The sequence below is a fragment of the Raoultella sp. genome, from assembly GCF_039594335.1.
Lineage (GTDB): Bacteria > Pseudomonadota > Gammaproteobacteria > Enterobacterales > Enterobacteriaceae > Klebsiella.
In genome coordinates this window covers 1-53,473 of the sequence record NZ_JBCNNS010000015.1, presented here as the reverse complement: position 1 = coordinate 53,473, position 53,473 = coordinate 1, and the positions used below count along the sequence as shown (strand labels likewise).

The 53,473-nt window shown below is 51.5% G+C and carries 49 protein-coding genes and 1 tRNA gene; 24 read left to right on the top strand and 26 right to left on the bottom strand.

Annotated features, from left to right (window positions below; translation table 11 throughout):
- Positions 1-304 precede the first annotated feature (304 nt).
- Entirely contained in the window at positions 305-814 is a 510-nt protein-coding gene (gene sulA / locus ACZAHD_RS04250; RefSeq protein WP_462455671.1) for an SOS-induced cell division inhibitor SulA, read from the bottom strand.
- Between the two features lie 461 nt (positions 815-1,275).
- On the opposite strand from sulA, the gene ACZAHD_RS04245 reads away from it, so the two are divergent.
- Entirely contained in the window at positions 1,276-1,899 is a 624-nt protein-coding gene (locus tag ACZAHD_RS04245) for a TfoX/Sxy family DNA transformation protein (protein ID WP_462455670.1), read from the top strand.
- Here the strand turns inward: ACZAHD_RS04245 and yccS are convergent.
- The gene (gene yccS, locus ACZAHD_RS04240; protein ID WP_462455669.1) at positions 1,887-4,022 is read right to left on the bottom strand and encodes a YccS family putative transporter; all 2,136 of its coding nucleotides are present in this window, start codon (positions 4,020-4,022) and stop codon (positions 1,887-1,889) included. The genes ACZAHD_RS04245 and yccS overlap by 13 nt on opposite strands.
- Before the next feature lie 17 nt (positions 4,023-4,039).
- Positions 4,040-4,486, bottom strand: a complete 447-nt coding sequence (locus ACZAHD_RS04235; protein WP_462455668.1) for a YccF domain-containing protein — start codon at positions 4,484-4,486, stop codon at positions 4,040-4,042.
- A 121-nt stretch (positions 4,487-4,607) separates the two neighbouring features.
- On the opposite strand from ACZAHD_RS04235, the gene helD reads away from it, so the two are divergent.
- Positions 4,608-6,662 carry a DNA helicase IV gene (gene helD / locus ACZAHD_RS04230; protein ID WP_462455667.1) on the top strand — a complete coding sequence of 685 codons (2,055 nt, stop codon included), beginning with the start codon at positions 4,608-4,610 and terminating at the stop codon, positions 6,660-6,662.
- 28 nt (positions 6,663-6,690) lie between these two features.
- On the opposite strand, the gene mgsA is transcribed toward helD, so the two are convergent.
- A complete protein-coding gene (mgsA, locus tag ACZAHD_RS04225; RefSeq protein WP_462455666.1) occupies positions 6,691-7,149 on the bottom strand; it encodes a methylglyoxal synthase in 459 nt (152 codons plus the stop codon).
- Positions 7,150-7,302: 153 nt separating this feature from the next.
- Here mgsA and ACZAHD_RS04220 point away from each other — a divergent pair, with 153 nt between their 5' ends.
- Positions 7,303-7,716: a CoA-binding protein gene (locus ACZAHD_RS04220; RefSeq protein ID WP_462455665.1), complete on the top strand. Its 414-nt coding sequence runs from the start codon at positions 7,303-7,305 to the stop codon at positions 7,714-7,716.
- A gap of 33 nt (positions 7,717-7,749) precedes the next feature.
- Here the strand turns inward: ACZAHD_RS04220 and hspQ are convergent, their stop codons facing one another.
- Positions 7,750-8,067, bottom strand: a complete 318-nt coding sequence (hspQ, locus tag ACZAHD_RS04215; protein ID WP_462455664.1) for a heat shock protein HspQ — start codon at positions 8,065-8,067, stop codon at positions 7,750-7,752.
- A 59-nt stretch (positions 8,068-8,126) separates the two neighbouring features.
- Complete coding sequence (gene rlmI / locus ACZAHD_RS04210; RefSeq protein WP_462455663.1) at positions 8,127-9,329, bottom strand: 23S rRNA (cytosine(1962)-C(5))-methyltransferase RlmI; 1,203 nt, start codon at positions 9,327-9,329, stop codon at positions 8,127-8,129.
- A gap of 189 nt (positions 9,330-9,518) precedes the next feature.
- On the opposite strand from rlmI, the gene ACZAHD_RS04205 reads away from it, so the two are divergent.
- Genes ACZAHD_RS04205 through yccX form a run of 3 tightly spaced genes read left to right on the top strand, consistent with a single transcriptional unit; the run spans position 9,519 to position 11,216 of the window.
- Complete coding sequence (locus ACZAHD_RS04205; RefSeq protein WP_462455662.1) at positions 9,519-10,073, top strand: kinase inhibitor; 555 nt, start codon at positions 9,519-9,521, stop codon at positions 10,071-10,073.
- A gap of 20 nt (positions 10,074-10,093) precedes the next feature.
- Complete coding sequence (locus ACZAHD_RS04200; RefSeq protein ID WP_462455661.1) at positions 10,094-10,882, top strand: helix-turn-helix domain-containing protein; 789 nt, start codon at positions 10,094-10,096, stop codon at positions 10,880-10,882.
- A gap of 52 nt (positions 10,883-10,934) precedes the next feature.
- Positions 10,935-11,216, top strand: coding sequence for an acylphosphatase (gene yccX, locus ACZAHD_RS04195; RefSeq protein WP_462455660.1), 282 nt, complete (start codon positions 10,935-10,937; stop codon positions 11,214-11,216).
- On the opposite strand, the gene tusE is transcribed toward yccX, so the two are convergent.
- Together tusE and yccA are read right to left on the bottom strand one after the other, a co-directional pair.
- A complete protein-coding gene (tusE, locus tag ACZAHD_RS04190) occupies positions 11,213-11,542 on the bottom strand; it encodes a sulfurtransferase TusE (RefSeq protein ID WP_462455659.1) in 330 nt (109 codons plus the stop codon). The two genes, yccX and tusE, sit on opposite strands and share 4 nt — an antisense overlap.
- 88 nt (positions 11,543-11,630) lie before the next feature.
- Positions 11,631-12,290 (bottom strand): FtsH protease modulator YccA, encoded by a 660-nt coding sequence (gene yccA, locus ACZAHD_RS04185; protein WP_462455658.1) that lies wholly within the window; start codon positions 12,288-12,290, stop codon positions 11,631-11,633.
- Between the two features lie 267 nt (positions 12,291-12,557).
- On the opposite strand from yccA, the gene ACZAHD_RS04180 reads away from it, so the two are divergent.
- Complete coding sequence (locus tag ACZAHD_RS04180) at positions 12,558-14,186, top strand: ABC transporter substrate-binding protein (protein WP_462455657.1); 1,629 nt, start codon at positions 12,558-12,560, stop codon at positions 14,184-14,186.
- Between the two features lie 143 nt (positions 14,187-14,329).
- Positions 14,330-14,417: transfer RNA gene (locus ACZAHD_RS04175), tRNA-Ser, on the top strand.
- Between the two features lie 98 nt (positions 14,418-14,515).
- Here ACZAHD_RS04175 and ACZAHD_RS04170 read toward each other — a convergent pair.
- The 10 genes from ACZAHD_RS04170 to ACZAHD_RS04125 all read right to left on the bottom strand — a co-directional run bounded on the left by ACZAHD_RS04170 (position 14,516) and on the right by ACZAHD_RS04125 (position 25,372).
- Entirely contained in the window at positions 14,516-16,249 is a 1,734-nt protein-coding gene (locus tag ACZAHD_RS04170) for a nitrilase-related carbon-nitrogen hydrolase (protein ID WP_462455656.1), read from the bottom strand.
- A gap of 50 nt (positions 16,250-16,299) precedes the next feature.
- Entirely contained in the window at positions 16,300-16,941 is a 642-nt protein-coding gene (locus ACZAHD_RS04165; RefSeq protein ID WP_032430981.1) for an ANTAR domain-containing response regulator, read from the bottom strand.
- A complete protein-coding gene (locus ACZAHD_RS04160) occupies positions 16,925-18,097 on the bottom strand; it encodes a transporter substrate-binding domain-containing protein (RefSeq protein WP_462455655.1) in 1,173 nt (390 codons plus the stop codon). Before ACZAHD_RS04160 ends, ACZAHD_RS04165 begins: the two co-directional genes overlap by 17 nt.
- A 95-nt stretch (positions 18,098-18,192) precedes the next feature.
- Entirely contained in the window at positions 18,193-19,179 is a 987-nt protein-coding gene (locus ACZAHD_RS04155; RefSeq protein WP_023328877.1) for an acetamidase/formamidase family protein, read from the bottom strand.
- Positions 19,180-19,211: 32 nt separating this feature from the next.
- On the bottom strand, positions 19,212-19,931 hold the full coding sequence (locus tag ACZAHD_RS04150) for an ABC transporter ATP-binding protein (RefSeq protein WP_023328876.1): 720 nt from the start codon (positions 19,929-19,931) through the stop codon (positions 19,212-19,214).
- The gene (locus ACZAHD_RS04145; RefSeq protein ID WP_023328875.1) at positions 19,928-20,662 is read right to left on the bottom strand and encodes an ABC transporter ATP-binding protein; all 735 of its coding nucleotides are present in this window, start codon (positions 20,660-20,662) and stop codon (positions 19,928-19,930) included. Before ACZAHD_RS04145 ends, ACZAHD_RS04150 begins: the two co-directional genes overlap by 4 nt.
- Entirely contained in the window at positions 20,659-21,720 is a 1,062-nt protein-coding gene (locus ACZAHD_RS04140; RefSeq protein WP_032738457.1) for an ABC transporter permease subunit, read from the bottom strand. The genes ACZAHD_RS04145 and ACZAHD_RS04140 overlap by 4 nt, the downstream gene beginning before the upstream one ends.
- Positions 21,721-21,729: 9 nt before the next feature.
- Positions 21,730-22,599, bottom strand: a complete 870-nt coding sequence (locus ACZAHD_RS04135) for an ABC transporter permease subunit (RefSeq protein WP_023328873.1) — start codon at positions 22,597-22,599, stop codon at positions 21,730-21,732.
- Positions 22,600-22,695: 96 nt separating this feature from the next.
- Complete coding sequence (locus tag ACZAHD_RS04130; protein ID WP_462455672.1) at positions 22,696-23,916, bottom strand: urea ABC transporter substrate-binding protein; 1,221 nt, start codon at positions 23,914-23,916, stop codon at positions 22,696-22,698.
- Positions 23,917-24,520: 604 nt separating this feature from the next.
- Positions 24,521-25,372 (bottom strand): fumarylacetoacetate hydrolase family protein, encoded by an 852-nt coding sequence (locus ACZAHD_RS04125; protein ID WP_462455654.1) that lies wholly within the window; start codon positions 25,370-25,372, stop codon positions 24,521-24,523.
- A 671-nt stretch (positions 25,373-26,043) separates the two neighbouring features.
- Between ACZAHD_RS04125 and ACZAHD_RS04120 the strand changes: the two genes are divergently transcribed.
- The 3 genes from ACZAHD_RS04120 (at position 26,044) to ACZAHD_RS04110 (ending at position 30,922) form a co-directional block, all read left to right on the top strand.
- A complete protein-coding gene (locus ACZAHD_RS04120; RefSeq protein ID WP_462455653.1) occupies positions 26,044-26,658 on the top strand; it encodes a TetR/AcrR family transcriptional regulator in 615 nt (204 codons plus the stop codon).
- A 74-nt stretch (positions 26,659-26,732) separates the two neighbouring features.
- Complete coding sequence (locus tag ACZAHD_RS04115) at positions 26,733-27,842, top strand: efflux RND transporter periplasmic adaptor subunit (RefSeq protein WP_462455652.1); 1,110 nt, start codon at positions 26,733-26,735, stop codon at positions 27,840-27,842.
- Positions 27,839-30,922: an efflux RND transporter permease subunit gene (locus ACZAHD_RS04110; RefSeq protein WP_462455651.1), complete on the top strand. Its 3,084-nt coding sequence runs from the start codon at positions 27,839-27,841 to the stop codon at positions 30,920-30,922. The genes ACZAHD_RS04115 and ACZAHD_RS04110 overlap by 4 nt, the downstream gene beginning before the upstream one ends.
- A gap of 436 nt (positions 30,923-31,358) precedes the next feature.
- Here the strand turns inward: ACZAHD_RS04110 and ACZAHD_RS04105 are convergent, their stop codons facing one another.
- From ACZAHD_RS04105 to ACZAHD_RS04090, 4 genes are read right to left on the bottom strand one after another with little or no spacing between them, the layout of a single operon-like run.
- Positions 31,359-32,279 carry an aminotransferase class IV gene (locus tag ACZAHD_RS04105; RefSeq protein WP_462455650.1) on the bottom strand — a complete coding sequence of 307 codons (921 nt, stop codon included), beginning with the start codon at positions 32,277-32,279 and terminating at the stop codon, positions 31,359-31,361.
- Positions 32,280-32,294: 15 nt separating this feature from the next.
- Positions 32,295-33,074: an amino acid ABC transporter ATP-binding protein gene (locus ACZAHD_RS04100; protein WP_462455649.1), complete on the bottom strand. Its 780-nt coding sequence runs from the start codon at positions 33,072-33,074 to the stop codon at positions 32,295-32,297.
- 16 nt (positions 33,075-33,090) lie between these two features.
- Entirely contained in the window at positions 33,091-33,756 is a 666-nt protein-coding gene (locus ACZAHD_RS04095; protein ID WP_462455648.1) for an amino acid ABC transporter permease, read from the bottom strand.
- A 13-nt stretch (positions 33,757-33,769) separates the two neighbouring features.
- The gene (locus ACZAHD_RS04090; RefSeq protein ID WP_462455647.1) at positions 33,770-34,441 is read right to left on the bottom strand and encodes an amino acid ABC transporter permease; all 672 of its coding nucleotides are present in this window, start codon (positions 34,439-34,441) and stop codon (positions 33,770-33,772) included.
- A 142-nt stretch (positions 34,442-34,583) separates the two neighbouring features.
- On the opposite strand from ACZAHD_RS04090, the gene ACZAHD_RS04085 reads away from it, so the two are divergent.
- The gene (locus ACZAHD_RS04085; RefSeq protein WP_462455646.1) at positions 34,584-35,993 is read left to right on the top strand and encodes an MmgE/PrpD family protein; all 1,410 of its coding nucleotides are present in this window, start codon (positions 34,584-34,586) and stop codon (positions 35,991-35,993) included.
- Between the two features lie 4 nt (positions 35,994-35,997).
- On the opposite strand, the gene ACZAHD_RS04080 is transcribed toward ACZAHD_RS04085, so the two are convergent.
- Together ACZAHD_RS04080 and ACZAHD_RS04075 are read right to left on the bottom strand one after the other, a co-directional pair.
- Complete coding sequence (locus ACZAHD_RS04080) at positions 35,998-36,822, bottom strand: transporter substrate-binding domain-containing protein (RefSeq protein ID WP_462455645.1); 825 nt, start codon at positions 36,820-36,822, stop codon at positions 35,998-36,000.
- Positions 36,823-37,394: 572 nt separating this feature from the next.
- On the bottom strand, positions 37,395-38,321 hold the full coding sequence (locus ACZAHD_RS04075; protein WP_462455644.1) for a LysR family transcriptional regulator: 927 nt from the start codon (positions 38,319-38,321) through the stop codon (positions 37,395-37,397).
- A gap of 158 nt (positions 38,322-38,479) precedes the next feature.
- On the opposite strand from ACZAHD_RS04075, the gene ACZAHD_RS04070 reads away from it, so the two are divergent.
- The 12 genes from ACZAHD_RS04070 (at position 38,480) to ACZAHD_RS04015 (ending at position 51,924) form a co-directional block, all read left to right on the top strand.
- Positions 38,480-39,568 (top strand): 4-oxalomesaconate tautomerase, encoded by a 1,089-nt coding sequence (locus ACZAHD_RS04070; RefSeq protein WP_100685028.1) that lies wholly within the window; start codon positions 38,480-38,482, stop codon positions 39,566-39,568.
- 87 nt (positions 39,569-39,655) lie between these two features.
- Entirely contained in the window at positions 39,656-40,900 is a 1,245-nt protein-coding gene (locus ACZAHD_RS04065; protein WP_462455643.1) for an MFS transporter, read from the top strand.
- A 78-nt stretch (positions 40,901-40,978) separates the two neighbouring features.
- Positions 40,979-41,842 (top strand): fumarylacetoacetate hydrolase family protein, encoded by an 864-nt coding sequence (locus tag ACZAHD_RS04060; RefSeq protein ID WP_462455642.1) that lies wholly within the window; start codon positions 40,979-40,981, stop codon positions 41,840-41,842.
- Between the two features lie 59 nt (positions 41,843-41,901).
- A complete protein-coding gene (gene citC / locus ACZAHD_RS04055) occupies positions 41,902-42,975 on the top strand; it encodes a [citrate (pro-3S)-lyase] ligase (protein WP_462455641.1) in 1,074 nt (357 codons plus the stop codon).
- A 24-nt stretch (positions 42,976-42,999) separates the two neighbouring features.
- Complete coding sequence (citD, locus tag ACZAHD_RS04050; protein ID WP_462455640.1) at positions 43,000-43,290, top strand: citrate lyase acyl carrier protein; 291 nt, start codon at positions 43,000-43,002, stop codon at positions 43,288-43,290.
- On the top strand, positions 43,290-44,165 hold the full coding sequence (gene citE, locus ACZAHD_RS04045; RefSeq protein WP_100685032.1) for a citrate (pro-3S)-lyase subunit beta: 876 nt from the start codon (positions 43,290-43,292) through the stop codon (positions 44,163-44,165). Before citD ends, citE begins: the two co-directional genes overlap by 1 nt.
- 33 nt (positions 44,166-44,198) lie before the next feature.
- The gene (gene citF / locus ACZAHD_RS04040; RefSeq protein WP_100685023.1) at positions 44,199-45,719 is read left to right on the top strand and encodes a citrate lyase subunit alpha; all 1,521 of its coding nucleotides are present in this window, start codon (positions 44,199-44,201) and stop codon (positions 45,717-45,719) included.
- A complete protein-coding gene (gene citX / locus ACZAHD_RS04035; protein WP_100685022.1) occupies positions 45,716-46,264 on the top strand; it encodes a citrate lyase holo-[acyl-carrier protein] synthase in 549 nt (182 codons plus the stop codon). The genes citF and citX overlap by 4 nt, the downstream gene beginning before the upstream one ends.
- The gene (citG, locus tag ACZAHD_RS04030) at positions 46,239-47,111 is read left to right on the top strand and encodes a triphosphoribosyl-dephospho-CoA synthase CitG (protein ID WP_100685021.1); all 873 of its coding nucleotides are present in this window, start codon (positions 46,239-46,241) and stop codon (positions 47,109-47,111) included. The genes citX and citG overlap by 26 nt, the downstream gene beginning before the upstream one ends.
- 31 nt (positions 47,112-47,142) lie before the next feature.
- On the top strand, positions 47,143-47,709 hold the full coding sequence (locus tag ACZAHD_RS04025) for an RBBP9/YdeN family alpha/beta hydrolase (RefSeq protein ID WP_462455639.1): 567 nt from the start codon (positions 47,143-47,145) through the stop codon (positions 47,707-47,709).
- A gap of 63 nt (positions 47,710-47,772) precedes the next feature.
- Positions 47,773-50,373: a bifunctional aconitate hydratase 2/2-methylisocitrate dehydratase gene (acnB, locus tag ACZAHD_RS04020; RefSeq protein WP_462455638.1), complete on the top strand. Its 2,601-nt coding sequence runs from the start codon at positions 47,773-47,775 to the stop codon at positions 50,371-50,373.
- A 117-nt stretch (positions 50,374-50,490) separates the two neighbouring features.
- Positions 50,491-51,924 (top strand): anion permease, encoded by a 1,434-nt coding sequence (locus tag ACZAHD_RS04015; protein WP_462455637.1) that lies wholly within the window; start codon positions 50,491-50,493, stop codon positions 51,922-51,924.
- A 316-nt stretch (positions 51,925-52,240) separates the two neighbouring features.
- Here the strand turns inward: ACZAHD_RS04015 and ACZAHD_RS04010 are convergent, their stop codons facing one another.
- Complete coding sequence (locus ACZAHD_RS04010) at positions 52,241-52,744, bottom strand: nitrogen fixation protein NifQ (protein WP_462455636.1); 504 nt, start codon at positions 52,742-52,744, stop codon at positions 52,241-52,243.
- On the bottom strand, positions 52,744-53,473 hold a 730-nt coding region (locus ACZAHD_RS04005), incomplete at its 5' end, for a NifB/NifX family molybdenum-iron cluster-binding protein (RefSeq protein ID WP_462455635.1). The genes ACZAHD_RS04010 and ACZAHD_RS04005, both read right to left, overlap by 1 nt.

Below are 53,473 nucleotides of genomic sequence, written 5' to 3'. Positions count from 1 at the left end.
CCTCACGGTTAAATCCTTCACCCGGGGCGTGACTTGTTGTTAACTATGCTGATACATGCAGCGTAAGCCGATCACCCCTGGCGATGTAAAGTCTACAACTTAGTTCGAAACTTACAAGTGTGAACTCCGTCAGGCATATGAAAAAAAAGGGTTGTGTACACAACATTTAACAAATATGGTTAATTTTTAATCATTGGGTAAAGCCGCGAAACCGCATCAGACAGGCATTCCGCTACAAATCACCCTGTTTTGAAAAGGGTGTTGTTGTAAGCAAAAAAAATTCCAGGATTAATCCTAATTTGGCTCAATGGTACAAATTAGAGTGAATTTTTAGCCCGCTGAGTTGTCTCCCAGCCTGGTTCGTATTTCCAACCGGCCGCATGATAAACCCCATTGCATGGCCCTCTTGTGCGGCGATGACCAGGCGTTCATGCTCTTCCGCCGTCAGCTCATCTGCCAGCCAGCCAATCACCACACTGTAATTCCCTGTGCGCAGGGCACGGATCATCGACTCGACGGTATTGTAAGGAGATAGTTGATTAATCTGCATAACCTTCGATAGCGGTAATCCGGAAGACTGAACCCATTCGCGACTCAATTTCTGCTTCGGTGTCAGCCAGAGCTGCCAGCGAGACTGCTGGCCGAGTTGCTGCAGTAAAGGTAGCAGGAGCAATTGCGCCATCATCGGTTGATCTTCACGATAGACAATTTCACTGATCAGCCCGCTGGCCGGTTGTTCGACGACGTCGTGTGAGTGACGACGTACTGAAGCAGAAGTCAGTGATGAACGATTTGCGTAAGCTGAAGTAAACATAGTCTATCTCGCCTGTGAGTTACTGTATGAATGTACAGTATATCCAGCAGGAGAAAAGATCAACCTCATTTATCACTTTGTTGCTTGAAAATTGTACATGATTTTTTGTCGATTCCGCGCCAGACCGTTTTGGTGGGGAGTGCAGGCGATCGATTCATATTGACAAGCGCCACAGTAAAAGCCGATCGCCTGGCCCATGAATATAGTCACCTCGCAGAGGTTTGCCGCGCGGATAGTCCAAACTATTCACCTGCATTTCAGTGGGCAGGACTGGCGTATTTATTACTTATATATTTGGTCTTTCCGCCCGACTGTTTTCTGAAAGCACCTCGCAAAATGATGATTAAATGTTGAACAGCGTAAAAATCATCTTGCTGCAATATACGAAGTCACTTATTTTCTGTATTAACGGATCCGTTCACAAATAATCTTCTATTTACATGATTAACAAAGGAATAATCATGAAGAAAATTTCATCTTTACGGCTCCACCAACTCCAGGAATGTTTATCTCCACTCGGCAAAATAAGCTGTCGCCCGCTCTTTGGGGGTTATAGCCTTGCCATAGACGATACCGTTTTTGCTATGGTCGCCGAGGGCGAAATCTATCTTAAAATTTGTGAACAGGGCGCGGAATATCGTGTGGTGCACGCCACACCTCTTTTGACGATGCGGAAAAATGGTCGCCCGGTCTTGTTGAAATACTATCAGGTTGACGAGACTCTCTGGGGGGATAGCAAAACTCTTTTCAATCTATCGGCGTCCTCATTACAAAGTGCTCGCAATGAAAAGCGACGGCAACGTGCGTCCGGAAGATTAAAAGATCTCCCGAATATCAGTTTTCATATGGAGTTGCTGCTAATTAACGTGGGGGTGAGCGATGAAAAAATGCTCCGTCAGTTTGGTGCGGAGAAAGTCTGGCTGAAATTGCGCGAGTCAAATAAAGCACTCACGTTGAACGTTCTCTATGCGCTGGAAGGGGCGATTGCCGGAGTGCATTCTGCAGCGCTCCCGACGCAGCGGCGTCAGGAGCTTAAGTTATGGGCCAGTACTCAGCACAAAAAAATCGACGCTTACTCGGGTTGAACCGCAACCTGCTTTTGCAACCTGCAGATTTCCGGCAACAGCGCCAGCAGCAGACCAATTTGCTGAAGCACCAGCGGCTCTTTGCTGTCAGCCCGGGGCTCAAGGTGTTGGATCCGGGTCTGCAAACTATTAAGTGCCTGCTGCACCCGCTGTTCGTCGGCAGGCGTGTGGTGCAGCGCATCATCAACGTAACAGACAGCATCATCAAGCAGGGCCAGAATTTCCGCAGTCGTGAGTTTCTCCCGGTGCGCACCGAGCGCGGAAATATAGCTGGTAAAGGTATGGTTCAGGCAAAGTAAACGGAATGCCGTTTCGCGCATAGCTGAGTTTGCCCGCGGTTCCGTTGACAGGTTCGATACCACAGAAGCCAGTTCACCATCCCGGTTATGGGCATCACGACGGGCAACGCGATAGGCCAGACGATTATCGCGTCCCTGGTGATATTGTTCGAGAATGGCGTCGAGGTATCGACAGTTGGCGTTGATCGCTTGATCCAGCACCCGAGGCAGATTGCGGAACTTCCAGTCTGGCCAGATAAAGCTCACGGCTGCCCAGGCGATAGCACAGCCAATCAGCGTATCGAAAATACGCGGTAGTGCGACCTCGAAACCTTCACCTAGCAGGTTAAAGCACAGCAGAACCAGCAAAGTGATGAACATCGTCGCGTGGGCATACTGTACGTTGCGAAAAGCAAAGAACAGCACGCCAGTCAGGACAATGAGCAGCAGTTGGCCTTCAACCGATGGTACGAGCAGTAATATTGGCAGGCCTATGGCCACCCCGCTCAGGGTACCGATAATTCTTAGCGCGAGCCGATGACGGGTCGCGTTATAGTTCGGTTGGCAGACAAACAGGCTGGTCAGAAGTATCCAGTAACCGTGGTTTAACCCGGTAAACTGGATAAACGCATAGCCGGTACAGAGGACCAATGACATTCTTACCGCATGACGAAACAGCGCCGATTCTGGCGACATATTGCGACGCAGCCGCAGCCAAATATCGCTGAAACTGTTAAGTCCGTCGTCCGCGAGCAAATTTTCGGTCGCGCTGTTCGCCGGGGCACTGGTTTGTGCCGACTCAATTGTCGCCAGCTGAGCGTCAATAGCGCGGAGATTGTTAAGCAGAAAGCCCAGCGCTTTCATCTGTTCTGCCGGAACTCCGCTGGCGCGCACTCGGTCAAGGGCGGCATCAAGGTGCATAAATGCCTGCTCGAAATGGGCATCGTGCTGGTAAGGCTCGCGTAAAAGAATCGCGCGGGAGAGTTTCTGGCATGCCTGCGCCTGCATCGACAGCATCCGCTGGAAGCGGAACATCACATCGCTGTAGCGAAAATGATCGCGCAGCGTTTGGTACTGAATGTGCGATGAACTGGCGCGTTCGTGAATATCCTGAGCAACAAAGTAGTATTGCAACGTGCGGCGGGTGCCGCGCTGGCCGCGGTCGCCGCGCAGGCGCGTCAGCAGGGAGGCCTTGGTCTGATTGAGCGTCGTCACCAGTTGACCATTGGCAATGGCTAAATCATATAGCGGTGCCTGGCTCTCATCCTCAATATCCGGGTCAAACAGACGGGATTTGAGATCCAGGTAATGCGCCAACTGCTCATAGCTGCGCGCAAGATTATCCTGCAGAGGGCGGATCGGGAAAATCAGATGTCCGCAGAGCGTTAGCAGGTTATACCAGACCGCACCGGTCAGCAGAAAGAACGGCTGCAGATACCAACGATCGTAGAGCGTTACGCCCAACATGGTATAAATAGCGATCAACAAGGCGCCAAATGCGATAGTAGCGTAGCGCTGTCCCAGACCGCCGAGCAAAATAAATCCGCTGGTGGATACGGTTAACCCAAGCGCAAACAGCCATGGACAGGGAAACAGTAGCTCCACCGAGACGGAAGCAATAAAGAAACACACCAGCGTGATGGCCAGGTTGCGCAACCGACCGGCCAGACGATCGTCGAGGTCGGTCAATGCTGCGGCCACCACGCCCAGCGTCAGGGGAATGGTCAGTTTGACTTCGCCAAGCCACCATGGAACGGCGGTTGTACCGCAGAGTGCGATAAAAATCCTGGTGTTGTACAGCCAGGCGCTGTTCCATGTATAACGGCGTAGCAAGGGGCTAAGCATGGTCCTGTTCCGTCCGGTTACTGAAAACGACGACGCGCATTCGCTTCACGCGCGGCACGAGCCGTTTCGACAGAAACCACTCTACGTCCCACTGGCCATAATGCAATAGCGGCAATTTTAAAATTGGCAATACCGACCGGGATGCCGATGATAGTCAGGCATTGAGCGATACCGCTGAAAATATGCATCAGGCACAGCCACCAGCCGAAAAAGATAAACCACAAAATATTCAGAATCGTGCCACCGGCATTCAACAGGCTATTTTTACCTTGCGGTTCAAGTTCATCGACATGAATGGCTTCATTACCATAAGGCAGAAAGGAGAGTCGGGTGATTTCCCAGCATGAGCGGGTTAATGGCAGGGTGAAAATCAGGATGATGCTGACCAGCGTTGCCAGCAGCCATCCCAGCGTGGTGGCGAAACCGCCAAGGATAAAGTTCAAAATATTCAGAATGGTACGCATAAACCCTCAGTTCAGTCCTGGAGATAATAAGACCTGACCATTGTAACGTTTTTTACGCTGGAGCACCTCGTCGCTGGCGGTTAAACTTAAAAACATCCACCTGATTGAAATTCGGCATGATATGGAACTTAAAGCGACAACATTGGGCAAACGTATGGCACAGCATCCCTACGACCGGGTGCAACTGCTTAACGCGGGAGTAAAAGTCTCGGGTGATAACCATGAGTATCTTATCCCTTTCAATCAGTTACTGTCAGTTCAGTGTAAGCGCGGCCTGGTGTGGGGGGAACTGGAGTTCGTTTTACCGGACAGCAAAGTCGTGCGTTTACACGGCACCGAGTGGAATGAAACGCAGCGTTTTTATCATCATCTGAATACCCTCTGGCAGCAGTGGAGTGTGGAAATGAGCGATATTGCCGCCGGTGTTCTCCAGCAGCAACTGGAGGAGGTCGCCCGCTCCAGCGCCGAAGGTAAATGGCTGACCCGGCAGCAGGTTGCTGATATTCAGGTGAAGATTCGTCGAGCGTTGACCGGGCTGCCGATGCCGACCAGCCGTCTCGACGCTTTCGAGAACTGTCGTAAGCTGTGGCGGCAATGCCAAAGCTGGCTGGCCGATACGGAAGAGGCCCGGCTGGCGCATAATCAGGCTTTTACGGAATCGATGCTGGAACAGTATCGCGGATTTTTTGCCAGCGTCGAAACCTCTGCGCTGAATCCCGCGCAGGCGCGGGCGGTGGTCAACGGTGAGCGCGCTTTGCTGGTGCTTGCCGGGGCCGGAAGCGGCAAAACCTCCGTTCTGGTAGCGCGAGCCGGATGGTTATTAACGCGGGGAGAAGCCACCGCCGATCAGATTCTGCTGCTGGCATTTGGCCGCCAGGCGGCGCAGGAAATGGATGAGCGTATTCGCGAGCGGCTGGGCACTGAAGAGATCGCGGCGCGCACCTTTCATTCTCTGGCATTACATATTATTCAGCAAGGCAGCAAAAAAGTGCCGACCATCAGCAAGTTGGAGAGCGACAGCGCGGCCCGCCAGATGTTGCTGCTGAAAAACTGGCGCCAGCAGTGTCAGGAGAAAAAAGCGCAGGCCAAGGGGTGGCGGCAGTGGCTGGAAGAAGAGATGGGCTGGCAGGTGCCGGACGGCGAATTCTGGCAGGATAAAAAAATTCAGCGGCGAATGGCCAGTCGCCTCGATCGCTGGGTGAGTCTGATGCGAATGCACGGGGGAGTGCAGGCGGAGATGATCGCCGGCGCGCCGGAAACGGTGCGCGACCTGTTTGGCAAGCGCGTTAAGCTGATGGCACCGCTGTTAAAGGCCTGGAAAACAGCGCTGAAAGACGAAGGTGCGGTCGATTTTTCCGGGCTGATACATCAGGCGATTAATATTCTGGATAAAGGGCGCTTCGTCAGTCCGTGGAAACATATTCTGGTCGACGAGTTTCAGGATATTTCGCCGCAGCGCGCCGCCTTGCTTGCTGCGCTGCGGCGACAAAACACACAGACTTCGTTATTCGCCGTTGGCGATGACTGGCAGGCTATCTATCGCTTTAGCGGGGCACAACTCTCTTTAACCACCGCATTTAATCACTATTTTGGCGAAGGCGATTGCTGCGCACTGGATACCACTTACCGTTTTAACGGGCGTATTGGTGAAGTGGCGAACAGCTTTATACAACAAAATCCACATCAACTGAGCAAGCCATTGAACAGCCTGACGGCCGGAGACAAGAAAGCCGTGACGCTACTGGCAGAAGATAAGCTCGACGATCTCCTCGATAAGCTCAGCGGCTATGCGAAACCGGAACAGCGGATTTTATTGCTGGCGCGCTACCATCATTTGAAACCCGAGGCGCTGGAAAAAGCGGCGACGCGCTGGCCGCATCTGCAGCTCGATTTTATGACTATCCATGCCAGTAAAGGCCAGCAGGCGGATTATGTTATTGTGTTGGGGCTTCAGGATGGCGATGATGCGTTTCCGGCTCCGGCGCGTGAATCTATTATGGAGCAGGCGCTGCTGCCGCAGCCGGAAGATTTTCCGGATGCGGAAGAGCGGCGTTTGCTCTATGTCGCTATTACGCGCGCACGGCTTCGCGTCTGGTTATTGTTCAACAAAGCGCGGCCTTCGCCGTTTGTCGGCATGTTAGAGGATCTGGATGTGCCGATGGCGAGAAAACCGTAAGTGCCGGCGGGCGAGCCGCCGGCAGTAACTACTTCAGCCGGTCGGCGAGGTAACGTTGATAATCCGGGATCAGAATATCGAGAGGTTCACCGAAGGTCGGCGACAGAATAATAAAGTCGGCCGTTGAGGCATTGGTGGCTACAGGGATGTTCCACACCGTCGCCAGGCGCAGCAGCGCCTTGACGTCCGGGTCATGCGGTACGGCGTTGAGCGGATCCCAGAAGAAAATCAGTACATCGATTTTACCTTCCGCGATGAGCGCGCCGACCTGCTGATCGCCGCCCATCGGTCCGCTCAGCATCGCGTTAACCTCCAGCCCGGTTGCGCGGGAGATAAGGTTACCGGTGGTGCCGGTTGCATAGAGTTCGTGCTGTGCCAGTAGCGACTGGTGGCGCGCAACCCATTTCATCAGCATATCTTTACAGTGATCGTGAGCAACCAGCGCGATATGTTTGCGTGCGGGTAACGTACGTGTCGTCAGTTCCATATTTTTATTCCACATTTTGACCTGTAGACAGATTACTGGAAGTGACTGCTGCTGCAAGCATCCGGGCGAAAATTTTTGACGCATCCGTAAGTCAGGATGAATGGCTCGTTCGTTCTGATTAACATACACTTGGGCTAAAGAGCGGAGGATAAAATGAAAGAGAACGATATCGCAGGCATTCTCACCTCAACCCAGACGATTGCGCTGGTGGGGGCGAGTGACAAACCGGATCGCCCGAGTTATCGGGTGATGAAATACCTTCTTGAACAGGGGTATCACGTTATCCCTGTTTCGCCGAAAGTCGCGGGTACCACGCTGATGGGGCAGAAAGGCTACGCGACCCTTGGTGATGTAGCAGAAAAAGTGGATATGGTCGATGTCTTCCGCAACTCTGATGCGGCGCTGGCCGTTGCTCAGGAAGCCATCGCCATTGGTGCGAAAACGCTGTGGTTACAGCTGGGAGTGATTAATGAACAGGCGGCGGTCCTGGCGCGCGAGGCCGGAATGAACGTGGTGATGGATCGCTGTCCGGCGATTGAAATACCGCGCTTAGGGCTGGCGAAGTAAATAAAAACCCCGAGATAGCGGGGTTTTTTAATATCAGTTACGTAGCCGCGGGGCCTGCAACTGTCGGCGAATCGTTCTGGCCAGCTCGTCCATCGACGGCTGCTCCGGATGTTCATCGCTGGCTTCACTGCTTAGCTGCGCTTCCGCAAGATAGGTGTGGAGCGGCTGGCCGGCATCATCTTCCATGACCACATGATACCAGGGCGACGTGCGCAGTTCGTCATTGGCCGCAATTTCATCCTCTTCCGGCTCGGCGAGCGAGTATACGGGATCGACATCAACAACCACGCCGAGGTAGCCCAATAGCGTATGGCGAACCTGCTGGCCGATACCGAATTTGCTGGCAATCATAGGCATCTCCTGGGAAACGTTATTACCTGCTATATGCGGGCAATGTTCCGCTTTTCAAGTTACATGATGCGACAGGCAAACCCTTTCAGATACAGCCCTTCCGGGTAGGTTGCAATCACCGGGTGATCGGCAGCCTGACGGAACTGTTCTATAAATTGTACATCACGTCCGGCATCAATTGCGGCATCGGCAATGATTTTCTGAAATAAATCGGTCGCCATCAAACCCGAGCAGGAGAAGGTCAGCAGGATCCCGCCAGGATTCAAGAGCTGAATCGCTAACATGTTGATATCTTTATAGCCACGGCAGGCTCCCATCAGCTGGTTTTTGTTCTCAACGAACTTCGGCGGATCCATGACGATAATGTCAAATTTTTCCCCCTGATCGCGATATTTACGCAGCAGTTTAAAGACGTCGTCACGTACAAATTCCGCTCTGGAAAGGTCCAGCTTATTCAGCTCAACGTTTTGTCTCGCAACATCCAACGCTTCCTGGGAGGTATCCACGCTGATAACCTGGCGGCAGCCGCCCATCAGGGCAGAAACTGCGAAACCACCGGTGTAGGAGAAACAGTTCAGAACGCGTTTGTCGGCAACGTAGCGGCGGGTCGCCAGACGGCTATCGCGCTGGTCGAGGTAGTAACCGGTTTTATGGCCACCCTGAATGTCTACCAGCAACTGCATACCGTGCTCGGTAATCGGCAGCAGAGCCGGCGGCAGTTCGCCGATGACCGGACCCTGCGCCAGCTCCAGCCCCTCTTTTTTACGCACCGCGACGTCGCTACGATCGTAAATAGCGCAGTTCGGGAACAGCGTTTGCAGCGCGCTGACGATGGCGGCACGCTGGTATTCAGCGCCGGCGCTAAGCAGCTGCAGGACGAAAAAGTTACCAAAACGATCGATGGTCACGCCCGGCAGACCATCGGATTCGCCGGCGATCAGCCGATAGCTGTCAAGACCATCGCGGGCCGCCAGCCATTCGCGCCAGCTCTGTGCCTGTTGCAGGCGGCGTTCGAAAAAAGCGTTATCGATCGTTTCGTTACGATCGAAGCTCCAGACGCGAGCGCGGATCTGCGAAGCGGGTGAATACGCGCCGCGGGCCAGCCATTTTCCCTGTGAATCAACGATATCGATGGTCTCACCGGAACGAGCTTTACCTTCCATCCGGGCAACGGCGCCGGAGAAAATCCACGGATGGCGACGCAGCAGGGATTTCTCGCGTCCTTTGGTCAACACTAAGCGGGGGAAAATGGAATCTGTCATGGAGCTACCTTTAAGCAACGGGAATGTCGCACCGAAAAATGGCGCGTAGGTTAGCACATGTGACCGACGCAAGCATCATTCCACCTGCGCCGACAGGTGAGCGTTTCGGCACAAAACGCAGGCGCTTTGGCACAATAAAAACCTTCCCGCGATCTTACAGTGATTCCTCACTCAACGGAGGAAAATACGATGAAAACAGGAACCCGGTTAGCGACCATTTTAATGGCGGTTATCAGTACCAGCGCGGCAGCGGCACCATTTCGCGTCACCAGCAGCGACATGCGCGAAGGCGAGAGCCTGGCGGCATCCCAACAGTTTAATGGCTTTGGGTGCCGTGGGGGGAATGTCTCGCCACAGCTGGCCTGGGGGCATGCGCCAGCGGGAACCCGCAGTTTTGCGGTGACCGCCTACGACCCGGATGCACCCAGCGGTAGCGGGTGGTGGCACTGGACGGTTGTGAATATACCGTCGACGGTTTCCAGCCTGTCGACTGGTGCCGGAGATAAAAATAACGCTAAACTGCCTGTAGGCGCCGTGCAGGGGCGAAATGATTTCGGCTATGCGGGTTTTGGCGGAGCCTGTCCTCCGCCCGGTGATAAACCCCACCATTACCACTTTACGGTATGGGCGCTGAATACACCGACTTTGCCGATTGATGCACAGGCCAGCGGCGCGTTGGTGGGCTTTATGCTGCGCAGCCATGCTATTGCCAGCGCGCAGCTGACGGCCATGTCAGGACGCTAAACGACAGACAGAGAGCTCAAATGCGCAATATTCACTTTCAGCATAACGCGTTATCGGCGGCGGAAATCACCTCCCGGCGATTATATAAACTGCATCGCGTCAGGCTTTTTTCGCCAGCGCTGTGCCGGGTTAATCGAGGAAGTAAAATCATTGTGCAGGGGGCCAGTCAGATGCAGGTCACCCCGCAGCAACTGATTATTTTACCCGCCGACGTTGAGCTCGAGGTCATTAATCAGCCGGACAATGGACTATTTTGTTCCGACCTGCTGTCATTGACTGCAGACCTGCTCGCGGATTTTAAAGCGCGCTATTTGAGCGAGCCGCCGCCCGGCCGGCTGACATCATTATGTGCGCCGCTGACCCCTGAACTGTCGTTTATGTGGCAGAACGTGTTGCATACAGTGCGTGGGGGACTATCGACGGAGCTGCAGCACCACCAAGCGATGGGGCTGTTGCTGGCGTTGCAGCAGGCGGGATATGCCGGACCGCTGTTAAACGAAAGACAGCAGGATCTGACCGGTCAGGTTCGGCAAATTATCATGCTGTCACCGGCGGAAGCGTGGAGCGTTTCTCGGGTGGCAAAGATGTTGTTTCTGGGAGAATCGACGCTGCGCCGCCGTTTGCAGCAGGAATCGCAAAGCTTTCGCCTGATCGTTGAAGAGGTTCGCATGGTGTACGCTTTAGGCCAATTGCAGTCAACGTCGCTACCCATAGGTGAGATAGCGCTGAACAGCGGCTATCAGTCCGGGTCACGCTTTACCGCGCGTTTTCGTCAGTATTATGGCCTGTTGCCGAAGCATGTACGCTGACGAGAATTTGCTATTCTCTGCATCAGGGCAGGCCAAAAAAAGGAGTGTAACGATGGCGGTAATTTGCACAATGGCATGGGTGTATGGCTCGGTTCAGGGCGTGGGGTTTCGCTACTCGACGCAGCGGGAGGCGCTCAGCCTGGGACTGACGGGCTATGCGCGTAATCTTGATGATGGCAGCGTGGAGGTGCTGGTCTGCGGAGAAGAAGAGCAGGTTGCGGCACTTATTACCTGGCTAAAAGCCGGCGGGCCGCGCAGTGCGCGGGTTGACAGGGTTAATACCGAGCCCCATCAACCCACCAGAGAGTGGCAAAAATTTGCCATTCTTTATTAGATACACTTCACCGGTTTAGGCAGGCCGGCAATTTTTGTCGCCTGTTTGGCCGGCCCTTTCGGGAACAGGCGGTAGAGATAGCGGCTGTTGCCTTTTTCTTCGCCAAACTTATTCGCCATCGCTTTCACTAACATGCGAATGGCGGGTGAGGTGTTGAACTCCAGATAAAATTCGCGCACAAAGCGCACCACTTCCCAGTGTTCGACGGCAAGGATAATGCCTTCCTGCCTGGCAATCACTTCCGCCATGGCTTCGTTCCACTGTGTTGTTTCTTTCAGATAGCCTTCGCTATCGGTCTCAATTTCGTTGCCTTCAAAGATAAACATAATTCTTCACATACCGTTCAGACTGGCCGCAGTGTAGCAAAAAATAAGGCCCCGCATAAGCGGGGCCTGAGCACTGCGTTGGCAGAAGTTAATCCCGGCTTGCGAAGCCAAGGATACTCAGCAGGCTGACGAAGATGTTGTAAAGCGACACGTACAGGCTGACAGTAGCACGGATATAGTTGGTCTCACCGCCACGGATAATATTGCTGGTTTCAAACAGGATTGCGCCTGAAGAAATCAGGATAAACACCGCGCTGATGGCCAGGTGCAATGCCGGCAACTGCAGGAAGATGTTAGCTACCATGCCGATCAGAACTACCACCACGCCAGCCATCAGCATACCGCCGAGGAAGGACATGTCTTTGCGGGTGGTCAGCACATAGGCCGAGCAGCAGAAGAACACCAGCGCGGTGCCACCCAGCGCCAGACCAATCAAGTCACCCATGCCCGCAGACAGATAGGCGTTGAGCATTGGGCCAAGGATATAACCCAGGAAGCCGGTAAAAGCGAAGGCCGCCAGAATACCTGTCGGCTTATTGGCCAGTTTATAGGTCAGGAACATCAGACCATACATACCCACCAGCGTCAGAATCAACCCCGGAGAAGGCAGCATCAGCAGCGTACTGGCCGTTGCCGTAATGGCGGAAAATGCCAGCGTCAGACTGAGAAGGAAATAGGTGTTCCGCAGAACTTTATGCGTACTGAGCAGCGATGAACGGTCACGCGACGACGTAATAATACGATCCATGAGTCACTCTCTTATGACAGATGTAATTAATAACGAAGCATAAAAAAACCACGACGGAAGCCATAGTGCTTTTACCCATCTTTACTTAGACCCTGACGCAATCACGCAGCATATTATGCTGATGAATAATGAAAGCGTAGCGTGTTTGTGCGTTTGTCTTCGGTAACCAGATCGGAATCTGATAGGTTACTGAAAAATATTGCGTTATTACCGTTCTGTGGCTAAGTGTGGAGAAGGTACAAACGAAGCGTAATAAAGGCAAGGAATATGAAATCACAAAAATACAATCACATCACACAAACATTGTTGGCTCTCGGTTTACTCTGCACGACGGTCACGGCATTTGCCGCTCTGGTTCCCCAGGGGACGGTGCTGGCAGAGAAACAGGAACTGGTGAGAAATAACGGCAGCGAGCCGGCATCACTGGATCCGCATAAGGTTGAGAGTGACGTTGAGTTTAATATCATCAGCGATCTTTTCGAGGGGCTGGTCAGCGTCTCGCCAGAAGGTGAAGTACGGCCGCAGCTGGCGGAAAAGTGGGAAAACAAAGATAACACCGTCTGGACGTTCCATTTACGTCCGGGTATTACCTGGTCTGACGGGACCGCTATTACCGCGCAGGATATTGTCTGGAGCTGGCAGCGTCTGGTCTCTCCTCTCACGGCATCACCTTATTCCAGCTACCCGGGCAATATGCATATTGTGAACGCGCAGGAGATTGCACAGGGGAAAAAAGCCCCGGAGACGCTGGGGGTGAAGGCGGTTGATGATGCGACGCTTGAAGTCACATTAACGCAGCCGAACGCGGCGTTTTTAGCGATGTTGGCGCATCCTTCACTGGTTCCGATCGATAAAGTGCTGGTAAACCGCTTTGGTGAACAGTGGACCAAACCGGAGCATATCGTGACCAGCGGCCCGTATAAGCTGTCCGCGTGGGTAGTGAACGAGCGTATCGTGGCCGAACGTAATCCGCGTTATTGGGACAATGAGCATACGGTCATCAATAAAGTGACCTGGCTGCCGATTCATTCAGAAGCGGCGGACGTTAACCGCTATAAAGCGGGTGAAATCGATATTGTTTATACGGTACCGATTAACCAGTTCGCTCAGCTTAAAAAGACCATGGGCGATCAGCTGAACGTGTCGCCACAATTGGCGACTTATTATTACGAGTTCAATACCACCAGGCCGCCATTTAACGATCCGCGTGTCCGGTTGGCGCTGAACATGGCGCTGGATAAAGACATCATTGCTGAAAAAGTATTGGCGCAGGGACAACGCCCGGCCTGGCTGATTAGCCAACCTGATATTGGCGGCGTAAAACTGCAGAATCCGGATTACGCCAGTTGGCCGCGCGATAAACGCATTGCCGAAGCCAAAAAACTGCTGAGCGAAGCGGGGTACTCGGATAGCCACCCGCTGGTGTTTAATCTGCTGTACAACACCTCGGAATCACACCAGCGCGTGGCGATTGCCGCCAGTTCGATGTGGAAGAAAAACCTCGGTGTAGAAGCGAAGCTGCAAAACCAGGAGTGGAAGACGATGCTCGACACCATGCACACGCATAATTTTGACGCGGTGCGCTATGCGTGGATTGCCGATTACGACGATGCCGCTACTTTCCTGAATAACTTCCGCACCGGTGATAGTGAGAATACCAGCCAGTACAGTAATCCTGCCTATGATGAAGCCTTAAAGAACGCCGCTAAAGCGTCGGATGTGGTAACGCGCGGCAAGTACTACCAACAGGCAGAGGATCTTTTGGCGAAAGATGTGCCGGCGGTTCCGGTTTATCACTATGTTCGTACGCACCTGGTGAAGCCGTGGGTGGGGGGATTTACGCCTGATAAGCTGGGATACTATTTCACCAAAGATATGTACATCAAAAAACATTAACCGCAGCAGCACGGTTGACGTTGGTTTTTTGTGCGAACTGACTGAATTTCAGACGAATAACACGTTTTTGTTTATTTTTAAGGCGGTTGAACAAATTCGTGCTTTACAGCCTGAACAGAGGTGTTTATAGTGCGCCCCATACCGGAAGCGTGGCCGAGCGGTTGAAGGCACCGGTCTTGAAAACCGGCGACCCGAAAGGGTTCTAGAGTTCGAATCTCTACGCTTCCGCCAAATCTAAACCCCAGACTAGTTAATAGTCTGGGGTTTTTTCATTGCTTCTCATCAGTGATGAAGGGCGCAATTATTAACCCGGGTTGTAACGAAAAGGCTTAATACAGCAGCGGTTTATAGTGATGGGGTTGGCGCATGGCAACCAGATCTTTACGCCGTACCACATTGGTTGGATAAGGGCTGTCAGCAAGAGAGCGTGTGTCGACGATTTGTGTTGTGACCAGCGTTTCCTGCCAAAGCAGCCGTTCTTGCCGTGGAAAAGTGAAGGTTTCTGGCCCGAAAATTCCGCTAAATCCTCCCGCCCCATCTATACCATCAAGTGCATTAGCAAAAACCAGATAAAGATTGTTTTCTCCCGCACGGGTTCTGAATAAGTGCCAATGCAGCGGATCGGCCCCTGTTGGGATAGGGAAATTCTGTGTCACAGAGCTGCCCGCGTGGGCGGCGGTAAATCCTGCCGAAAGCGCAGCAGAACACGCAATAATATCGCATCCCATTAAAGCGAGAATTCGTGCTGATTCGGGAAACAGGGCATCGTGACCTGACAACAATCCAATTCTGCCAAGCGCGGTATCAAACACTCGCCAGTGTTCTCCCGCGCTGGCCCATTTTTGGCTTTCCTGCGAAAGATGGATTTGCCTGTAACTGCCGATTATCCCTTCTGGCCCAAACAGCATCTGTGCAATGTAGTTTTTATCATGTTGCTTTTCTGCCATTCCGACCACAAGGTAGACTCTGAGCTGTATAGCCAGGCGAGCCAGCGTCTGCACTGCCGGGCTTTCTAACGTTTGAGCATGAGCCGCATTATCGTAATGACCTGTCAAGGCTAATTCAGGGAAGACGATCAGCTCGCTACCTTGCTCCAAAACAGCTTCTTTTGTCATGGCGATTATCGCCGCCAGATTATCTTCAACTTGCTCACCGGGAGATAACTGCGCCACGGTGATACGGCTCTGTTTGCCTGGGGGGAGTGGCTGATGTCCATACAGCCCAAAGAAATCCTGCGGGTTCCATAAAAAACAGTCGCTTAATAGTAAGTGATAATGATCAGGACGGCGTTGATAAAAAACCGGCTCCCCTAATACCTGGCGCTGGCGGCTACGGTTGATATCTATTTCGGCATACGCTATCCCATTACCGTTATCGACCACTGCGGCAATGTTGCCATCAGGCTCAATAATACAACTACCGCCGCTAAACTGAACTCCGCGTTCTAGTCCCCAGCGGTTACTCTCCAGCAGATAACAACCGTTTTCCATTGCCCGGCTAATCCAGTAGGGCGCGGGGGTGCGTTCTGCCAACCAGTTGCTGATGTGACAAATGACGTCAACGCCGTCCAGGGCCAGCAAGCGGGCTGTTTCAGGGAAGTGAATATCCATGCAAACCAGCATACCAATGCGTCCTAGCGGAGTATCGAAGACTTGATGTCCAGGATCGCCCGCCGCAGCCCATTTGGGTTCTGAAATATAGGGGTGGGTTTTACGATGGCAACCGATAACACCCTCAGGCCCAATTAATACGGCGCTGTTGTAATACAGCGATGTATCGGGGTCGATTTCAGGCATTCCCAAAACGATATAGCATTGATAACGTTGCGCTAACTCAGCAAAAAGTGCTGTACTCTCGCCAGGGACGGTTTCTACCATCGGCGCAATCTCCTGCCGGTCAAACCAACAGTATCCCGTTGTTGCCATTTCCGGGGTTGTAATCAAGCGCGCACCTTTCTGTGCCGCCTGTTCAACCAATATAAGTAATTGACGTAAATTGGCTTCTTTGGCAAACATTAAGGGTTCGAATTGAATTGCGGCTGCAAGATAAGGGGCTATCGGCATGATGATCCTCACGATTAATAAATGCGATGTTCAGGGAGCCCAGGTAAGGCTTACTTCATTTTTCCGGATGCTGGCGCCCCGGGCGTAGTCCAGGAGAAAATGTCATTGGCCTGTATTAACGAACATGAGATCTCTTCGACAGTAATACGTTTGTCCATAGCCTGATGGCGCAGAATCTCATAAGCCTGTTCTTCGCCAATGCTGTGCATTCTCATCAGGATGGCTTTAGCTTCACTAACCTGACGGATACCGAGCATTTTTTTCTCCAGTCGTTCTATTCGATCGCTCATCTGCCGTTGTTGTTGAGCATGGTGCAAAGCAAACACCATCGCAGAGAGTAAGCCTGAAGAGCGAATTGGAGTTGTTATCGTGGCTCCCGCACCCATGCTGATGGTTTGATCGATAAACGTTGGATTTTCATAGGCGATAACCGCGATAAGGACATGTTTACTCAGATTAAGCCACGACACGTCTGGTTCTGGGTTATCTGACTGTAATGCATAGAAAATCAGGTCCGTATCAGCGGGAAGTCGTTCAGGAATAGGCCAGAAGGCCTGAACCTTAAATCCCATACGGCGTAAATGATTAGTGAGTGTTGCACCGTCATCATCATCGGGGTGTAACACTACGCAACGAATCCCCCGACTCAGTAATATGGCTGTTGTGCTAAGTCTGCTATCGTGAGGGCGCATATGGATACCCCACAGTTGTTAGCTTCGTTACCCAATCGCCCTGAATCTGATTGGTCATATAGGGATCGGGATCGACAATACGGCGAGACTCCTGGACAATCGTAAATTGCCCATTTTCATTTGCCATACCAATGCGCGGATATAGCCCGGTATGCTGATTAAGCTGATCAATACGAATACGCCCCTGGGGAGCATCAAACTGGCTACCCCTCAGTGCGGTTGATAACGGGTAGATATGATCACTGCCACACTCGGCCATGGCTTTTGCAAAAAGGTGTACCTGGCTGTACGTGGCCTCCCAATTCATGTCCGTACTCATTTCCGGTCCGAATTGCTTACGGAATTGTTTGAGTGCGGATTGATTTGCCTTGGTGTTAATACTTTGAAAATAGGGGGCGGAAGTAAAATGCCCCTTTGCGGCCTCCGCGCCCATAATGGCAATCTCAGTTTCTGAGGTATTTAAGCTACCAATAGGCATACGCGCAGGATCTAAACCTGCAGCCTTATAAGCCTGATACAGGAAAGGAACGGTCTGCCCGACAACAGTGCTGAAAATAAAATCTGGCTGCTTTTTCATGACCTCATCAATAATAGGTAGAAAAGCTTCATAGGGCGCATTCAAATCAAGATAACGCTCACCAATAACTGCTCCGTCATGCCGTTGCAGAATTAATTCCTGCATGTTGCGGTTACATTCGTAGGGATAAATATAACGGGAACCAATCAAATAAACCCGTGCCCCAAACTGAGCCGCGAGGTAGTCAGCCAGCTGTACACAATTCTGATTAGGCGCGGCACCGCCATAGAAAATATTTTCTGAAAACTCAAAGCCCTCATACAGTTGCGAATAAAACAGCAACCGACGATATTTTTCAACAATCGGTGACATCGCTTTTCGGCTGCTGGAGGTATAGCCGCCAAAAATCACATTTACTTCATGTTCGGTAATTAATTCCTCGGCCATGGCACGAAACAGTACATCGTCAGATTGCGGATCCAAATGAATTGCATTGAGTGGTCTGCCGTTGATGCCGCCATTTTGATTAATTTCGGCAATAGCCTGGGTTGCTCCGCGCCATTGTGACAACTCTTGTGCCGCCGTCACTCCGCTGAAGGAGTAAAGTAAACCAATATTGATGGGTGTATCTGGCCCCATATGCACCTGCTTTAGCTGTTAAAAATAGCGATTGTTTGAACTTACATATTACCCCGATCTACATCGGGGTAATATTCACCGGTTAGTTATTCCTACTAAACTAACAGGTTTTTGTTCAGCATCGCGCCAACGGTGTATTTGGGGTCGACCATGTTGCCCAGCCGCACTTTGCCGCATTGACTCAGAAGCATGTAGGCATCCCATTGTTCGAAGCCAAAGTCTTCTACCAGCCAGTAAATTAAGTCGCGATATGCAATTCGCGTCGCATCCTCCAGCGGACGTGCACTGCCAATACTCATAATATTTTCGGCATTCTCCATTCGTGGCCAGGAAAGCTGCCAGTTCTTGATCAAATCGACTTTGATGGTGGTGATTGAGGCAAACTCTACTGCGGTCCCGCAAATCTCACCATCACCCTGACAAGCATGGGCATCACCAATAAACAGGCGGCCTCCAGGCGCACGTACCGGCAGATAGGTAATACTCCCTGGTCCTATATCCGGCACATCCATATTCCCGCCGTGATTGTCTGGCGTCAGTGAATTGATTGAGTCAATTTCTGGCGATACGCTCAAGGTGCCAATATGGGGTTTATAGGGAAGTGTATGGCGTTTGCTCCAGTAGACCTTTTCACTGTCGAGTTTAATCATGCGCACCTTTTCTGGCAGCGGATCATTGAGCATGGCCGTCAGGTCGGTCCCGGTCAGTCCGCCAAAATGCGGAATCATGGCGCAGATGCCGTAGGGATCAACGCCGCGGGGCAACATGGATTCGATATAGACAGCGAGCACATCACCTTTCTCCGCGCCATTGACCATGATCGGTCCGTTTTGTGGGTTGAGAAAGGGCATTTTGAGCAACTGGCTCGGAATATCCTGTTCCGAATTGATAGCACCTTCAAAAGCATCTCGAGTGTCGACAATAATCCGGTCACCGGGTTCGATGGTCAGGACGGGTGTGGAATAAGGGCCAATGGTGTAATGAAACTCTTTTTGCATTTCTTCCGTCAGGTGATGCGTTACCGGTTTACGCCCGGCACCAACACCGCGTTTGGCCATAATGGATTCTTCCAACCATTTCATATGTTATTCTCCACGTAATTTATAGCGTTTGGTTACAGAGCCAGATGACGACGCATTAAAAGATCATCAGAGAGCTGTTGTTGGGTCAGCGTTTCTACAACCAGGCCTTTATCCATTACCGCACAGCGCTGTGCGGCCCGCTGGATCATCGCAATATCCTGCTCGACCAGGATCACGGCCACATGGAGTTCTCGGGCGATGCGTACCAGGGTATCGGCAATGATATTGACGATAGAAGGTTGGACACCTTCGGACGGTTCATCCAGCAGCAGGACCTTTGGTGAGCCCACCAGGGCTCTGGCAATCGCCAATTGCTGTTGCTCACCGCCACTCATAGTTCCGGCTTTTTGCTTGAGCCTTTGCCGCAATATGGGGAAGTAATCCAGTACCCGATCCAGCATCTCTTTTGCAAATTCGCGATGTTCACGGACAAATTGCATTCCGACTTGCAGATTCTCCGACACGGTCAGCCCGGTAAAAACTTCACGCCCTTGCGGGACGTAGCCAATGCCTAAACGAGCGCGGCGCTGCGGTGAGGCCTGAGTAATATCAATTTCGCCCAATAAAATTTGGCCTTGCTTTGCCGGAACAACGCCAATTAATGTGCGCATCAATGTGGTTTTGCCTACGCCATTGCGGCCAATCAAACCCAATACCTCGGCTGCATGTAGTTGCAGTGTTACGCCATTGAGAACTTGCCCACCGCCATAGCCACCGGCCAGCTCCTGCATTTGTAAAACAACGTTAGTCATACGGTTTTCCCCAAATAGATGTCTGCTACATCCTCGCGAGCCAGCACTTCGCCAGCATTGCCGTCTGCAAAAACTTTCCCTCCATGAAGGACCGTGACCTGTGAAGCAATTTGCCGGACAAATGTCATATCATGCTCCACCACCAGTAATGTCAGACCGTCATTTTGCATTTGCTTAATTAACTCGCCAGTCAGGTAGGTTTCATCAATTGACAAGCCTGCGACTGGCTCATCGAGCATGAGTAACGTTGGTTGCAGCGACACCGCCATAGCAATTTCTAGCCACTGTTTTTTGCCGTGGGATAGATTAGCCGCGAGTTGACGACATTCAGCGGTAAGCTTAAAACGCTCTAATAACTCATCCACACTGACTGCCTGTGAGCGAACTTCCGGGCGTAAATGGCTGAGAGATAATTGCAAATGTTGCGCAACTGTCAGTTCAGGAAAGATCCCGGGAATTTGAAACTTAATGCTCATTCCCATTTGAATACGCTGAAAAGGCGCTAAGGTATTTATCCGCTGATTGAAAAAGTGGATATCTCCATTACTGGGTACATGCTCGCCAGTGAGTAATTTGAAAAAGGTACTTTTGCCGGCACCATTTGGGCCAATAACACATCGCACTTCGCCACGACGTATTTGTAAATCAACTTGATTGATAACTTGAGCACCACCGAAGTGTTTGCTTAATCCCCGTGTTTTGAGGATCGGTTCCTGCGAGACCTGATTCATAGCGAGTCCTCCTTTTTCCGGCGTGAGGAGAGCAAGCGGGTGATGCTCTCAGCCAGCCAGGATAAAAGTCCGTTGGGCGCCGCTAATACCACTAACAGCAAGATGGCGCCCAGTAGAATCAAGGCATATTCGCTGCCATAAACAGCTAACCATTGGGATAGCCACACCAGGATGGCCGTAATGATCACCGTGCCAAAAATGTTTTTCCGCCCAGCGGTGGCAACCCAGATGACCGGCATTGCAGCGGCGGATAAACCCATTGATGACGGGGTAATATATGATCCCCACAGGGTATAAAGTGCTCCGGACAGGCCAGAAAGTACGCCTCCCAGCACAAACACCAGTAATTGGTAACGGCGGATATCAATGCCGAGCATCTCTGCCCGATGAGGATTTTCACGAATTGAGGCCAACGTCAGGCCAAAATTGGAGCGTAACAACGTCCTCACCCCCCAATAAACACCCGCGAGCAGCAAGATAATCAGGTAATAAAAGCCGTTGTCTTCCAGTGGCAAGTCACCGTTAACCCATGGTATGGACAAGGGGGGCATCCCTGACATACCGTTGAAACCATTCAAACGCGCACTGCCGATAGCCCATTGTGGACCTGCAGTTTGTGACATAAAGGTTTCCAGGACCAGAGTGCAGGACAGGGTTACGATACCAACAAAAATACCGGTTACCCCGCCGTAAAACATCAGGTAACCCAGTGCCGCAGCCGCTGCAGCGGCAAGCAGCAATGCGACAATTAAACCGGACCAGGTAGAGAGCACGCCAGCGCCGAAGTTTAATGTCATCACACCATAGGCGTAACCCGCCAGACCAAAGAACGCCGTTTGGCCGAAAGATAAAATACCGCCATGTCCCCACATCGCTGCTAATCCGATGGCGCCGAAGGTCCAGAGAAGAAAGTAGGAAAAGTCACCGATCGTGGTGCTATCGACCACTAACGGTAGCATGAGAGCACCAGCTAAAATTAACAATGTCGCCAGCCAGCTCGAGGATTGTCTGTGTTTCTTCATACCATTCGCCGATAAATTAAGAGAGGTTGTTGTCACATTCAGCTCCTAGCGGTTACGGGTAAACAGGCTGCCAACACCATTCGGTAGTACGCGAATAACCAGTACGGCGGTGACCAGTAAGCCAATTTGGCCAGCAAGTTGCCCATACCAGGAATTTAACCCGGTCTGTATTGCGCCCAGGGCAATTGCGGCAGGAATAGTGCCAACCAAGACATTTGCGCCGCCCACGACGACCGAAACAAAGGCCTGGATAATAAAGCTGCTCCCCATGGTAGGGACGGCAGTCAACGTCGGGGCATAAATAGCCCCGGCCAGCCCGGCCAATCCAGCACCCAGCGCGAAAGTTAAGGTATAAATACGGTCAGTTTCTAACCCCAGGCAGGAGGCCATACGGGCATTTTGAATAGTCGCTCTGGCACAGACTCCGTAGTTGGTGTGGAAAAACAGCCAATAGAGCATCATTAATATAGCGATGGCGAAGAAAGGCAGCAGTGCACGGTAAGTCGCAAAAGAATATTCGCCGAGAGTGAAAGAGCCGAAAGGTGTTGAGAGCCCTTCCAGTGATGGACCGGCGATGAGTAACATGCTTTGTTGCACAATCAGGCTAATAGCCCAGGTTGCGACTACTGAGTCATACAGACGCCCATAAAGATGGCGCACGATGAGACGCTCGATGACTCCGCCGAAGAATGCCGCGGCTAATGTACCGCACAGCATGGCGAACGGAAGCGGCAAACCCGATTTGTTCATCAGTATGGTGACATAGGCACCGCACATAATGAATTCACCGTGTGCCAGATTTATCACCCCCATCATGCCGAAGATAACCGCCAGCCCCAATGCTGCCAGCACCAGATAAGCGAAGTTATCGCCAAACTGATAAATCACTGAGTAAATAAAAGAAAGCGCTAACATCGTTGGCAATCCCCGGTGTCCTGATTGACACGATTTAAAATGGATATAACAGGGAAGTTCCCGGTACTCGAGCACTTCCCTGGCACGTGGTTTGATTTACGATTTTTTAGGTGGTGATGATGGGGTGTACTGGCTGTGGTCCGGTTTTACCGGCAAATTACAGCCAGCGTCTCCTAGCCAGTAAGGTTTGATATTTTCCCATACCTTAGGTATCTCGACAGAATGATCATCTTTTACATGGGCCAGATAGATGGTATGGCTCAAATGGTGACTTTTGGGATCAATACATACTTTTCCGGACGGTCCATCAGTACAGATATCACCACTTTCCAGCGATTTACGAACAGCATCCATATTAGTCGTGCCGGCTTTCTCTACTGCCGCTTTGTAAAGATAAACCGCATCATAAGCATTAGCCGCTTCCTGATTGATGTAGGGTTCATTCGGGAATTTGGCATGGAAGCGTTGTTTGAAGTCATTACTGGCCGGGCTGTCTACTTCTTCTATGTAATTAGTCGTGACATACATGTCTTTCAGCGCCGGGGCTTTAAAGCGTTTATGCTCATAAGCCTGGCCAACGTTGACGGAGCTCGCCATTGGTAAATTTAGTTTTGCCGCCGCTTGTTGCTCATAATAGGAAGATTGGTTCGCCCCAACCAATAATGTCATCACAAAATCGGGCTTGGCTTTCTGGATATTTTGAATCGTTTGACCAAATTGCGAGACGCTCAGTGGGATAAACTCTTCACCCACCATGGTACCACCATTTTCTTTCACAATTTTGCGGACCCATTCGGCCGATATTTGCCCGAAATTATAATCGGCAGCAATGGTATAAACTTTTTTACCATACTTCGCCATCATCCATGGAATTAATGTAGAAAATTGTTGTTCAGGAACCGCGCCAGTGACGAAAACATTAGAGTCACACACGCCACCTTCATACTGATTGTTATACCAGTAAAGCTGTTTTTCACGATCCATAATCGGCCGGATAGCCTCACGCGAGGCGCTGGAAAATGCCCCAAAAATCACATCCACTTTATCGTTTTTAATCAGACGACGGGCCATTTGTTGAAAACGTGTGTTGTCGGATTGTGTATCGTATTGTATTAAATCAATTTTTCTCCCGAGTATTCCGCCTTTGGCATTAATCTCGTCTATTGCAAGCTCAGTCGCATGAATTTTAGGAATAACCGGTAAAGCAAAATTACCTGAAGCATCTTCCAGTAAACCAATTTTTATTGGTTGTTCTGCCGCGGTTGCCATTCCTGAAGTGGTTACGGTAAATACAGTAGCAATTGCGATTGATAGCATGCTGTAATGACATTTTATTCTGGACATAAGTACCCCTGGTTCAGTTAATAGATAGACCTGAAAAAAAGCCAAAAAAAAAGCCCAGCAAAGTCAAATGACATTGCGAGGGCTCTATTGCCATAACCACAAGCCGACAACGTTGGCGTTCTTGCGGAGAAGTCAGCATCACTATAGGAATTATTTCTGAGCATTGTCAACTAGTAATTTCTAATAAAAATAAAAGTGGCGTCTGGAAAGTATTGCACTAACTCGGGGCAGGCAGTTGCACAACAATGGCCCATGAGAACACGCGTGCTAACTGTGCATATATCATAGGGAAACAGCTATATTATCGCGCGAAGATTTGAGAGATTAACAATAAAGGGTTAATAAATTGCACCAATAAGGTATTTAACACCCATTGGGAGTCTGGCTATAATTATTGCTGCTAAAATGGATACCACCTATAACTGGACTGACCCCACCTCAGCAGGCATTCTCTGTCCTCACGACGAGGTCAGTTTAAAGTCCTCCGGACTGACGCCGCCGGGATGAGTGTGGCGCCGGGCCCGGTTGTAGAAGACGTCAATGTAAACGAAGATATCGGCCTGGGGCACCTCCCATATTAGCGAATGGGAGTCTGTTCTGTTACCAGTGGGTTCTGATATCCCAGTTTCTCAATATGGATACGGATTCGGTCACCCGCCTTTAGCCAGACAGGCACCGGCTTCATGCCTAAACCCACTCCGGCAGGGGTACCCGTAGCAATGAGATCGCCGGGCTTTAACGTCATATAATGGCTAACATAAGAGACGATTTCTGCTACGGAGAAAATCATCTGACGGGTGTTGCTCTGCTGACGTTTTTCACCATTAACTTCCAGCCAGATATCTAATTCATGTGGATTTCCAACTTCATCGGGCGTGACGATATAGGGACCAACAGGGCCAAATGTATCGCAGCTTTTCGCTTTATCCCATTGAGATGACTGAAACTGAAAACCCCGGTCTGAGACATCATTAACAATGGAATAGCCAGCGACATAACCTAAAGCGTTTTCAATGCTAACCTGCTTTGCCTCACGGCCAATCACTATCCCCAGTTCTGCTTCCCAGTCCAGTTTTGTCGAATGAGGAGGAATAACAATGTCATCGTCTGGACCATTCAGACAACTCGGTGCTTTAAAAAAAACAACGGGTTCATCGGGGACAGGAAGATCTGCTTCACGAGCATGATCGAGATAGTTCAAACCTATTGCGACAAATTTAGAGACTGTTTTAATCGGTGTCCCAAGTCGATGATTCCCTGTTACCACTGGAAAGCGGGAAATCTCCTCCTCAGTCATCATTGCCAGTATTGAGGGCAGTGTTTCTGGTGTTATATCCTCCACGATCTCAGATAAATCACGTAATACGTTGTTTGTATCGACTATGCCTGGTTTTTCCAGACCAACATCACCATAACGACATAATTTCATATAGCACCTCTTTAGTTTCTCAGAGTGGGTAACGATAGATGACCCAGAGGAATTCAACTTTTCCTCACCGCCGAGAACATGGGAATGCGGTTTAGACGGGAAGCGGGAAAAGAGAGCTGTTTATCTGGGCCAACAGAGAAGGTGATAGGCCAGACAATACGTTTATCCCTCACCAGAGGGGTAATATCCCTTTCAACTGATCTCACTGATATACCGTTATTTTCGGCATCACTGAGATAGATATTACTGTGCAAATACGCTTACTCGTGAGCAACTCTATACAGCTAACCAATGAATAGCTTCCCGGCCCAGAATGATTCCTGCCGAGGGAACTTCTCTGGTATGGATAGATGGCAATGTATTACCTTACTGTTTGTACACATGGATTAAAAGCGGACGTCATTGCTGTGCGGCATTCACTTCTCCCATTGCGATAAGCGTTGCATGGGGATATTCGGTGCTTTTACTGGCAGAGTTGTTTGTCTGGTACCATTTTGATACTGGCGCATCCGCAGTCGATCCGACAGCACCTTCCACGCTAAAAAGATGCTCTGTGTACCAGCAGTCAATACGAGGATAACATGGCGACCCTGGAATAAGCTGAGATTTGTGACTAAATTACAAAATGGTCACATGTTGTCAATCGAAGACTATCACTCTAAGCTAAAAAAATGACTAAAAATATGAACATCCCATCATCACGTGGTCCGCTTGATCACAGCGTGCGAGAGCAAATTGTCGAAGCTGCTTTTGCGCATTTTGGCCATTACGGCTACGAAAAAACCACCGTAGCAGAACTTGCTAAATCTATAGGTTTTTCAAAATCCTACATATATAAGTTTTTTGACTCTAAACAGGCGATAGGCGAGGTGATCTGCGCTAACCGCCTGGAGATGATCATGGAGGCCGTGAATTCAGCACTGGTCGATGCGCCGTCAGCCAGTGAAAAAATACGCCGTCTTTTCCGGGCGCTCACCGAGGCGGGGAGCGAACTCTTTTTCCACGATCGCAAGCTTTACGATATTGCCGCTGTGGCTGCACGGGATAAGTGGCCTTCAACGGAAAAGTATACCCAACATCTGGTAAAGCTGATTGAGAGCATTCTTGTTGAAGGCAGGAAGGCCGGGGAGTTTGAAAGAAAAACACCGCTGGACGAGGCAACGCATGCGGTATATCTGGTGATGTGTCCTTTCGTTAATCCCGTCCAGCTGCAGTATAACCTTGAAGCGGCTCCGACAGCAGCGGTACTTCTCTCCTCACTGATTTTAAGAAGCCTGGCCCCCTGATTAGTGACCATTGACTTTATTGGTCACTGGTCTGAGAATGCGGATACCATCCTGATAATTCACTAAAGGTTCCCATGCTCAGGCCTAATTCAGCCCGCTTTGCCGTTTGCCTCCTGCCGTTCATCCTGGGGGCCTGCGGTGACAATTCCACGAATGACGATCCGCGCACGTGGCCGCCGCTTGTCAGAACCGCGTCCGTTGAACCCGCGAGCAACACTTCTCGTACCTTTACCGGTGTGGTTGTTGCAAGAACGCAAAGCGATCTTGGTTTCAGGGTGCAGGGCAAGATCCTTGAACGCTATGTTGATACAGGCCAGACCGTTAAACGTGGTCAGCCACTGATGCGACTGGACCCTGTTGATCTGAAGTTGCAGGCACAGGCTCAGCAACAAGCCGTTGACGCAGCCAGGGCGCGTGCAAGAAAGGCCATCAGCGATGAGGCGCGCTATCGTGGCCTCGTTGCCTCCGGCGCCGTATCCGCATCCGAGTATGATCAGATTAAAGCGGCGGCCGATTCTGCTAAAGCGGAGCTCAGCGCCGCCCAGGCTCAGGCAAACGTGGCGCAAAACGCGACGAGCTATGCCCTGCTGCTGGCCGATTCCGACGGTGTGGTAATGGAGACACTCGGCGAACCCGGTCAGGTGGTCAGTGCCGGTCAGGCGGTGATCCGGATGGCGAGAGCGGGGCAGCGCGAGGCGCTGGTACAGCTACCAGAGACGTTGCGTCCCGCCATCGGTAGCGAGGCTCAGGCTACGCGTTATGGCAACGAAACACAGCCTGTCGTCGCCAGGCTGCGACTGCTGTCCGATTCGGCTGATGCTGCTACCCGAACCTTTGAGGCGCGGTACGTGCTGGAAGGCCTGCTGGCGAGCGCGCCGTTGGGGGCGACCGTGATGTTGCAAATCCAAAAAAATAGCGGGGAACCCCCAGTGATGCAGGTTCCGCTGGCTGCACTTTACGATGCGGGCAAAGGACCCGGTATCTGGCGAATTTCTGCGTCGCCAACAAAAGTCGTCTGGCAGCCCGTAAAGGTGCTTAGCGTGGGTGAGGAAACGGTGCAGGTAACGGGCGATGTGCAACCGGGCGAGAAGATTGTGGCGCTAGGGGCGCATCTGCTGCATGAAGGCGAAGCTGTCCGACTGGCAGAACAACGCGATGCTGCCCCGACGGGAAGCAAACCATGAGCGAAAAACGGTTCAATTTGTCAGCGCTGGCGGTGCGCGAGCGCTCGATCACCCTGTTTTTGATTATTCTGGTTACGATTGCCGGTATTTATTCGTTTTTTGGCCTTGGGCGAGCGGAAGATCCGCCCTTTACGGTCAAGCAGATGACCATTATCAGCGTCTGGCCCGGAGCGACGGCGCAGGAAATCCAGGATCAGGTTGCCGAGCCGCTGGAAAAACGCCTGCAGGAGCTCAGATGGTATGACCGTACGGAAACCTATACCCGCCCCGGCATGGCATTTATCACGCTCTCATTACAGGACAGTACGCCGCCATCTCAGGTGCAGGAAGAGTTCTATCAGGCGCGCAAAAAGCTTGGGGATGAAGCCAAAAATCTCCCCGCCGGCGTGCTGGGGCCGATGATAAATGATGAATTCTCTGACGTGACGTTTGCTCTCTTTGCGCTGAAAGCGAAAGGGGAGCCGCAGCGCCTGTTAGTTCGTGATGCCGAAAGATTGCGCCAGCAGCTCCTGCACGTCCCTGGCGTGAAGAAAGTGAATATTATTGGCGAGCAGGCTGAACGGATTTATATCTCCTTCTCACACCAGCGTCTGGCTACGATGGGCCTCTCTCCGCAGGATATTTTCAATGCGCTTAACAGCCAGAACGTACTAACCCCGGCAGGTTCCATTGAGACGCGCGGTGCGCAAATTTTTATCCGCCTCGATGGCGCTTTCAATGAATTGCAGAAGATCCGCGATACGCCATTTGTCGCTCAGGGCAAAACGCTCAAGCTGTCCGACGTGGCAACGGTTGAACGAGGTTATGAAGACCCTCCCACTCTGCAGATCCGTAACCAGTATGAACCGGCGCTGCTGCTCGGTATTGTCATGCGTGAGGGCTGGAATGGCCTGGCGTTAGGTAAAGCGCTGGATGGCGAAGTGGCAAACATCAATGCCAATATGCCGTTGGGGATGACCCTGACGAAAGTCACCGATCAGTCGGTGAATATCAGCGCGTCGGTCGACGAATTTATGCTCAAATTTTTCGCCGCCCTGCTGGTCGTGATGCTGGTGTGTTTTGTCAGCATGGGGTGGCGTGTGGGCGTCGTGGTCGCGGCGGCGGTCCCCCTGACGCTGGCGATTGTTTTCGTGGTGATGGAAGCCTCCGGTATCCACTTTGACCGCGTCACCCTGGGCTCGCTGATTCTTGCTCTGGGCCTGTTAGTCGATGATGCGATTATCGCCATCGAAATGATGGTGGTGAAAATGGAAGAGGGCTACGACAGAATTAAAGCTTCGGCCTACGCCTGGAGCCATACCGCCGCGCCAATGCTGGCAGGAACTCTGGTGACGGCCATTGGCTTTATGCCGAATGGGTTTGCGCAATCTACCGCCGGGGAATACACCAGTAATATGTTCTGGATTGTCGGCCTCGCGCTGATCGCCTCGTGGCTGGTCGCCGTTGTTTTCACACCGTATCTGGGCGTGAAGATGCTACCGGATATTACCCAAGTGGAAGGCGGCCATACCGCTATCTATGATACGCCGCGCTACAACCGCTTCCGTCGTATGCTGACCCGCGTTATCACAAGGAAATGGGCGGTGGCCGGTTCTGTCGTCGCTCTCTTCGTTCTGGCCGTCCTCGGAATGGGGCTGGTGAAAAAACAATTTTTCCCCACCTCTGACCGGCCGGAAGTTCTGGTCGAGGTGCAGATGCCCTACGGTACCTCTATTGGCCAGACCAGCGCAGCAGCGGAAAAAATAGAGGCGTGGCTGAAAAAACAGTCGGAAGCGAAAATTGTGACCGCCTACATTGGCCAGGGTTCACCGCGTTTTTATCTGGCGATGGCGCCCGAGCTACCCGACCCGTCGTTTGCAAAGATCGTGGTGTTGACGGGCAGTCAGGAATCACGCGATGCGCTCAAACGCCGACTCCGGGAAGCGGTGGCCAACGGACTGGCGCCTGAAGCGCGCGTTCGCGTGACGCAGCTGGTGTTTGGCCCATATTCACCTTTCCCGGTCGCATGGCGAGTCATGGGACCGGATACCAATAAATTGCGCGATATCGCAGATAAGGTTAAGGCCGTACTGCAGGCAAGCCCGATGATGAGGACCGTCAACACCGACTGGGGGACGAAGGTACCCGCTTTACATTTCACCCTCGATCAGGACCGTCTGCAGGCAACCGGTTTAACCTCCAGTGCCGTGGCCCAGCAGCTCCAGTTCCTGTTATCAGGTATTCCCATTACCTCGGTACGGGAAGATATTCGCTCGGTTCAGGTGACGGGGCGCGCTGCCGGTGATATCCGTCTGGATCCGGCGAAAATTGCGGGTTTGACCCTGATGGGCAACGTGGGACAGCGCATTCCTCTGGCTCAAATCGGGGAGATTGAGGTCAGAATGGAAGAGCCGATACTGCGCCGTCGCGATCGGACGCCGACGATGACCGTACGGGGTGATATTGCCGACAATCTTCAGCCACCGGACGTTTCTGCCTCCCTCATGAAGCAGCTACAGCCGATTGTTGATTCGCTTCCCCCCGGATACCGCATCGAAATGGCGGGATCGATTGAGGAATCGGGCAAAGCCACTCAGGCGATGGTGCCGTTGTTCCCCATTATGATCGCTCTGACGCTGCTGATCATCATTCTGCAGGTACGTTCAATGTCGGCCATGGTGATGGTCTTTCTTACCGCTCCGCTGGGGCTGATCGGCGTGGTTCCCGGGCTGCTGCTTTTCCATCAGCCGTTTGGCATCAACGCTCTTGTCGGGTTGATCGCGCTTTCGGGCATCCTTATGCGTAATACGCTGATTCTTATCGGCCAAATTCATCATAACGCGCGGGAAGGTCTCGATCCGTACCATGCGGTGATAGAAGCTACGGTACAGCGGGCAAGACCCGTGTTACTGACGGCAATGGCCGCTGTGCTGGCGTTTATTCCCCTGACCCATTCGGTGTTCTGGGGGACCCTTGCTTATACGCTGATTGGCGGAACGTTAGGGGGCACCATCATGACGCTTGTCTTCTTACCGGCGATGTATGCGATCTGGTTCCGGATCCATCCTGAGGTTCAGCCCCATTCGGAACAACAGATATAAGCGGTAATGCGCTTTGCATCGTGAGCGGTATGGATAAAGTGGGGCAGAGTTCCCCCCCGAACAGGGGGGGATGTTTGTGTGATGGACGTCATAAAATAACGCCCGGTTATTGTGATGTTATTTGCACTCAATGGATTTGTATTTGAATCAACCCGTTCTATCTCTACGGGTTTTTTTCTTCCCGCCAGAACTGAGCTGCGACCGGCTGCATAACAGACGAATTCAATGGTAGAAAACAGCACAGAATCCATACGCATTTCAGCCAAAGAGCAGATGTCGGGATTGTTTACCCTGCGCTATAGATTAACTGGCCTGCATTAACATACTGAATATTTCGCCTCCCGCGCATGAAAAGTCAAATAACTCATTTGGATGTCAGCGCGGGGCCAGTAGTTTAAGCGATCAAACTTCTTGTCAATACACTGACAGCAGGCGGTTACTCCGCCTGCTGTAAATAGTTTCGATACCAGCCGCTGATTTGTTGGGTGACGGGATTTTCACCGAGGTTGAAGTGTCTGCCGTCGAGCCTGCTCACGGGGGTGATGCCTGCCAACGTCCCGGAGACAAAAGCTTCATCCGCAGTTAATGCCTCGGCGAGGGTAAAGGATTTTTCTTGAACGCCGAGACCCTGGCGACGTGCCAGTGACAAAATGGTATGGCGGGTAATACCGTTAAAGCAGTACAGGCCGTTTGAGGTCCACAACTCGCCCTGGCGCACGATAAAAAAGTTGGTGGAATTACAGCTGGCGACAAAACCATGCGGGTCCAGCATCAGCGCTTCATCTGCACCAGCATCCAGCGCCTGCAATAATGCCTGAATCAAATTCAGACGGCTGTGGGAATTAAGACGCAGATCGAAGACATCCGGCGTGCTGGTACGATAGGTCGAGGTGAACAGCGCAAGGCCGCGCCGTTTGGCCTGTTCATCAACAACCTTATATTCCGCCACGCAGACGATAGTGGCGCCGCCGAGGATAAAGCGCGGGTCCTGATTTGGCGTGCGTTTTTTGCCGCGGGTGATCATAAGCCGCAGATGGGCGCCGTCTGTCATACCGTTTATCTGTAGCGTACTGTACATAATATCGGTCAGTTCCTCACGGCTATGGCCGATATTGAGCTGAATAGCGGCCGCTCCGGCAAACAGGCGATCGAGGTGCGCCTGAAGAGCGATCAGCTTGCCATTCACCATCCGTAGCCCCTCCCAGACACCATCGCCGCAGACATAGCCGGAATCGAAAACGGAAACCTTAGCGCGATCGCGGTGAACGAATTCGCCGTTGATGTACACCTGCACATTATCGTTACGCGTATCCTGCAGGTATGCCTGACTGCTTTGACTGGAGAGAGGTAAACTCATTGTGTGTCCTTGCGGTTAAAATGCCCTTTCAGCGAAACGGGAAAGGAAGACCTGGGTACGCGGTTGGCGCGGATGGCGCAGCACCTCTTCTGCGGTGCCCATTTCATGAATCATGCCGTTTTCGATAAAAATCACCCGATCGGCGAAATGCCATGCAAAACCCAGCTCATGAGTGACCAGCAGCAGCGTCCTCCCCTCGTCAGCCAGTTCGCGTATGGTATGCAGAACTTCACCCACCAACTCAGGATCGAGAGACGAGGTGGGCTCGTCGAACAGCATAATCTCTGGCGCCATAGCCAGGGCTCGAGCAATCGCGACGCGCTGCTGCTGACCTCCTGACAGGCTGCCGGGCCAGGCCTGATGTTTATGGCCTAGCCCCACTTTTTCCAGCTGGGCGTGGGCAATGCGCATTGCCTCTTCGCGGCGCATTTTTTTCACCGATATCAGGGCTTCGCTGACATTTCCCAGCACCGTCAGATGTGGGAAGAGATTAAATTGCTGAAACACCATTCCCACGCGCTGGCGAACGTCGCTCAGCTGTTTTTCGCTATAGCGCCGCTGACCGCGGCTGTCGGTTTTCCCGAGAATAACCCCATCCAGTTCTACTGTGCCGTCGCTAGGTATTTCCATAAAATTCAGACAGCGCAGCAGGGTGCTCTTACCGGATCCGCTGCCGCCAATGATGGCGATTTTCTCGCCCGCATAGACATCTAAATCGATGCCTTGTAATACGCTCTGTTCGCCGAAGCGTTTGTGCAGGGCGCGTATCCGCATAACGACTTTTTTCTCAGACATGGCCTCTCTCATCATATTAAGGGTGTGGACGGTAGCGGCGCTCCAGACGTGCTGCCAGGTAACTTCCAGGCCAAATCAGCACAAAATAGAGCAGGGCGACGACGGTTAAAATTTCAACCGGCCGATAGTAAGTGCTGCTTAGCAGCCGACCCTGATACATCAGTTCGTTAACCGTGAGGATGGAGGCCAGGGATGTCACTTTCGCCAGCTCAATCATTCGATTTGTCAGGGCTGGCAACATGCGGTGAAAAACCTGCGGCAGGATAATACGCCGCAGCATCACTCCCTGCTGCATACCTAATGCTTTCGCACCTTCCCATTGCCCGCGTTCGATGGACTGTAACCCGGCACGAAAAATCTCGGTGCTGTAGGCGGCGGTATACAGGGTTAAGGCCAGCACGGCGGCGCCAAAGGTGGAAAACTGAATGCCCACCAACACCGGAAAGGCGTAGTAGAACCAGATTAACTGAATAAGCACCGGCGTATTACGGAAGATCTCCACAAAGGCGCTGGTAAGGGGATAAAAATAGCGCGGGCCGCGGGCGCGGACGATGCCGACGGCAAGCCCGACCAGTGTGCCGATAATGCCCGCCAGCAGCCATAGCTCCAGCGTAACGCCCAGTCCCTTCAGCAGCACCGGCAAGTTTTGCCAGACAAGGGAAAAATCCCACTGATAATGCATGGTTATTTTCTCGCTAACGTGAGTCAGAGACGGCAAGGCGTCGTTCAACCAACTGGCTGCTCTGGCTGATAATCAACAGCAGGGTGAAGTACATCACCGCAATCAGCGAATACACTTCTAATGGACGATAGGTCTGGCTGTTGATTTGCATCGCCTGATACAGCAGTTCACTGTACGCCAGAGACGAGGCGAGGGCGGTGGATTTGAGCAGTTCGAAAGAGCGCTCAAGGAAAGGAGGAATCATTCTGCGCAGCGCCTGAGGGAAAATGACCCGGCGCAGCGCAGTGGTGCGCGACATCCCCAATGCCTTCGCGCCTTCCCATTGTCCGGCGTCGATCGACTGGATGCCGCCGCGGTAAACTTCGGCATAAAACGCGGCCGACTGTGCGGATAGCGCCAGAACCGCCGCAGCAAACGGGGAGAGCGTCAGCGGGCTGATGACTGGCAAAGCGTAATAGATCCAGAAGAAGTGGACGATAGCAGGAGTATTACGATAAAAGCCGATCAGTATCAGCGCCGGAATACGCAAAAGTTTTAGCGGTGAGGCCTTCATCAGTGCCAGCACAATACCGGCCAGCATGCCAACTAAAATACTGGTGACGCCGATCTGGATGGTACCCCACAGCCCCTCCAGCAACAACATGCGATATGGCCAGATGGCGGCAAAATCCCATTGATACGACATAGTTCTGTAACCCCTGGAAAACGCAAAACGATTGTTATGGTTTTAGAACGACATCATCTTAGCAGTAGCGAAATATGATAATTAAATAATAAAAACTATTGCTACTATCTCTTTTGGTTATAAATATTCACGTGAGAAAGCAATGCCAAATTCGGATTCCCTAACCGCCACGCTGGCCCGTTTTGCTGTTGAATTAAGCCCGAATGCGATACCGGCGCAGGTGAAAACCAGGATCGCTTTGCATTTTATCGATAGCCTGGGCTGCGGCATTGCTGGCTGCGATGACAGCGTACTGCGTAAAAGCGCGCGGGTTATTCGCAGCCAGTACGCGGCCGGCAGGAGTGTGGTGCTTGACGGTGGAACTTCACTCTCCGCCAGCGGCGCCGCGTTCCTCAACGCTGCTGCGATAAACGCGCTGGATTATGATGATGGTTTTGAAGTCGCCGGACGGGGAATGGGGCATCCTGGTGCCACGCTGGTGGCCGGGGCGCTGGCCGCGGTGGGCCAAGGGGGACCGGTCAGCGGCGTGGCGTTGCTGACTGCTCTGGTGGCTGCCTGGGAAATCAACAGCCGCGTGATTATCTCGCAGCAGCCGAGTCCCGAAAGGTTTCAGCAAGTGTACGGCGTGTGCCTGCACCAATCGCTGGGGGCGGCGGTGGCGTATGGTTTGCTGCGTGGCTGTGATGCCACGGGGCTGGAAAACAGCCTGGGACTGGCCGCCTCGTTAACCCCTTTGCCCACGTTGCATAAATACAACTGGCGGACCCGTCCACTGGTTTCGTTTAAGGATTACAACGCGCCAGCGGCAGAGGCCGGCGTACGTGCGGTGGAGCTACACCTCGCGGGGATAGTGGGGCCGCGCGATATACTCGACGGCGAGCAGGGGTTCTGGCGGATGTCTGGCTCAGATCGTTTTCAGCCAGAACAGCTGACAGATGATCTGGCGACGCACTGGCAGCTCAGGCACGCCAGTTTCAAAGACTATCCGGTATGCCGCTGGATGCATACGGCGCTGGCGTCGTTTGAGCGTCTGCTGGAGTGTATCTCGTCGCCGGAGTCGATTGAGCGGATACGCGTTTATGGCAGTTTCACCCTGGCGCGCTTTTTCGCCGACGCACGTCCTGTCAGCAATACCGATGCGCAGTTCAGCCTGCCGTTGGCGATAGCCTGCCTGGCGTTGAAAATCGCCCGTCATCAGTGGAGCAGCGATGAGACGCGCAGCGCAGCGCCAGTCCTTGCCTTTGCTGACCGGGTTGAAATTATCGCCGATCAGAGCTTTGAGCAGTTGATGCTGCAGCATCGCCGTCCTGCTGCGCGTGTGGAAATTGAGATACAGGGAAGGGGGATAGTCGGAGAGCGTATCGACTTCCCGCCGGGGTGCGCGGAAAATCCGCTGCCGGAACAGCGGATCGTTGATAAATGCGTGGCCAATCTGTCATCACGTCTCAGCGCTACGCAGGCGGAGCGGCTGATTGACCTTCTGCGGGATATGGAGGGTTGCCCGGACATCGGCGCGGCCATCGCGCCGCTTCTGCCTGCGTCAATGGCTTAGTTGCTTACTTCCACTCTTCCTTAATCACCGAGGGCACTTTGCTGACATCGACACCGCGTAGCTTAAGGGCTTGTTCATAAAACTGTTTGCTTTGGCCCGACTGGTAAATTTTGGCAAACTCTTCATTCAGGAAATTGCGGAAGCGGGGATCGCTCTCTTTGCGCAGTGCGCCGCCGGTGCTGATGGCAATAATGGGTTTTGGCAGAATCAGGTTGCCTTTGCGAACTTTTGCCTGCTGTAGCGCCAGCGCAGGATGTACATAGGAGAGGGCGTCGACACGTCCGGCGTAGAAGGCTGCGACGCCTTCATCCATATTGGTAAAACGCACCAGCTGCACTTTGGGTAATTTTTTGGTCAGGATCAGGTCCGGGCTGCTGCCGAGCGTGACGCCAATCTTAATATCAGGGCGATTGAGATCTTCCCAGTTGTCGGCTTTCACTCCATCACGGATCAGAACCCCCTGCGCATACCAGAGGAAGGGGCGATCGGAAAAGTCCGCGGCTTTGCGGCGTTCATCGGTGGGGTCCAGTACCAGCATGGTATCAATCTGTCCAGCCTGTAGCGCTGCGACAGCATTTCCCCAGGTGGTTTCCACCGGCACCAGTTTTACACCTAAATCTTTTGCCAGCACTTTACCCACGTTATAGCCAATGCCATTCCACTGACCGGTGGTGGGATCTTTGAAATACCACGGTTCACCCTGCGCGACCCCGATGCGCAGTTCGCCCGATTGTTTAATATGATCCCAGGTGGACTCTTCGGCATGGCTGAAAAAAGGCGCGGCGGCTATCACAAGAGCCATCAGTAATGGATGAAATTTTTTTTGCATATTTTTATCCTGATGAGAAACTTATATCTGAAAAAAGTATTACGCGAACACGATAACGGACTTTGTGATAAGTGCATTATTATTTTTTGGTTTATCTCATGCACTAATGTTATTTATTGATGCGTATCTTGATTAGCTTAAGTCATGGAGCATTACACATATTACGCATATCTTAATGCGCTATTGTGCTAAGGTATTTTATTTCAGTTGGCCGAATATAAAAAACCTGCCAGGTTTGTGGCAATAATTTCCGGCGGTGTTAAAAATATCTTCTGTAACAAGTGGTTAGCTCATTGATGACTGAGGGGGTTTGCAGCGATCAGGTGCACTTAGCGTAAGAGGTGAGTCGCCATGCGCAGTGGGTGAGTCCATTCAGTAATCACGACGCTTAATCAGTGATGACGTTTAATTAAGATACTGTAAGCAGCAACATCAATGGGAAGGTATTCTCAACCGGCCAACCCATAAAACAGTGGCACTCATTTTCCGGATGAGCACTTGCCCGCCAGAGAATTCTATCGCCAGATCGCTTGCGGCATGTCTGACGATATATGGTGGGGGCAAGAGCCGGATTACGTTGTAAATTTCCCTATCCACGGGCTGTTGGCGTCCTGCGACCAAAGTTGCAACAGCATCTCTCTGAACTTTTCAGCAGCCGGACTTAGCGCTGTTTCTCGGCGCTGAACGAGCCCTAACGTTCGACGAATGACGGGTTCAACAAGCGGGCGGCTGACAAGGATGTGATGCTCATCGGTTGGCATCGCCAGACTGGGGACGACCGCAACGCCAAGACCGGCTTCCACCATGCCGAGCGATGTCGACAAATGCCTGACTTCGTAAAACCAGTTTGGCTTCCACTCCACGCCCTCAAACGCCTGATCAATCAATGACCTGTTACCGCTCGAGCGTCTTACGCCAATGAGTCTTAAGTCGGCCAGATCTTCCCACATGACCAGCGATTTCTGCGCTAACTCGTGGTCGCGCCGACAGGCCAGAACGAAAGGTTCATTCACCAGCGGTGTGAAATCGATATTCGGATGTGTGATATTTATCATGTTTATGCCGAAATCTGCATCGCCATTTAATACGGCTTCAAGGCAGTCGCTTGCACTGTGCTCCAGGATTCGGATACGGATATTGGGGTAATGATGGTTAAAGTCTCTGATGACCGAGGGAAGGAAATAGAACGCGGCCGTCGGTAGACAGGATAAGGTTATCACCCCGCTTTGATGTGTCGCCATTTCCTTGATACTCAGGATCGAGCTTTCATAAAAATCTATTAAATTCTTTGCCTTAGGTAAAAACTCTCTTCCAACCGCCGTGAGTTTTACATTTCTGGTTGACCGTTCGAATAGGGGTGTTCCCAGACTCTCTTCAAGTTTTTTAATTCTGCGTGTTAACGCTGGTTGCGAAATGTGAAGAAAATGCGAAGCTCTTGTGAAGCAGCCAATTTCTGCAATCTTAACAAAAGCTTGTATCCCTTGTAGCTCATGCTGCATGAGATTTTACCCCTCTGGATACGTCGTCTGATCCCTATCCTAACGCAACGCTTATTTATGCGCAAAACGTATTAATCGTTTGTTTTTTGACATTGGAGTTATCTATTCGGTTATGGAATCCTGACGTTGTTCTAACAACCAGGTGAAACGAGAAAAAAATGTTGAAGATTCCTTGCGTACTGATGCGTGGTGGTACTTCCAAAGGCCCGGTTATCCTGGCTAGCGATTTACCGACAAAAATTGAGGAGCGCGATGCTGTACTGCTTGGCCTGATGGGTGCAGGCCATGAACTCGAAATTGATGGTATTGGCGGAGGGAGCCCTCAGACCAGCAAGGTGGCTATCGTGAGCCCGTCGGACAGTCCGGATGCGGATGTCGACTATTTATTCGCCCAGGTTATGGTCAACGAGCGTCGTGTCGATACGACGCCAAACTGCGGCAACATGCTGTGCGCGGTTGGCCCTTTTGCGATTGAAAAAGGCCTTGTGAAAGCGAAAAGTCCGGTAACGACTGTGCGTATCCGTAATCTTAACACCGGAACGCTGGTTGATGCCGAAATACAGACACCGGACTTTTATGTCAATTACGAAGGCGATACCCACATTGACGGCGTACCAGGCACCGCCGCTCCTGTCGGTCTGACATTCCTGAACTCTGCGGGCTGCAAGACCGGGAAGTTACTGCCAACCGGTAACGTCATTGATGTGATCGACGGTGTGGAAGTGACCTGTATTGATATGGCCATGCCGATGGTGCTGATTAATGCCGAGCAGATGGGAAAAACGGGCGGCGAAACCCCGGCAGAACTTGATGCCGATCGGTCATTCATGGTACGACTGGAAAAAATTCGTCGTCAGGCCGGTGTCGCAATGGGATTTGGTGATGTCTCCGATAAAGTTATTCCCAAACCGGTTTTACTGAGCAAACCGAGCGCCGGAGGGACGATCAGAGTTCGCTACTTTATGCCGCATAACTGTCATAAATCGCTGGCGATTACGGGCTCGATTGGTATTTCAACAGCAACGATTATTGAAGGCTCTGTCGCTCATAAAATTGTTTCAGAACAACTCAAGACGCCTTTTACCAATATTATTAATATTGAACATCCAAGCGGAAAAATCTCCGTATCGTTACTCAAAGACGGGAGTGCAATCGAGAAAACACGCGCGGCAGTAATCCGCACTTCGCGTAAGCTTTTTGAAGGTGAAGTTTGCATTCCGGAGTCGGTTTTATCAGAAGCTATTTAACGGTTTCTAAATATTGAAAGCAATTGATACCCTTTAGCTCCTGCGAGCTACAGTACTCTACACCAAAAAAATAATATTGAGGATATTATGGCTATAACTACTACTCAACATAATCTGGAAGGCCCGGATCCGGCAAAAGTCAGTAACTATATTCGTGTGATACTGGCGCTGGCTTTATCTGGACTGGCTGAGCTAGCCTCGCTTTTTTTTATCCAACCGCTATTACCGGTGCTGGCCGTTGAATATGACGTCCCGGTCAGCCAGGTCAGTATCATTCTCTCTGCAGAAACGGCGCTGCTGGCGATCGGACTATTATTTACGGGAACATTATCCGATCATTATGGCCGAAAAAAACTGATCGTTGTTTCCCTGATTTTGGGAGGCACGTTGACACTGCTGTGTCCTCTGGTTCAGTCATGGGCGATGCTGGTTGCTCTGCGTGCCATTATTGGGCTGGCGCTCAGCGGGATTGCCGCGGCGGCAACGGCCTATATCAGTGAAGAAGTCGCACCCGTTGTTGCCGGGGTTGTGACGGGCTACTTCGTCTTTGGTAACTCAATGGGGGGAATGTCCGGTCGTATTATTGCCAGCCAGTTGATTGAACATATTTCGATAAATACCATATTCTACGGTTTTGCCGTCAGCCTGATTGTGGTAGCGGTACTGGTTAACTTCCTGCTACCAGCTTCGAAAAACTTTAAACCAACACAAAACCTGAATGTTCTGCGGGTAGTGAAAGGTGCCGCAGCACATTTTAAAAATAAAAAACTGGCGTTAGCATTTGTTATCAGTTTCATCATCTTTGGGGTGTTTACCTCTCTGTATAACTACCTGGCTTTCTTCCTGAAAGGAGAACCATTCCATATTTCACCAGCGAATGCGGGACTGCTTTCTTTTAGCTTTGCATTAAGTTTCTTTACTGCGCCTCAGGCCGGTCGACTTTCTGCAAAATATGGCAGTATGAAAGTTCTGCGTGCGCTGTTCGTGATTATGGCGTTGGGTATGTTACTGACGTTAACCTCCAACGTAGTCACATTTATTATCGGCGCGGTCATTTTTACCGGTTGTTTCTTTGGCTGTCACTCAATTGGGTTAAGTTGGGTAAGTAAAAATGCAGCGCAAGCACGTGGCCAGGCCGTCGCTCTGTACCTGTTCTTCTACTACATGGGTGGGTCGGTTATCGGCTTTGTGAACGGTTTTGTCTTCCACTCAACGGGGTGGCAGGGAATGACAGGATTTATCATCGCATTACTCGCCGTGGGTGCAGTGGTTGCGACATATTTATCCGCCAGCGAAGGGAAATCCCTGGTGCCGGCAGAATCATTGAAATAATAACCAAATAGTTCACGCCACGCTAAGTGGCGTGAACACAGACAGACTTTGAAATAGAATAGATAAGCAGGCTCCATTATGAAATTAACAAGCTATAGCCATCATGGTCGTAAAAGCTATGGTATTTTTACTGACCAGGGTATTATTGATCTCGGTGATAAAATTGGTCATCAATATAGTACTCTGAAAGATTTATTGCAGTGGAATGCCATTGATATTGCCAGACAATATATAGATTATCCCGCAGATGTCGTTGTCGATGATATTACCTTCCTGCCTGTTATTGAGTCGCCGGGGAAAATATTCTGTGTTGGAATGAATTACGCCGATAAGCGAAAAGAATTTTCTGAAACCAACAACGCGCCAACCCTTTTTGTTCGCTTTCCTGACTCGCAGACGGGTCATGCGACAGAGGTGATTAAACCCGCATTATCAAACGAATTTGATTATGAAGGAGAACTGGCGGTCATTATTGGCAAGCCAGGTATTCATATCGATGTTTGTGACGCAATGAGCCACGTAGCCGGATACAGTTGCTATATGGACGGTTCGGTGCGCGACTGGCAGCATGCCTGGTTTACCGCAGGTAAAAACTGGCCGCAGACAGGTGCGTTTGGCCCTTGTATGACCACCGTCGACGAAATCCCCGATCCGCATGTTTTATCAATCCAGACCTACCTGAATGGCATGTTGGTTCAGAATGATTCGACAGCCAGTATGATCCATAAGGTAGCCGAGTTGATTAGCTATATCAGTACGTTCACTTCACTCAGTGCCGGTGATGTGATTATTACCGGCTCTCCGGGGGGCGTCGGGAAAAAGAGAACGCCTCCTCTGTTTATGCACCAAGGCGATCGGGTCGAAGTGGTGATTGAAAATATCGGACGTTTAACAAATACCATCGTGGAATCACAGCCTCAGCACGACTTACTGGCATCGTAATAGCTGGCAGAGCAAACAGATAGTCGACAACCTATAAAGATATTTTCAGGAGAAATAAGATGTATACCGACCAGGCGCTAGAATTCGAAACAGTTGAAACTAGCAACGGTGCTCTGAGAGAGGAGATTGTCCTTTTTTTGAAGAGTAATGGATTAGGCATCGATGAAGATATCGAACAGTTTGTTGTTGCACGTTGTAACCGGCATCTGGTGGCCTGCGTCGGGCTTGCGGGAAATACATTGAAATGCATTGCTGTCGAGAGAGAATGGCGCGGAACATCCTTAGTCCTGCAAATCGTTCATGAAGCAGAACTGCAGGCTATTCAGAACGGTGAACATCAACTTTTTCTCCTGACTTCTCCTGATAATGTTAAGTCATTCCAGGGCTGTGGATTTTATCCTTTGGTGACCCTCGATAACCGGGCGACGTTAATGGAGAATACGCCTGTTGGCATCCATCATTATTGCCGACAGTTGCGCAGTCATCATCTGGTGATGGCCGCGAATGTGGGGGGGATTGTGATGAATGCCAATCCCTTCACTTTAGGGCACCAGTATTTGATCGAGCAGGCAGCAAAAGCATGTGACTGGCTGCACGTCTTTGTCGTTGAGGAAGATCTGTCAGAGTTTTCTTTCCGCGAACGCTTCGCCATGGTGCAGGATGGTTCACGGCATTTGCCTAATATTACCGTGCACCCGGGTTCAAGATATATTATTTCTCGCGGGACCTTTCCTGGCTACTTTCTCAAAGAAAAGCAAATTGTTAATGAAGTGTATGCGGCAATTGATTTGCTTATGTTTCGTCGCTACATTGCGCCGGCTTTAAATATTAATCAGCGTTTTGTGGGCACCGAACCATACTGCAAGGTTACGGCACAGTATAATTGTGCGATGCATCACTGGCTGGAAGATGAAATGACAATACCGGCTGCCAGCATCAAAGTTAACGAAATTCAGAGAATGACCGATGATAATAATTTACCGATATCTGCCTCTGCCGTGCGGAAATTATTAAAAAATGAAGATCTTCAGGCTGTGAAAAGCAGGGTACCGGAAAGTACTATGCCTTATCTATATAAATGGTTAGCAGCGAATCAATCTAAGCAGCCAGATGTATATCTGACTGGGGCTTAATCAATAATTGTTCAGGAAGTTAATATGAAAATAGTCAAGGCGGCAATGGCCGGAACGCTGGAGTCGAGCGATCTGGTTGTTAAAGTCAGCCCATATGAAGATGGACTGGATATCACGATCAACAGTGAAGTATACAAGCAATTTGGCGAGCAGATTACTGTGGTGGTGAAGGAAACACTTTCCACATTTAATATTACGCAGGGTCAAATTATCGTTGAAGATAAAGGCGCGCTGGATTGTGTTATCCGCGCCAGGATGCAGGTTGCAATCCTTCGGGGAACGGACAGCAAAGAAATTTTGTGGGAAAAATTATGATGAAAAAATTACGCCGCAGTATGCTTTTTTTGCCAGGTTCAAGCGCAGCCATGCTATCGACCGCCTTTATTTATAAACCTGATTCAATTATGTTTGATCTGGAAGATGCCGTTTCGTTGAAAGAAAAAGATAGCGCACGACTGCTGGTTTTTCATGCCTTACAGCATCCCATGTATAAAGATATTGAAACGGTTGTCAGGATTAATCCGCTAAATACACCCTTTGGCTTAAAAGATCTTGAGGCGGCAGTGCGGGCGGGCGTTGACGTTATCCGTTTACCGAAAACGGATACGCCGGAAGATATTTATCAGCTTGAGCGTGAAATTGTCCGTATTGAGGAAAGCTGCGGCCGCCCGGTTGGCTCCACGCAATTAATGGCGGCGATTGAATCTGCGGTGGGAGTGATTAATGCCGTCGCTATCGCCCGCTCTTCTCAACGCCTGATGGGTATTGCGCTGGCGGCATTTGATTACGTGATGGATATGCAAACGGAACGCGGAGATGGCACCGAGCTGTTTTATGCACGCTGTGCGGTATTACATGCCGCCCGTGGGGCCGGTATTGATGCTTTTGATGTGGTTTATGCCGATATTAATGATGAAGCTGGCTTTTTAAAAGAAGTGGATCTGATTAAGCGCATGGGCTTTAACGGTAAATCTCTGATTAATCCACGGCAGATTGAAATTTTGCACAATGCCTATGCACCAACCCAGGAAGAGGTTGATTATGCAGAACGCGTTATCGCCGCGGCCGAAGACGGTGAACGTAATGGCCTTGGGGTGATTTCACTGAACGGCAAAATGATTGATGCGCCGATCATTAACCATGCCCGTGTGGTTATCGATCGTAAAAATGCATCTGGCGTTCGTCAGTAATCTCTATTCAGCCTATAGCCACAGGATTAAACGATGAGTCATTTAACTGAAGCACTTCGTAACATAGCCGGTAGCCAGCATAAATATGAGGTGTTTACCGGCGCCAACACACATACACCTTATCTGGCCGATCCTCGTCAAAAATATCAACGTAAACTGTTCGACACCGTGGATGACGTTTTAGCCCATTGTGATTTACATGATGGTATGACCGTTTCATTTCATCACGCTTTCCGCGAGGGTGACAAAGTCATTAACTACGTTATGGCTAAGCTGGCGGAAAAAGGCTTAAAAGGATTGACGCTGGCATCCAGTTCTCTGATGACCTGCAATGCGCCGCTGATTGAACATATTAAAAATGGTGTGATTCGCAAAATTTATACTTCCGGGATGCGCGGCGAATTAGCTGATGCGATTTCACACGGACTGATGGAGGAGCCGGTACAGATCCACTCGCATGGCGGAAGAGTCAATCTGATTGAAAAGGGTGAAATTAACATTGATGTCGCCTTTTTAGCTGTCTCCTGCTGCGATGAATATGGCAATGCCAATGGCAGCGGCGGCAAATCCCGATGCGGTTCGCTTGGCTATGCGATGGTCGATGCAAAATATGCCAAAAAAGTGGTGTTACTGACGGAAAGTATTGAACCGTTCCCGTATATGCCAGCCAGCATTATTCAGGACCAGGTTGATTATATTGTCAAAATAGACAGCGTTGGTGACCCGGCGAAAATCAGCGTAGGCGCCGCTCGCGTGACCAGCAATCCGCGAGAGCTGATGATTGCGCGCTCTGCCGCCGATGTGATTGAACATTCCGGTTATTTCCAGGATGGCTTTTCCCTGCAAACCGGCTCAGGCGCGGCGTCTACGGCCTGCACGCGATTTCTGGAATCGCGTATGAGAAAACACAATATTGTTGCGCGATTTGCCTTAGGCGGCATTACCGGCAGCATCGTGGATCTGCATGAAAAAGGGCTCATCACCAAACTGCTGGATACCCAAAGCTTTGACGGCGTCGCAGGGGCTTCGCTGGCGAAAAACCCCAATCATGTTGAAATCTCAACCAGCGTTTATGCGAACCCTGCCGCGAAAGCCGCCTGCTGCGATCGCGTCGATGTTGTCATTTTAAGTGCGCTGGAAATTGACACCGATTTCAATGTGAACGTGCTGACGGGTTCCGATGGCGTGATGCGCGGCGCATCTGGCGGACATTGCGATGTCGCTGCGGCTGCCAACTTAACTATTGTGGTCGCTCCCTTGATTCGCAGCCGTATTCCTACCGTCGTCAGGCAGGTTACGACTTGCGTTACCCCGGGTGAAAGCATTGACGTGCTGGTGACTGACCATGGTATTGCCGTGAATCCTGCCCGTCCGGAGGTCAAAGAGAAGCTGATTGCTGCCGGTTTACCGGTCGTTGAAATCGAATCGCTTTATCAGAGAGCGCTGGTGATTTCTGGTGAACCGAAACCGATTGAGTTTACTTCCCGTATTGTCGGCGTGGTGCGTTATCGCGATGGCAGCGTCATTGATGTCGTAAGGCAGGTGAAAGAATGATCGGCGAAACGACAAAGGCAACCTGCGCGACCATCACCCTTGAGGATGTTCTGAAAGCCAGAGAAGCGCGCGCGGACTTGCAGCAACGGTGGCTGCAGGGATACGGACAGTCGGTGATTTCAACCACGCTCGTCTGGCCAGGCGAAGTGAAAGATACACCGCTCGCCCGGCAGGTGATGGCGGAGGCGAATGAGGCCCTTAACCAGCTGCTGCGCAAACACCGCTGGGAAGTCTGCAAGCACGAAATCCGTTTCCTTCCTACCGGGCCAGAGGCGTTCTGGTCCGTATTGGCGCCAGGCTGGATGATAAAACATGTCACGGCGCATCTGGAGGATAACCATCCTCTCGGGCGTCTGTGGGACATCGATGTGTTTTGCCCAAAATCCGGATTAATTAAGCGCAGTGCGATACGCCAGCCTATGCGCAGGTGCTTCATTTGTCATGAGCCTGCCCACGTCTGCTCTCGTATGCGTCGCCATTCGCAGAATGAACTGGCGCAAGTTATTGAGGATTTAACCTATGACTACTTTAGCGGTCAACGTTAAACGGGCTGAGCAGGTACAAAGCATCGCCTGGCTGGCCGCTGAGGCGATGTATCGGGAAGTCAAATTAACCCCCAAGCCGGGGCTGGTTGATGGCGACAATAACGGCGCGCATCGTGATATGAATATCACGCTCTTTATGGCCAGCATCAGCGCCGTGGCCCCCTGGTTCCCCCGTTTTTTTGCGCAAGGACTGGCTACCGCGGATTCACCCGCTCCCCAGACCTTATTGGCGATAAGGCCAACAGGTCTGGCGTGCGAACAGGCGATGTTCAATGCCACCGTCGGCGTCAATACGCATAAGGGCGGGATTTTTTCGCTCGGCCTCTTATGTGCAGCCGCCGGGCGGCTGGTTAAAAGTCATCAGATGCTCAGTCAGCGCAACCTGTGCCGGGAAATCCGCGCGATGTGTGCGGGTCTGGTTGACCATGAACTGAGCAAAACCGGGCAAGCAAAAACCAAAGGTGAGCACCTTTTTCAGACCCTTGGACTTACCGGTGCGCGGGGTGAAGCTGAAAACGGTTTTAATACCGTCACCCGCTACGGTTTGCCACAGTGGGAAAGAGCGTTGCAAGAGGGGTTATCTGAGCAGGATGCGCTACTGAAGATGCTCCTGGCCTTGATGGCCGCCAATCCCGATACCAATGTGGTGTCCCGGAGTGGACTAAAAGGACTGAAATATGTTCAGCGCTATGCGAGAAGAGTGCTCAACATCAAAAATCTGTCGGGTGAAAAGCTCAGAAAAGCGCTGGTAAACATGGATAAGGCTTTAATTGCAAAAAATATAAGCCCTGGTGGCAGTGCGGATCTTCTTGCCGTTGGCTGGGTACTTTCCCACTATCCGGCCTGATGGGGGTACTGAACGTGGAGAGGAGGGCTTTATGACTACGCAACGTCTGGAACCGCTGAGTGAAAGGTTCACGATTATTCTGGTACCGGGCCTGAGAGACAGTGATGAGCATCACTGGCAGAGTTGTTGGAGCCGTCGTTTTCCACTCTGGAAACGGATAAGTCAGCGAAACTGGCTGGAACCTGATATTGACGCCTGGGTGTCTGCTATCCGCCGGGAGCTGGCCACCTGTCAGCGCCCGGCCATTCTGGTCGGGCACAGTTTTGGGGCGCTTGCATCATGTCGGCTGGTACAAACGCAAAAAATGAATATTGCGGGCATTGTTATGGTTGCTCCCGCTGAACCATCGCTTTTCGAACTGGAGGAGGCTGTACTTCCCGAGAAATTAGTGACCCCCAGCCTCATGTTTGCCAGTCAAAACGATCCGTTAATGTCTTTTAAACGCGCGCAATTTTGGGCTGAATGCTGGGGCTCTCGTGTCATTGATATTGGCGAAGCCGGTCACATCAATACCGAGTCCGGATTCGGCGAGTGGGAGTATGGCCTTGAGCAGCTGGCGGAATTTGGTGAAGCCCTTGAGCATGATATTAAAAAGTAGGTTTTACAAAAAAATTTATCGCATACCACTATTCAGATAAATAATATTTGATCCGGAGAGCATATGTTAGAAGCTTATAATAAGCATGTACAAGAACGTGCTTTGAAAAACATTCCGCCGAAACCTTTAACCGCAGAGCAAACGCAAGAATTAATTATGTCGCTGCTCAGCGGGGACGGTGATGATAAAAATACCCTTATTCAACTGCTAACGCATCGCGTACCGCCAGGTGTCGATCCTGCGGCGAAGCTCAAAGCGGATTTTCTCTACCAGCAAATTAAAGAAGAATCTCCTACGAGTATCATTGCCCCTCAGCAGGCTATTGAGTTACTGGGGACGATGCAGGGTGGCTATAATATCCAGCCGCTTATTGATTTACTGGATGACCCGAAATGGGGCAGCAGTGCTGCGGAACAATTAAGCACCACGCTTCTTATTTTTGAAAAGTTTAAGGATATTGAAGAAAAAGCGAATCAGGGGAATGTCCAGGCGCAAAACGTGATGCAGTCATGGGCAAATGCCGAATGGTTTCTACGCCGCCAGGAGTTGCCTGAAAAAATTACCCTTACCGTATTTAAAGTTGCAGGGGAAACGAATACGGATGATTTATCACCTGCGCCGGAGGCATGGTCACGTCCGGACATTCCTCTGCACGCGTTGTCTATGCTGAGTAATCCGCGTGACGGCGTGACACCGGACGAACCCGGAAGCCGGGGACCCGTACAGCAACTGCAACAGCTGAAAAAAGAGGGCTACCCACTGGTCTACGTTGGGGACGTCGTCGGCACGGGCTCTTCCCGTAAATCAGCCACAAACTCCATTTTATGGCATATCGGCAACGATATCCCCTGGGTGCCCAATAAGCGAAACGGCGGATTTGTTTTTGGCGGAAATATTGCCCCCATCTTTTTCAACACGCTTGAGGATTCCGGCGCGCTGCCGGTCGAAATGGATGTTTCCGGGCTGGAAACAGGGATGCGAATTGATCTCTGGCCATATCTGGGAGAGGTTCGCGAAACCGCCAGTCAGCGGCTGATTACGTCATTCACGTTGAAAACGGATGTGTTGCTTGATGAGGTGCGCGCCGGAGGGCGTATACCGTTGATCATTGGCAGAAGTCTGACGGCAAGGGCACGCGAATCGCTGGGACTTCCTCCTTCCGCGGTCTTCCGCCAGCCAAAGGCGCCGGCGCCTTCATCGGCTGGCTTTACGCTGGCGCAGAAAATAGTGGGAAGAGCGTGCGGCGTTGAAGGGGTTCGCCCGGGACAGTATTGCGAACCTAAAGTGTCAACGGTGGGTTCACAGGACACCACCGGCGGGATGACGCGCGATGAGCTTACTGACCTGGCCTGCCTGAGCTTTTCCGCCGATTTGGTTATGCAGTCTTTTTGCCATACATCGGCTTATCCTAAGCCGGTTGATGTCAAGCTACATGACACGTTGCCTGATTTTATCAGTCGCCGGAACGGCATTGCGCTCAAGCCGGGTGATGGCATCATCCACTCCTGGCTTAACCGCATGCTTATTCCTGATACCGTAGGGACCGGGGCAGACTCTCATACGCGTTTCCCGCTGGGGATCTCTTTTCCTGGGGGCTCCGGGCTGGTGGCTTTTGCTGCGGCAACGGGAATTATGCCGCTGGATATGCCGGAGTCTGTGCTGGTTCGCTTTACAGGAGAGATGCAAAAAGGGATCACCTTGCGTGATCTGGTCCACGCCATTCCGTTCTATGCCATCAGGCAAGGTTTACTGACGGTTGAGAAGAAAAATAAGATCAATATTTTCTCGGGTCGTATTCTGGAAATTGAAGGACTTGGCATGTTGAAAGCAGAGCAGGCTTTCGAACTGGCCGATGCTTCCGCGGAACGTTCGGCTGCCGCATGCGTTCTTCGTCTTGAAGAAGAAAACGTGGCGGAGTATTTGCGTTCAAATGCCGCCCTGCTGCGTTGGATGATTCGTCAGGGTTACGAAAACTCAGCGACGCTGGAGCGACGTATTGCCGAAATAGAAGCCTGGCTGGCTAACCCGTCACTTCTGGTTGCCGACAAAAATGCTGAGTACGCCGCAGTGATTGACATCGATCTGACGGAGATTACCGAGCCTATTGTATGCGCGCCTAATGATCCGGATGATGCCCGTCTGCTGTCTGAGGTGGCGCGTTCGCCGATAGATGAAGTGTTTATTGGCTCTTGCATGACGAATATTGGTCATTTCCGTGCCGCCGGTAAAATTATTGCAGACGCCAAAGAGATCCCCACGAGGCTTTGGCTGGCGCCGCCGACGAAAATGGATGCGCAGCAGCTTTCCAGCGAAGGCTATTTTAATATGTTTATTAAATCTGGCGCCAGGATAGAACCCGCCGGATGTTCTCTGTGTATGGGGAATCAGGCTCGGGTACGACAAGGCAGCCATGTTGTTTCGACATCCACCCGCAACTTCCCGAATCGTCTGGGCACGGATGCTAAGGTCTTTCTGGCATCGGCAGAACTTAGCGCGGTAGCGGCAATGACCGGGAAAATGCCGACCGTTGAACAATATTTCTGGCATATGGATAAAATCCAGGACACACGTGACGATACTTATCGTTACCTTAACTTTGATCGGCTGCCAGAGTATCAGCTCACGGTTAATGAGAAAGATATTATTAAAACATTTGCCGGCTAATTATTAATACATTACGTTCATTAATAAAATAGTCGTCAAGAGCACCATTGTTCAGCAGGGGCTTCTTTTTTCGGAAGCTTCTGCTGCCAACGGAATGGTTTAATGCTGGGGTGACGTATGTTGAAGTCAAAGAAACTAAAAATAGTTCTTCTTATCTTAATAATATTATTATCAATAATTATTCCTCCGCCGGAAGGATTAACGAAAGAGGCATGGGTACTGGCGGGCATTTATCTCGCGTCGATTGTAGGGCTGGTGAGTAAACCATACCCTGAGCCCGTCATTATGCTTTCCGCCGTGGCGTTGTCATGTATTGCCCTGGCCAGTTTTGACAATTCGCCCGTAAAGCCAATGGATGTCCTGAGCGGCTATTCATCAGGAACCACATGGCTGGTGTTTAGTGCATTTACCTTAAGTGCCGCGTTCGTCACAACCGGATTGGGAAAGCGACTGGCGTACTGGTTTATTTTAAAGTTCGGCGGCACGACTCTGCGGTTAGGCTATGTCACTGCGCTGTTAGATTTAATTCTGTCCCCGGCCACCCCCTCTAATACAGCTCGTGCAGGTGGAGTGGTATTCCCGATTATCAACAGTATTGCGCTGGTATTAGGTTCCACACCAAATGAGAGTCCTTGTAAAGCAGGGCGTTTTCTGATGGTGAATGTGTATATGGTGACGAAAACCACCAGCTATATGTTTTTAACAGCATTTGCCGGGAATGCTTTAGCGCTCCAGTTGATCTCTGATATTTTTCACATCCAGATAAGCTGGGTCGGTTGGGCTCTGGCGGGCGTACCCCTGGGGCTTTTGATGCTGGCGGTGATTCCATACATTACTTACAAAATAACGCGCCCGGAATTAAAAAAGATAGATAATGTTAAAATAGCCACTGCTGGTCTGAATGGACTTGGGCCGATAAGCGGAAAAGAAAAAGGGTTAATCGTTGTTTTTATCAGCGCTTTGCTGGGATGGATTTTCTCACGTTACCTCGGGCTTACCGAGTCCTCCGTTGCCGTGATCGCGATGGTCGGGGCCCTGGTGTTTAATATTATTTGCTGGAATGATGTTCTGCAAAACAAGGGCGGCTGGAATACCCTAATCTGGTACGGCGCAATTATTGGACTTAGCGCCACGTTAAGTAAAGAAGGATTTTTCAAATGGCTGGCAGACTTTATGTCTGAACATCTGGATTTCCTCGGCGCGGGTAACAGTACGATTATTATGATTGTTTTTTTAAGTATTGTCGTGCGCTATTTATTCGCCTCTGGTGGCGCCTATGTAGCCGCCATGGTGCCCGTGTTTGCAACGGTGGGACTGGTGACCGGAACCGCCCCCGTACTTCTTGCTTTGGCCATTTTGTTTTCAAACTCGTATGGTGGTTGTATTACACACTATGGCGGTGCGGCCGGGCCGATTATCTTTGCTGCCGGTTATAATGATATTAAATCATGGTGGTTGACCGGGACTATAATCGCTTTATTAACTTTTGTTGTGCACATGACTATTGGCATTCCATGGTGGGGCTTTTTGATCCAGCATAATATGCTATGAAGGATAATTTGTGATTTAAGACTTCATGAGTCCCCGGTGGCAGGGTGGTATCCTGGAATGACCGATTGCGGCGGGCATTCGTTTCCTGAAGTGACTTAAGACGTTCTACGTCCGATGCTGCTATGCCACCCGACTTCGTGCGCCAACTGTAAAGATCGCACCGGCGATCGCCGGTGACGGAAAAGTCTGCGGGTGCAAACGTCCTCTTCGGCTTCAGGATATTCCGTAGAGGACGCTTCTTTTCTCACCTCGCAGATTCCGCAGATTAACACCACGTATCTTGAGCAGACCCGTTTGCGCAACCCGAAGACAGGCGTCACTCAAAACAGGCATCGCGCTCCCAACACTCGTCACAGCTTGGCGAGCGGCAGGTAACTTCTCCCTGCTGGAGCAGACAGCGTTGACGATAAAAGAACTTTTTCCAGCGCATATTGTGTTCGTTCATCACCACCAGTTGCGGAAAGCAGTCGCTCATCAGCAGGCGCAATTCGGCGCGCGATTCAAGACCAAGATCCTGCCACAGATGGTTAAACGCCAGCGAAACCTCGGCGATAATCTGCGCCATTGGCCCGGCCTCCTGCGGCATCCAGCTCGCCAGCCATGCGCCCAGTTGCTGACGCTCCTCTTCGCGGGTGGCATTCAGTTCCGCCATCAGGCGGCGACGGATAAGCGCCTCGCTATCCAGCGGCGTCTCAGCCTCGCCCAACTGTCGCCGCAGTGCCTGCCAGTCGTGCGGACTCAGTCCCATACGCAGCGGAAAACTGCCTTTACCCGCGTGATACAGCAGCCATAAGCGTCTTAGCCAGTCGAGCGGCGGCATCAGGCGACCCCCTTGTGCGGCAACGCGGCAGGCCAGCTCCCACGACGCTGCTGCCACCAGTCGGGCAACACCTCGGAGACCGGGCGCCACGCGCCGTCAACGCACGGCTCAATGCCTTGCTGTTCCAGCTTTTGCCATGGTGTGTGGCCGATACGCACGCAAAAGACGGCTTTCACGTCCGCCAGCAGTTCGAGGATCGCCGCAAACCTGGCGTCATTATCCTGCGGTTCGCAGTCATCGCGTCCCTGGCAATATTTCGGTGTAAACCGTTCGTTGACCAGCACCATTCCGGCGGCCGACAGGCTATAAATAGAGAACCGGTCGGTATGGCCAAAGTGGCAATCAATCACACCTCCGCGGCTTGACGCCACGGCGACCAGACAGGCGTCATCGGCTTCTGATTCGCCGCGGGTCGCAATACTGGCGTGAAGTTGCGCGCGCTGGTGGAGGATCGGCAGCCATGCCGGCAGGCTCTCCGGGGCCGGAAGCTGGTTAAACTGCTGGCTGCGATCTTCGCCAAGCATCCCGATGGCATCGGCGCGGCACTGGTGGCAGTGGGTCATCTGCGGCATCACTTCTCCGCACCGGCTCCGGGTCGCGGCGAGCAGTTCTGCGTCCGGCTCCGGCTGGCCGTTGAGGCCAAACACCGTGCCGTGCTCCGGCCGGGCAATCAGCGGCATAATGTTATGGATAAACGCGCCGCGGGTTCGCAGTTCGCGGCTCACGTCG

Coding starts and splice junctions, on each gene's coding strand:
- acnB (WP_462455638.1), top strand. CDS start 47,773: ATGTTAGAAGCTTATAATAAGCATGTACAAGAACGTGCTTTGAAAAAC.
- citX (WP_100685022.1), top strand. CDS start 45,716: ATGATCGGCGAAACGACAAAGGCAACCTGCGCGACCATCACCCTTGAG.
- ACZAHD_RS04025 (WP_462455639.1), top strand. CDS start 47,143: ATGACTACGCAACGTCTGGAACCGCTGAGTGAAAGGTTCACGATTATT.
- ACZAHD_RS04075 (WP_462455644.1), bottom strand. CDS start 38,321: ATGCAGCATGAGCTACAAGGGATACAAGCTTTTGTTAAGATTGCAGAA.
- sulA (WP_462455671.1), bottom strand. CDS start 814: ATGTTTACTTCAGCTTACGCAAATCGTTCATCACTGACTTCTGCTTCA.
- ACZAHD_RS04115 (WP_462455652.1), top strand. CDS start 26,733: ATGCTCAGGCCTAATTCAGCCCGCTTTGCCGTTTGCCTCCTGCCGTTC.
- ACZAHD_RS04060 (WP_462455642.1), top strand. CDS start 40,979: ATGAAATTAACAAGCTATAGCCATCATGGTCGTAAAAGCTATGGTATT.
- ACZAHD_RS04080 (WP_462455645.1), bottom strand. CDS start 36,822: ATGCAAAAAAAATTTCATCCATTACTGATGGCTCTTGTGATAGCCGCC.
- yccS (WP_462455669.1), bottom strand. CDS start 4,022: ATGCTTAGCCCCTTGCTACGCCGTTATACATGGAACAGCGCCTGGCTG.
- ACZAHD_RS04235 (WP_462455668.1), bottom strand. CDS start 4,486: ATGCGTACCATTCTGAATATTTTGAACTTTATCCTTGGCGGTTTCGCC.
- hspQ (WP_462455664.1), bottom strand. CDS start 8,067: ATGATTGCCAGCAAATTCGGTATCGGCCAGCAGGTTCGCCATACGCTA.
- yccX (WP_462455660.1), top strand. CDS start 10,935: ATGGCGGTAATTTGCACAATGGCATGGGTGTATGGCTCGGTTCAGGGC.
- ACZAHD_RS04165 (WP_032430981.1), bottom strand. CDS start 16,941: ATGCGCCCTCACGATAGCAGACTTAGCACAACAGCCATATTACTGAGT.
- ACZAHD_RS04170 (WP_462455656.1), bottom strand. CDS start 16,249: ATGCCGATAGCCCCTTATCTTGCAGCCGCAATTCAATTCGAACCCTTA.
- citC (WP_462455641.1), top strand. CDS start 41,902: ATGTATACCGACCAGGCGCTAGAATTCGAAACAGTTGAAACTAGCAAC.
- ACZAHD_RS04095 (WP_462455648.1), bottom strand. CDS start 33,756: ATGCATTATCAGTGGGATTTTTCCCTTGTCTGGCAAAACTTGCCGGTG.
- tusE (WP_462455659.1), bottom strand. CDS start 11,542: ATGTTTATCTTTGAAGGCAACGAAATTGAGACCGATAGCGAAGGCTAT.
- citE (WP_100685032.1), top strand. CDS start 43,290: ATGAAAAAATTACGCCGCAGTATGCTTTTTTTGCCAGGTTCAAGCGCA.
- citG (WP_100685021.1), top strand. CDS start 46,239: ATGACTACTTTAGCGGTCAACGTTAAACGGGCTGAGCAGGTACAAAGC.
- ACZAHD_RS04130 (WP_462455672.1), bottom strand. CDS start 23,916: ATGCTATCAATCGCAATTGCTACTGTATTTACCGTAACCACTTCAGGA.
- yccA (WP_462455658.1), bottom strand. CDS start 12,290: ATGGATCGTATTATTACGTCGTCGCGTGACCGTTCATCGCTGCTCAGT.
- ACZAHD_RS04015 (WP_462455637.1), top strand. CDS start 50,491: ATGTTGAAGTCAAAGAAACTAAAAATAGTTCTTCTTATCTTAATAATA.
- ACZAHD_RS04010 (WP_462455636.1), bottom strand. CDS start 52,744: ATGCCGCCGCTCGACTGGCTAAGACGCTTATGGCTGCTGTATCACGCG.
- ACZAHD_RS04205 (WP_462455662.1), top strand. CDS start 9,519: ATGAAAACAGGAACCCGGTTAGCGACCATTTTAATGGCGGTTATCAGT.
- ACZAHD_RS04245 (WP_462455670.1), top strand. CDS start 1,276: ATGAAGAAAATTTCATCTTTACGGCTCCACCAACTCCAGGAATGTTTA.
- ACZAHD_RS04160 (WP_462455655.1), bottom strand. CDS start 18,097: ATGGGGCCAGATACACCCATCAATATTGGTTTACTTTACTCCTTCAGC.
- ACZAHD_RS04150 (WP_023328876.1), bottom strand. CDS start 19,931: ATGACTAACGTTGTTTTACAAATGCAGGAGCTGGCCGGTGGCTATGGC.
- mgsA (WP_462455666.1), bottom strand. CDS start 7,149: ATGGAACTGACGACACGTACGTTACCCGCACGCAAACATATCGCGCTG.
- ACZAHD_RS04125 (WP_462455654.1), bottom strand. CDS start 25,372: ATGAAATTATGTCGTTATGGTGATGTTGGTCTGGAAAAACCAGGCATA.
- citD (WP_462455640.1), top strand. CDS start 43,000: ATGAAAATAGTCAAGGCGGCAATGGCCGGAACGCTGGAGTCGAGCGAT.
- citF (WP_100685023.1), top strand. CDS start 44,199: ATGAGTCATTTAACTGAAGCACTTCGTAACATAGCCGGTAGCCAGCAT.
- ACZAHD_RS04100 (WP_462455649.1), bottom strand. CDS start 33,074: ATGTCTGAGAAAAAAGTCGTTATGCGGATACGCGCCCTGCACAAACGC.
- helD (WP_462455667.1), top strand. CDS start 4,608: ATGGAACTTAAAGCGACAACATTGGGCAAACGTATGGCACAGCATCCC.
- ACZAHD_RS04090 (WP_462455647.1), bottom strand. CDS start 34,441: ATGTCGTATCAATGGGATTTTGCCGCCATCTGGCCATATCGCATGTTG.
- ACZAHD_RS04070 (WP_100685028.1), top strand. CDS start 38,480: ATGTTGAAGATTCCTTGCGTACTGATGCGTGGTGGTACTTCCAAAGGC.
- ACZAHD_RS04105 (WP_462455650.1), bottom strand. CDS start 32,279: ATGAGTTTACCTCTCTCCAGTCAAAGCAGTCAGGCATACCTGCAGGAT.
- ACZAHD_RS04180 (WP_462455657.1), top strand. CDS start 12,558: ATGAAATCACAAAAATACAATCACATCACACAAACATTGTTGGCTCTC.
- rlmI (WP_462455663.1), bottom strand. CDS start 9,329: ATGACAGATTCCATTTTCCCCCGCTTAGTGTTGACCAAAGGACGCGAG.
- ACZAHD_RS04155 (WP_023328877.1), bottom strand. CDS start 19,179: ATGAAATGGTTGGAAGAATCCATTATGGCCAAACGCGGTGTTGGTGCC.
- ACZAHD_RS04110 (WP_462455651.1), top strand. CDS start 27,839: ATGAGCGAAAAACGGTTCAATTTGTCAGCGCTGGCGGTGCGCGAGCGC.
- ACZAHD_RS04145 (WP_023328875.1), bottom strand. CDS start 20,662: ATGAATCAGGTCTCGCAGGAACCGATCCTCAAAACACGGGGATTAAGC.
- ACZAHD_RS04200 (WP_462455661.1), top strand. CDS start 10,094: ATGCGCAATATTCACTTTCAGCATAACGCGTTATCGGCGGCGGAAATC.
- ACZAHD_RS04085 (WP_462455646.1), top strand. CDS start 34,584: ATGCCAAATTCGGATTCCCTAACCGCCACGCTGGCCCGTTTTGCTGTT.
- ACZAHD_RS04135 (WP_023328873.1), bottom strand. CDS start 22,599: ATGTTAGCGCTTTCTTTTATTTACTCAGTGATTTATCAGTTTGGCGAT.
- ACZAHD_RS04220 (WP_462455665.1), top strand. CDS start 7,303: ATGAAAGAGAACGATATCGCAGGCATTCTCACCTCAACCCAGACGATT.
- ACZAHD_RS04065 (WP_462455643.1), top strand. CDS start 39,656: ATGGCTATAACTACTACTCAACATAATCTGGAAGGCCCGGATCCGGCA.
- ACZAHD_RS04120 (WP_462455653.1), top strand. CDS start 26,044: ATGACTAAAAATATGAACATCCCATCATCACGTGGTCCGCTTGATCAC.